Annotated in this window: 59 protein-coding genes and 3 pseudogenes (2 of these 62 cut by a window edge); 26 read left to right on the top strand and 36 right to left on the bottom strand. The window is 70.2% G+C overall.

Going from position 1 to position 55074, the window contains the following annotated elements:
- From ACFY10_RS08250 to ACFY10_RS08235, 4 genes are all read left to right on the top strand, one after another.
- Window positions 1-230: the 3' end of an FAD-dependent monooxygenase gene (locus ACFY10_RS08250; RefSeq protein WP_390664265.1), read on the top strand. The gene continues 1372 nt to the left of window position 1, outside the view; 230 of the gene's 1602 nt are visible here — the last part of the coding sequence; its start codon lies beyond the left edge, outside the window; the stop codon is at window positions 228-230.
- A gap of 118 nt (window positions 231-348) precedes the next feature.
- Window positions 349-396, top strand: coding sequence for a hypothetical protein (locus ACFY10_RS08245; protein ID WP_309506048.1), 48 nt, complete (start codon window positions 349-351; stop codon window positions 394-396).
- Between the two features lie 79 nt (window positions 397-475).
- Window positions 476-1015, top strand: coding sequence for a cysteine dioxygenase (locus tag ACFY10_RS08240; protein ID WP_390664264.1), 540 nt, complete (start codon window positions 476-478; stop codon window positions 1013-1015).
- Window positions 1012-1443, top strand: a complete 432-nt coding sequence (locus ACFY10_RS08235) for a rhodanese-like domain-containing protein (protein ID WP_390664263.1) — start codon at window positions 1012-1014, stop codon at window positions 1441-1443. The genes ACFY10_RS08240 and ACFY10_RS08235 overlap by 4 nt, the downstream gene beginning before the upstream one ends.
- 170 nt (window positions 1444-1613) lie before the next feature.
- Here ACFY10_RS08235 and recX read toward each other — a convergent pair whose 3' ends face one another.
- Window positions 1614-2570: a recombination regulator RecX gene (gene recX, locus ACFY10_RS08230; protein WP_390664262.1), complete on the bottom strand. Its 957-nt coding sequence runs from the start codon at window positions 2568-2570 to the stop codon at window positions 1614-1616.
- Window positions 2571-2574: 4 nt separating this feature from the next.
- Window positions 2575-3699 carry a recombinase RecA gene (recA, locus tag ACFY10_RS08225; RefSeq protein ID WP_390664261.1) on the bottom strand — a complete coding sequence of 375 codons (1125 nt, stop codon included), beginning with the start codon at window positions 3697-3699 and terminating at the stop codon, window positions 2575-2577.
- A gap of 360 nt (window positions 3700-4059) precedes the next feature.
- On the opposite strand from recA, the gene ACFY10_RS08220 reads away from it, so the two are divergent.
- Window positions 4060-4881: a hypothetical protein gene (locus ACFY10_RS08220; protein ID WP_390664260.1), complete on the top strand. Its 822-nt coding sequence runs from the start codon at window positions 4060-4062 to the stop codon at window positions 4879-4881.
- 30 nt (window positions 4882-4911) lie between these two features.
- On the opposite strand, the gene ACFY10_RS08215 is transcribed toward ACFY10_RS08220, so the two are convergent.
- The 3 genes from ACFY10_RS08215 to ACFY10_RS08205 form a co-directional block, all read right to left on the bottom strand.
- Window positions 4912-6180 carry an AI-2E family transporter gene (locus ACFY10_RS08215; protein ID WP_390664259.1) on the bottom strand — a complete coding sequence of 423 codons (1269 nt, stop codon included), beginning with the start codon at window positions 6178-6180 and terminating at the stop codon, window positions 4912-4914.
- A gap of 60 nt (window positions 6181-6240) precedes the next feature.
- Window positions 6241-6435 carry a DUF3046 domain-containing protein gene (locus ACFY10_RS08210; protein ID WP_390664258.1) on the bottom strand — a complete coding sequence of 65 codons (195 nt, stop codon included), beginning with the start codon at window positions 6433-6435 and terminating at the stop codon, window positions 6241-6243.
- A gap of 63 nt (window positions 6436-6498) precedes the next feature.
- A complete protein-coding gene (locus ACFY10_RS08205) occupies window positions 6499-7752 on the bottom strand; it encodes a tyrosine-type recombinase/integrase (protein WP_390664257.1) in 1254 nt (417 codons plus the stop codon).
- A 271-nt stretch (window positions 7753-8023) separates the two neighbouring features.
- Between ACFY10_RS08205 and ACFY10_RS08200 the strand changes: the two genes are divergently transcribed.
- Entirely contained in the window at window positions 8024-8308 is a 285-nt protein-coding gene (locus ACFY10_RS08200; protein ID WP_390664256.1) for a helix-turn-helix transcriptional regulator, read from the top strand.
- Between the two features lie 416 nt (window positions 8309-8724).
- On the opposite strand, the gene ACFY10_RS08195 is transcribed toward ACFY10_RS08200, so the two are convergent.
- Window positions 8725-9015 (bottom strand): hypothetical protein, encoded by a 291-nt coding sequence (locus ACFY10_RS08195; protein ID WP_390664255.1) that lies wholly within the window; start codon window positions 9013-9015, stop codon window positions 8725-8727.
- Window positions 9016-9526: 511 nt separating this feature from the next.
- Between ACFY10_RS08195 and ACFY10_RS08190 the strand changes: the two genes are divergently transcribed.
- Window positions 9527-9838 (top strand): ArsR/SmtB family transcription factor, encoded by a 312-nt coding sequence (locus tag ACFY10_RS08190; RefSeq protein WP_390664254.1) that lies wholly within the window; start codon window positions 9527-9529, stop codon window positions 9836-9838.
- A gap of 171 nt (window positions 9839-10009) precedes the next feature.
- Here the strand turns inward: ACFY10_RS08190 and ACFY10_RS08185 are convergent, their stop codons facing one another.
- The 6 genes from ACFY10_RS08185 to ACFY10_RS08160 all read right to left on the bottom strand — a co-directional run bounded on the left by ACFY10_RS08185 (window position 10010) and on the right by ACFY10_RS08160 (window position 15315).
- Window positions 10010-10720 (bottom strand): Crp/Fnr family transcriptional regulator, encoded by a 711-nt coding sequence (locus tag ACFY10_RS08185; RefSeq protein ID WP_390664253.1) that lies wholly within the window; start codon window positions 10718-10720, stop codon window positions 10010-10012.
- A gap of 185 nt (window positions 10721-10905) precedes the next feature.
- Entirely contained in the window at window positions 10906-11388 is a 483-nt protein-coding gene (locus ACFY10_RS08180; RefSeq protein ID WP_390664252.1) for a hypothetical protein, read from the bottom strand.
- A 135-nt stretch (window positions 11389-11523) separates the two neighbouring features.
- On the bottom strand, window positions 11524-12315 hold the full coding sequence (locus ACFY10_RS08175; RefSeq protein WP_390664251.1) for a class I SAM-dependent methyltransferase: 792 nt from the start codon (window positions 12313-12315) through the stop codon (window positions 11524-11526).
- Entirely contained in the window at window positions 12312-13913 is a 1602-nt protein-coding gene (locus tag ACFY10_RS08170; protein WP_390664250.1) for a radical SAM protein, read from the bottom strand. The genes ACFY10_RS08175 and ACFY10_RS08170 overlap by 4 nt, the downstream gene beginning before the upstream one ends.
- The gene (locus tag ACFY10_RS08165) at window positions 13910-14380 is read right to left on the bottom strand and encodes a MauE/DoxX family redox-associated membrane protein (RefSeq protein WP_390664249.1); all 471 of its coding nucleotides are present in this window, start codon (window positions 14378-14380) and stop codon (window positions 13910-13912) included. Before ACFY10_RS08165 ends, ACFY10_RS08170 begins: the two co-directional genes overlap by 4 nt.
- A 407-nt stretch (window positions 14381-14787) precedes the next feature.
- A complete protein-coding gene (locus tag ACFY10_RS08160) occupies window positions 14788-15315 on the bottom strand; it encodes a nucleotidyltransferase domain-containing protein (protein ID WP_390664248.1) in 528 nt (175 codons plus the stop codon).
- 407 nt (window positions 15316-15722) lie between these two features.
- Here ACFY10_RS08160 and ACFY10_RS08155 point away from each other — a divergent pair, with 407 nt between their 5' ends.
- On the top strand, window positions 15723-16193 hold the full coding sequence (locus ACFY10_RS08155) for a pyridoxamine 5'-phosphate oxidase family protein (protein WP_390664247.1): 471 nt from the start codon (window positions 15723-15725) through the stop codon (window positions 16191-16193).
- A 30-nt stretch (window positions 16194-16223) separates the two neighbouring features.
- Here ACFY10_RS08155 and ACFY10_RS08150 read toward each other — a convergent pair whose 3' ends face one another.
- Complete coding sequence (locus ACFY10_RS08150) at window positions 16224-16796, bottom strand: SRPBCC family protein (protein ID WP_390664246.1); 573 nt, start codon at window positions 16794-16796, stop codon at window positions 16224-16226.
- Between the two features lie 180 nt (window positions 16797-16976).
- Here ACFY10_RS08150 and ACFY10_RS08145 point away from each other — a divergent pair, with 180 nt between their 5' ends.
- A complete protein-coding gene (locus tag ACFY10_RS08145; protein WP_390664245.1) occupies window positions 16977-17636 on the top strand; it encodes a CDP-alcohol phosphatidyltransferase family protein in 660 nt (219 codons plus the stop codon).
- 50 nt (window positions 17637-17686) lie between these two features.
- Here ACFY10_RS08145 and ACFY10_RS08140 read toward each other — a convergent pair whose 3' ends face one another.
- Window positions 17687-18025 (bottom strand): DUF427 domain-containing protein, encoded by a 339-nt coding sequence (locus tag ACFY10_RS08140; RefSeq protein ID WP_390664244.1) that lies wholly within the window; start codon window positions 18023-18025, stop codon window positions 17687-17689.
- 335 nt (window positions 18026-18360) lie between these two features.
- On the opposite strand from ACFY10_RS08140, the gene ACFY10_RS08135 reads away from it, so the two are divergent.
- Together ACFY10_RS08135 and ACFY10_RS08130 are read left to right on the top strand one after the other, a co-directional pair.
- Window positions 18361-18693 (top strand): hypothetical protein, encoded by a 333-nt coding sequence (locus ACFY10_RS08135; RefSeq protein ID WP_390664243.1) that lies wholly within the window; start codon window positions 18361-18363, stop codon window positions 18691-18693.
- A gap of 279 nt (window positions 18694-18972) precedes the next feature.
- The gene (locus ACFY10_RS08130; RefSeq protein ID WP_390664242.1) at window positions 18973-19647 is read left to right on the top strand and encodes a hypothetical protein; all 675 of its coding nucleotides are present in this window, start codon (window positions 18973-18975) and stop codon (window positions 19645-19647) included.
- On the opposite strand, the gene ACFY10_RS08125 is transcribed toward ACFY10_RS08130, so the two are convergent.
- The 4 genes from ACFY10_RS08125 to ACFY10_RS08110 all read right to left on the bottom strand — a co-directional run bounded on the left by ACFY10_RS08125 (window position 19601) and on the right by ACFY10_RS08110 (window position 22924).
- Window positions 19601-20413 carry a polysaccharide deacetylase family protein gene (locus ACFY10_RS08125; protein WP_390664241.1) on the bottom strand — a complete coding sequence of 271 codons (813 nt, stop codon included), beginning with the start codon at window positions 20411-20413 and terminating at the stop codon, window positions 19601-19603. The two genes, ACFY10_RS08130 and ACFY10_RS08125, sit on opposite strands and share 47 nt — an antisense overlap.
- A complete protein-coding gene (locus tag ACFY10_RS08120; protein WP_390664240.1) occupies window positions 20410-21747 on the bottom strand; it encodes a glycosyltransferase in 1338 nt (445 codons plus the stop codon). Before ACFY10_RS08120 ends, ACFY10_RS08125 begins: the two co-directional genes overlap by 4 nt.
- A gap of 211 nt (window positions 21748-21958) precedes the next feature.
- Window positions 21959-22162: a hypothetical protein gene (locus ACFY10_RS08115; protein ID WP_390664239.1), complete on the bottom strand. Its 204-nt coding sequence runs from the start codon at window positions 22160-22162 to the stop codon at window positions 21959-21961.
- A 108-nt stretch (window positions 22163-22270) separates the two neighbouring features.
- The gene (locus tag ACFY10_RS08110; RefSeq protein WP_390664238.1) at window positions 22271-22924 is read right to left on the bottom strand and encodes a DedA family protein; all 654 of its coding nucleotides are present in this window, start codon (window positions 22922-22924) and stop codon (window positions 22271-22273) included.
- A gap of 183 nt (window positions 22925-23107) precedes the next feature.
- Between ACFY10_RS08110 and ACFY10_RS08105 the strand changes: the two genes are divergently transcribed.
- From ACFY10_RS08105 to ACFY10_RS08095, 3 genes are read left to right on the top strand one after another with little or no spacing between them, the layout of a single operon-like run.
- Window positions 23108-23896: a phosphatase PAP2 family protein gene (locus tag ACFY10_RS08105; RefSeq protein WP_390664237.1), complete on the top strand. Its 789-nt coding sequence runs from the start codon at window positions 23108-23110 to the stop codon at window positions 23894-23896.
- Between the two features lie 35 nt (window positions 23897-23931).
- Entirely contained in the window at window positions 23932-24483 is a 552-nt protein-coding gene (locus tag ACFY10_RS08100) for a Chromate resistance protein ChrB (protein ID WP_390664236.1), read from the top strand.
- A 30-nt stretch (window positions 24484-24513) separates the two neighbouring features.
- Entirely contained in the window at window positions 24514-25734 is a 1221-nt protein-coding gene (locus ACFY10_RS08095) for an MFS transporter (protein WP_390664235.1), read from the top strand.
- A 3-nt stretch (window positions 25735-25737) separates the two neighbouring features.
- Here the strand turns inward: ACFY10_RS08095 and ACFY10_RS08090 are convergent, their stop codons facing one another.
- The 6 genes and pseudogenes from ACFY10_RS08090 to ACFY10_RS08065 form a co-directional block, all read right to left on the bottom strand.
- The gene (locus ACFY10_RS08090) at window positions 25738-26664 is read right to left on the bottom strand and encodes a M56 family metallopeptidase (protein ID WP_390664234.1); all 927 of its coding nucleotides are present in this window, start codon (window positions 26662-26664) and stop codon (window positions 25738-25740) included.
- Window positions 26665-26667: 3 nt separating this feature from the next.
- Window positions 26668-27045, bottom strand: coding sequence for a BlaI/MecI/CopY family transcriptional regulator (locus ACFY10_RS08085; protein ID WP_390664233.1), 378 nt, complete (start codon window positions 27043-27045; stop codon window positions 26668-26670).
- A 110-nt stretch (window positions 27046-27155) separates the two neighbouring features.
- Window positions 27156-27992, bottom strand: a complete 837-nt coding sequence (locus ACFY10_RS08080) for an undecaprenyl-diphosphate phosphatase (protein WP_390664232.1) — start codon at window positions 27990-27992, stop codon at window positions 27156-27158.
- Window positions 27993-28068: 76 nt separating this feature from the next.
- Window positions 28069-28756, bottom strand: a pseudogene (locus ACFY10_RS08075) (DedA family protein).
- A gap of 202 nt (window positions 28757-28958) precedes the next feature.
- Window positions 28959-30344 (bottom strand): ATP-binding protein, encoded by a 1386-nt coding sequence (locus tag ACFY10_RS08070; RefSeq protein ID WP_390664231.1) that lies wholly within the window; start codon window positions 30342-30344, stop codon window positions 28959-28961.
- On the bottom strand, window positions 30341-31030 hold the full coding sequence (locus tag ACFY10_RS08065; protein WP_390664230.1) for a response regulator transcription factor: 690 nt from the start codon (window positions 31028-31030) through the stop codon (window positions 30341-30343). The genes ACFY10_RS08070 and ACFY10_RS08065 overlap by 4 nt, the downstream gene beginning before the upstream one ends.
- Window positions 31031-31177: 147 nt before the next feature.
- On the opposite strand from ACFY10_RS08065, the gene ACFY10_RS08060 reads away from it, so the two are divergent.
- From ACFY10_RS08060 to ACFY10_RS08050, 3 genes are read left to right on the top strand one after another with little or no spacing between them, the layout of a single operon-like run.
- Window positions 31178-31858: a DUF4956 domain-containing protein gene (locus tag ACFY10_RS08060; RefSeq protein ID WP_390664229.1), complete on the top strand. Its 681-nt coding sequence runs from the start codon at window positions 31178-31180 to the stop codon at window positions 31856-31858.
- Complete coding sequence (locus tag ACFY10_RS08055) at window positions 31855-32715, top strand: VTC domain-containing protein (RefSeq protein WP_390664228.1); 861 nt, start codon at window positions 31855-31857, stop codon at window positions 32713-32715. Before ACFY10_RS08060 ends, ACFY10_RS08055 begins: the two co-directional genes overlap by 4 nt.
- Window positions 32712-33584 carry a phosphatase PAP2 family protein gene (locus ACFY10_RS08050; protein ID WP_390664227.1) on the top strand — a complete coding sequence of 291 codons (873 nt, stop codon included), beginning with the start codon at window positions 32712-32714 and terminating at the stop codon, window positions 33582-33584. Before ACFY10_RS08055 ends, ACFY10_RS08050 begins: the two co-directional genes overlap by 4 nt.
- 144 nt (window positions 33585-33728) lie before the next feature.
- Here the strand turns inward: ACFY10_RS08050 and ACFY10_RS08045 are convergent.
- A pseudogene (locus tag ACFY10_RS08045) lies at window positions 33729-33914 on the bottom strand (MerR family transcriptional regulator); the annotation flags it as partial.
- 51 nt (window positions 33915-33965) lie between these two features.
- Window positions 33966-35402: a mercury(II) reductase gene (merA, locus tag ACFY10_RS08040; RefSeq protein WP_390664226.1), complete on the bottom strand. Its 1437-nt coding sequence runs from the start codon at window positions 35400-35402 to the stop codon at window positions 33966-33968.
- A 121-nt stretch (window positions 35403-35523) separates the two neighbouring features.
- On the opposite strand from merA, the gene ACFY10_RS08035 reads away from it, so the two are divergent.
- The 3 genes from ACFY10_RS08035 to ACFY10_RS08025 all read left to right on the top strand — a co-directional run bounded on the left by ACFY10_RS08035 (window position 35524) and on the right by ACFY10_RS08025 (window position 39163).
- A complete protein-coding gene (locus ACFY10_RS08035; protein ID WP_390664225.1) occupies window positions 35524-35904 on the top strand; it encodes an ArsR/SmtB family transcription factor in 381 nt (126 codons plus the stop codon).
- A gap of 21 nt (window positions 35905-35925) precedes the next feature.
- On the top strand, window positions 35926-36738 hold the full coding sequence (locus ACFY10_RS08030) for a hypothetical protein (protein ID WP_390664224.1): 813 nt from the start codon (window positions 35926-35928) through the stop codon (window positions 36736-36738).
- A 1348-nt stretch (window positions 36739-38086) separates the two neighbouring features.
- Entirely contained in the window at window positions 38087-39163 is a 1077-nt protein-coding gene (locus ACFY10_RS08025; protein WP_390664223.1) for a PucR family transcriptional regulator, read from the top strand.
- 72 nt (window positions 39164-39235) lie between these two features.
- On the opposite strand, the gene ACFY10_RS08020 is transcribed toward ACFY10_RS08025, so the two are convergent.
- From ACFY10_RS08020 to ACFY10_RS08010, 3 genes are all read right to left on the bottom strand, one after another.
- Window positions 39236-40768, bottom strand: coding sequence for an SPFH domain-containing protein (locus ACFY10_RS08020; RefSeq protein WP_390664222.1), 1533 nt, complete (start codon window positions 40766-40768; stop codon window positions 39236-39238).
- Between the two features lie 114 nt (window positions 40769-40882).
- Window positions 40883-41392, bottom strand: coding sequence for a hypothetical protein (locus tag ACFY10_RS08015; protein WP_390664221.1), 510 nt, complete (start codon window positions 41390-41392; stop codon window positions 40883-40885).
- A gap of 149 nt (window positions 41393-41541) precedes the next feature.
- Window positions 41542-41901, bottom strand: coding sequence for a hypothetical protein (locus ACFY10_RS08010; protein ID WP_390664220.1), 360 nt, complete (start codon window positions 41899-41901; stop codon window positions 41542-41544).
- Window positions 41902-42095: 194 nt separating this feature from the next.
- Between ACFY10_RS08010 and ACFY10_RS08005 the strand changes: the two genes are divergently transcribed.
- The gene (locus ACFY10_RS08005; RefSeq protein WP_390664219.1) at window positions 42096-42530 is read left to right on the top strand and encodes an STAS domain-containing protein; all 435 of its coding nucleotides are present in this window, start codon (window positions 42096-42098) and stop codon (window positions 42528-42530) included.
- On the opposite strand, the pseudogene ACFY10_RS08000 reads toward ACFY10_RS08005, so the two are convergent.
- From ACFY10_RS08000 to ACFY10_RS07985, 4 genes and pseudogenes are all read right to left on the bottom strand, one after another.
- Window positions 42510-42686, bottom strand: a pseudogene (locus tag ACFY10_RS08000) (CBS domain-containing protein); the annotation flags it as partial. The gene ACFY10_RS08005 and the pseudogene ACFY10_RS08000 overlap by 21 nt on opposite strands.
- Before the next feature lie 48 nt (window positions 42687-42734).
- Window positions 42735-43148, bottom strand: a complete 414-nt coding sequence (locus ACFY10_RS07995; protein ID WP_390664218.1) for a hypothetical protein — start codon at window positions 43146-43148, stop codon at window positions 42735-42737.
- A 165-nt stretch (window positions 43149-43313) separates the two neighbouring features.
- Entirely contained in the window at window positions 43314-45251 is a 1938-nt protein-coding gene (locus tag ACFY10_RS07990; protein ID WP_390664217.1) for an APC family permease, read from the bottom strand.
- A gap of 302 nt (window positions 45252-45553) precedes the next feature.
- Window positions 45554-46123: a hypothetical protein gene (locus tag ACFY10_RS07985; RefSeq protein ID WP_390664216.1), complete on the bottom strand. Its 570-nt coding sequence runs from the start codon at window positions 46121-46123 to the stop codon at window positions 45554-45556.
- Between the two features lie 186 nt (window positions 46124-46309).
- Between ACFY10_RS07985 and ACFY10_RS07980 the strand changes: the two genes are divergently transcribed.
- A complete protein-coding gene (locus tag ACFY10_RS07980; RefSeq protein ID WP_390664215.1) occupies window positions 46310-47707 on the top strand; it encodes an amino acid permease in 1398 nt (465 codons plus the stop codon).
- A gap of 799 nt (window positions 47708-48506) precedes the next feature.
- On the opposite strand, the gene ACFY10_RS07975 is transcribed toward ACFY10_RS07980, so the two are convergent.
- Window positions 48507-49037, bottom strand: a complete 531-nt coding sequence (locus ACFY10_RS07975; protein WP_390664214.1) for a TerD family protein — start codon at window positions 49035-49037, stop codon at window positions 48507-48509.
- A gap of 337 nt (window positions 49038-49374) precedes the next feature.
- On the bottom strand, window positions 49375-49782 hold the full coding sequence (locus ACFY10_RS07970) for a hypothetical protein (protein ID WP_390664213.1): 408 nt from the start codon (window positions 49780-49782) through the stop codon (window positions 49375-49377).
- Window positions 49783-50543: 761 nt separating this feature from the next.
- Between ACFY10_RS07970 and ACFY10_RS07965 the strand changes: the two genes are divergently transcribed.
- Window positions 50544-51938 (top strand): hypothetical protein, encoded by a 1395-nt coding sequence (locus tag ACFY10_RS07965; protein WP_390664212.1) that lies wholly within the window; start codon window positions 50544-50546, stop codon window positions 51936-51938.
- A gap of 59 nt (window positions 51939-51997) precedes the next feature.
- Here ACFY10_RS07965 and ACFY10_RS07960 read toward each other — a convergent pair whose 3' ends face one another.
- Complete coding sequence (locus ACFY10_RS07960) at window positions 51998-52579, bottom strand: hypothetical protein (protein WP_390664211.1); 582 nt, start codon at window positions 52577-52579, stop codon at window positions 51998-52000.
- Window positions 52580-52902: 323 nt separating this feature from the next.
- On the opposite strand from ACFY10_RS07960, the gene kdpF reads away from it, so the two are divergent.
- The 3 genes in view from kdpF to kdpB are tightly spaced (at most 7 nt apart) and all read left to right on the top strand, a layout consistent with a single transcriptional unit that may run on beyond the window.
- Window positions 52903-52992 carry a K(+)-transporting ATPase subunit F gene (gene kdpF / locus ACFY10_RS07955; RefSeq protein ID WP_009326374.1) on the top strand — a complete coding sequence of 30 codons (90 nt, stop codon included), beginning with the start codon at window positions 52903-52905 and terminating at the stop codon, window positions 52990-52992.
- Window positions 52993-52999: 7 nt separating this feature from the next.
- Complete coding sequence (kdpA, locus tag ACFY10_RS07950) at window positions 53000-54661, top strand: potassium-transporting ATPase subunit KdpA (protein WP_390664210.1); 1662 nt, start codon at window positions 53000-53002, stop codon at window positions 54659-54661.
- A protein-coding gene (gene kdpB / locus ACFY10_RS07945) for a potassium-transporting ATPase subunit KdpB (protein ID WP_390664209.1) crosses the window boundary here: on the top strand, window positions 54661-55074 show its 5' end (the start). It continues 1731 nt past the right edge of the window; the window shows 414 of its 2145 coding nt (coding positions 1-414); its start codon is at window positions 54661-54663; the stop codon falls past the right edge of the window. The genes kdpA and kdpB overlap by 1 nt, the downstream gene beginning before the upstream one ends.

The following is a 55074-nucleotide window of genomic DNA, read 5'->3' as shown; positions in this document are numbered from 1 at the left end:
TCATGCCCCGGCTGGCGGCCGCAGTGGCCGCGCTGCCGCACCCCGCCGAGCTGCTGGTCGCCGAGAGCTACCCCGGCGCTGCCGCCCACAGCGTGTTGCTGGTACGGCCGGACGGCCACCTGGTCGCGGCGCTGGGCGGCGTACGTCCGGCCGACCTGTACGCGGCTGCGGAGACGACACTGGGCGGACCGACGAAGGCGGAGGCCACGGCAGGCTCGACCTCGAAGTGACCCTACTCACCGTCACCCTGTGGTCCACATAGTGACGGTGAGTTGACCGCTCTACACCGGCAATGGTGTACTCCGAATCGTGACCGACACCCTTGTGCGCCTGTGGCGGAGGGTCCATATGGACCTCGTCCGCTATGCGGGCTGCGTGTGTCGTCCGTCCTGCTGAATTCGCATCTTCTCCTCCCGCGCGCGCCTCCCAGTGCTGCCGCGCGCTCCCACGCGAACACTCTTCAGGACGGTGCCACGTGTCTGTCTCCCCTTCTGCCTCTCCCTCTGTCGCCGCACCCGCCCAGGTTCCGACACAGGCTGACCTCCTCGACTTCGTACGGCGTACGGCCGCCGACGCCGAGCTGATCGCCTCGCTCCCGCTCGACCCCGAAGGCCGCACCTGGGTGCGCCTCGAGGGACCCGGCGGCAGCGAGGCCTGGCTGATCGGCTGGCCGCCCGGCACAGGCACGGGCTGGCACGACCACGCCGAGTCCGTCGGCGCCTTCGTGACGGCGGCCGGTGAACTCAAGGAGAACTCACTCGCCGCCCGGCTGCCCTCCGACGGCTGGAAGACCCTGGAACTCACCGACGGCGTGGACCGGGAGCGGCAACTGCCGGCCGGCAAGGGGCGTGCGTTCGGTCGCCATCACGTCCACGAGGTGCTCAACGAGTCCGCCGACCGGCACGCGGTCTCCGTCCACGCCTACTACCCGCCCCTGCCGCAGATCCGCCGCTACAGCCGCGTGGGCCAGGTCCTGCGTCTGGAGCAGGTCGAGCGCCCGGAGGACTGGCAGTGAGCGGCGACGGTCCGGTCCGCGGGCAGGCGGGCGGCGCGGGCGAACAGCCCGTCGGCATCGACGAGTTGCTGGAGCGGGTGCGCGAGGGCTACGAGCGGATCGAGCCGAAGGAGGCCTACGACGCCGCCCGGGCCGGCGAGGCACTCTTGGTCGACATCCGATACGCCGCCCTGCGTGAGCAGGACGGCCTGATCCCGGGCGCTCTCGTCGTCGAGCGCAACGAGCTGGAGTGGCGCCTCGACCCACAGGGCAGCCACCGCGTGCCCGAGGCCACGAGTCATGAGGTGCGGGTGGTGGTGATCTGCAACGAGGGGTACGCGTCGAGCCTTGCGGCAGCGTCCCTGCACCAGTTGGGACTGGGACGGGCCACCGATCTGGTCGGCGGATTCCAGGCGTGGAAGGCGGCGGGGCTGCCAGTGACGTCGTAGGGGGTTCGCGATCGGCCATCGACGCCGCCCACGCTCAGTAGCCGTGGGCCATGACCTCGAGGCGGACAACGACAGCAGCAGCGGGGAGGGGTGCAGCGCGAGGTCCGACGGTCACGCTTGACGGACGCGGCACGCAACCCGGCGGCCACGCCTCAATGGCGAGTGCCGCGTCAGAACCCCTCGTCCCCGAGGAACTCCGTGTCCTCCCCCTCTTCCTCCAGCGCCTGCCGGACCACCCGCAGCGCCATGCCCTCGGAGTAGCCCTTGCGGGCCAGCATGCCCGCGAGGCGGCGCAGCCGTTTGTCGCGGTCCAAGCCGCGCGTAGAACGCAGCTTGCGGGCGACGAGTTCGCGCGCGGTCTCCTCTTCCTGTTCGGAGTCGAGCTGTGAGACGGCCGCGTCGATCAGCGTGGAGTCCACTCCCTTGGTCCGCAGCTCCTGGGCCAGCGCCCGCCGGGCGAGCCCCCGGCCGTGGTGCCGGGACTCCACCCAGGCGTCCGCGAACGCACTGTCGTTGATCAGCCCGACTTCCTCGAACCGCGACAGCACCTCCTCCGCCGCGTCGTCCGGAATCTCCCGCTTGCGCAGGGCATCGGCGAGTTGCTTGCGCGTGCGCGGGGTCCCGGTGAGCAGGCGCAGGCAGATCGCCCGTGCCCGCTCGACCGGGTCCCCTGAGGACTCCTCCTGCTCGGCCCTCGACGAGGAGGAGGAGCCCCCGTCCTCATCGGTCGACTTCCCGCGGCGTCGCTGCCGACGCCCACGGGAGCCGCCCGCACCAAGGGCCCCGCCATCACGGGCCGCACCGCCACGACGGCGCGAGCGACCGCCGGACGGGCTGGAGCCACGTACCGAGCCGTCGTCCGGCCACTCCCCGCCACCGGACGACTCGCTCTCGCGGTACGACCGGTCGTCCCCGTACGACCCGCCGTCCCGGTACGACCCGCTGTCGCCGTACGAGCCCCCCGTGCCGTACCACTCCGCACGGCCGTGTCCCCCGTCCGTGCCACGCCCCGTATTGCGCCCGTAAGCATCGCCGCCCAGCCCGGCAGAACCCTCGTCGCCTCCCCCACCCCGCATACGCGGAGCGTCCGGGTAGGCGTACTCGGCCCAGTCGGTTCGCCGTGTCATGGGGTCAGCTCTTGGCAGCCGGGGCCTTGGCCTTCGCCGCCTTGGCCGCCGTCGGGGCCGGCACCTTCGCGGCGTCGTCCGCGGTGGCGGAGACGGCTGCGTCCGCGCCCGGCTCAGCGGTGGGCTCCTCCGGTCGCACGCCGACGCCCAGCTTCTCCTTGATCTTCTTCTCGATCTCGTTGGCCAGGTCGGGGTTGTCCTTGAGGAAGTTGCGCGCGTTCTCCTTGCCCTGGCCGAGCTGGTCGCCTTCGTACGTGTACCAGGCACCGGCCTTGCGGACGAAGCCGTTCTCCACGCCCATGTCGATCAGACCGCCCTCACGGCTGATGCCCTGGCCGTAGAGGATGTCGAACTCGGCCTGCTTGAAGGGCGGGGCGACCTTGTTCTTGACGACCTTGACGCGGGTGCGGTTGCCGACCGCGTCGGTGCCGTCCTTCAGCGTCTCGATGCGACGGATGTCGAGCCGCACCGAGGCGTAGAACTTCAGCGCGCGGCCACCGGTCGTGGTCTCCGGGGAGCCGAACATGACGCCGATCTTCTCGCGGAGCTGGTTGATGAAGATCGCGGTGGTCTTGGACTGGTTGAGCGCGCTGGTGATCTTCCTCAGGGCCTGGCTCATCAGACGGGCCTGGAGACCGACGTGGCTGTCGCCCATCTCGCCCTCGATCTCCGCGCGCGGGACGAGCGCGGCGACGGAGTCGATGACGATGAGGTCGAGGGCGCCGGAGCGGACCAGCATGTCCACGATCTCCAGCGCCTGCTCGCCGTTGTCCGGCTGGGACAGGATCAGGTTGTCGATGTCGACGCCGAGCTTCTTCGCGTACTCGGGGTCGAGGGCGTGCTCCGCGTCCACGAAGGCGACCTGGCCGCCGGCCTTCTGCGCGTTCGCCACCGCGTGCAGCGTCAGGGTCGTCTTACCGGAGGACTCCGGGCCGTACACCTCCACCACACGGCCACGCGGCAGGCCGCCGACGCCGAGGGCGACGTCGAGTGCGGTCGACCCGGTGGGGATGACCTCGATGGGCTCGTTCGGCCGCTCGCCGAGGCGCATTACGGCGCCCTTGCCGAACTGCCGTTCAATCTGTGCGAGCGCGGCGTCGAGCGCCTTCTCGCGGTCGGTTCCTGCCATGGGTTCCACCCGGTTTGCTTGAGTCGATCGCTTCACGTCAAAGACGCTAACGCCTGCCACTGACAATGCGCCTCGACGCCCATCCGGCCTGTGGATAACTCGGGTACGTCTCCGTCAAAAACGTGTCGAATTGCCCGTCGAGAGTCTCGCCGAGCCTCCATAAGAATAGATGTTCGATTTTCGTGTCAAGCGCACCACGCGACACCTCCGAGACTACGTCCGCGGTCCGACAGCGGGCCGGACTCCGAGCCACGCGGCCGCTGTTCGTGCCGGCGCCCCGTCCGGCTACTCCCCGCGGCGTACGGCGGGTGTCTTCGGCCGGACGACGACCGGACGGGGCGGTCTCGCAAGGCTGAAGGCATGGAGACCAAGAAGCTCACCCGAGAGGGCGGCAGGGCGGAACGTCCCCCGACGCGGCCGTCGGCCACGGTGGCGTGGTGGTCGGGGGTCCGCCCGGCGGAGCGCCTCTGCCACTGCGTCGGACTTCTTCTGATCCTCTCCGGACTCATGCACCTGGTGGTGTTCGCCGTCGACGGCGGCCCCTGGGACGGGCCCGTGTCCTGGCGCAAGCCCGTCACGTTCGGGCTGTCCTTCGGGGCGACGCTGATCGCGGTCACCTGGGTGACGTCGTATCTGCGCATCGGTCCGCGGCTGCGCGCCCTGCTGCTGATCGTGTTCGCCGCCGACTGCGTCGTGGAGGTCGGCGGTATCACCCTTCAGGCCTGGCGCCGGGTGCCCTCGCACCTCGACATGGAGACGCCGTTCGACACCGCGGTGTCCATGACGCTTGCGGTGGGCGGTGGTGTCCTCGTGGTGCTGCTCACCGTGTTCGCCCTCGCCTCGTTCCGGCACCGGCCCGCAGGCCCTGCGGGGATGGCGCTCGCGGTGCGTTCCGGCTTCGCGATCCTGCTCGTCGCGCTCGCTTCGGGCGCCGCGATGATCGCGCGCGGTGTCGTGCTCACCCGTACCGGGCACCAGGAGGCGGCGTACCACTCGACGGCCCCGCTCAAGCCGCTGCACGGGGTCAGCCTGCACGCGGTCCTGGTCCTGCCGGTGCTGGCCCGGCTGCTGTCCCGCACGTCCTGGAGCGAGCCGGTCCGGCGGCGGATCGTGGCCGCGGCGACCGGTTGCTACGTCACTGCCGTCATCGGCGCCGGGATATGGGCCGTCCTGACCTACTGAGCCGGTTGCGCCCGGTGATCCGGCCGCGCCTCAGGAGGAGGAGCCTTCCCCGGACTCCGCCAGTTCGTCCTGTGCCGCCCCCGGTCGCCGTGTCGACAGTCGCCTCGCGCGCGTGAGCAGACCCGGTCCCGATCCGCCTCTCCGGTGCCCGTGGACACGAGGGTCGTCCGTGACGGCGTACCGCTTCACGTACGCCCCCAGGAAGGCCTGCAGCGTGGCGACGGCCGGGATGGCGATCAGTGCGCCGACGGCGCCGAGGAGCGCGGTGCCGGCGATGACCGAGCCGAAGGCGACGGCAGGGTGGATGTCGACGGTCTTCGCGGTCAGCTTGGGCTGCAGCATGTAGTTCTCGAACTGCTGGTAGACCACGACGAAGATCAGCACCCACAGCGCGTACCAGGGATCGACGGTGAACGCGATCAGCATGGGCAGGGCGCCCGCGAGGTAGGTGCCGATGGTCGGGATGAACTGGGAGACCAGGCCCACCCAGACGCCGAGCACGGGCGCGTAGGGCACGCCCAGGATCTGCAGCAGGATGTAGTGCGCTATGCCGGAGATGAGCGCCATCAGACCGCGCGAGTAGATGTAACCGCCGGTCTTGTTGACGGCGATCTCCCATGCGCGCAGCACCTCGGCCTGCCGAGCGGGCGGCAGTACGGAGCAGATCGCACGGCGCAGCCGCGGGCCGTCCGCGGCGAAGTAGAACGAGAACAGCGTGATCGTCAGCAGCTGGAAGAGGCCGCCGATGACCTGGGCGGACACGTCCAGGACACCGGTGGCACTGTGCTGCACGTAGTTGCGCAGCCAGTCGGAGCGAAGCAGGCCCTCCTGGACGTCCACCCGCTTCAGGTCGGTGTGGAAATGCGTGTTGATCCAGTTGATGACGGAGTCGAGGTAGTCCGGGAAATCCTCGACGATCTTGATGATCTGGCCCGCCAGCATGGAGCCGAGCAAGGTGACGAAGCCCGCCGCCATGATCATCACGGCGAGGAAGACGATGCCGGTGGCCAGCCCCCTGCGCATCCCGCGCGAGGCCATCCAGCTCACCGCGGGCTCGATGGCGAGGGCCAGAAAGAACGCGATGAGGATGTTGATCAGCAGGCCGGTGAGCTGGTGAAAGGCCCAAGTACCCAGCTGGAACGCGGCGTAGAGGCCGAGCACGAGCACCGCGGCACGCGGCAGCCAGCGGGGCATGCGACCGGACGCGACAGCGCCGTCGGCCGGAGGCCGGTCGGGCGGCGTCGTGCCGAACGGAGATGCCTGCTGGGCCGTCTGCCCGGTCTCGTCAGTGGGTGCCACGGATCAAGTCTCGCCCACTGGTGTGACAATCAACTACCGTCCTGCGATCTTCGTGACCGATCAGCGCTTCTCCCCCGGAACGTCCATGACTGTGCAGACCACGCGCCACACGTCCTTGGCATCCCAGCCGGCGTCCAGCGCACCGTGCACCGTGCGACCGCCGAGCTCCGCCATCACATGGTCGCGCGCGAAGGTGTCGGCGTATCCCGGACCGAAGTGATCCGTCATCCGCTGCCAGAAGACCGTCAACCGCATGAATTCCGCTCCGTACCCGCAATGACCTGCACGTTTCCTGCCCCTCACACCCCCGCATGACCGTCAGGGGGTTTCCAGGGAGTTCGCCTCCCCGCTGAACCAAGCATCCATGGCGGCGCGACCTCGCGTGCCTGCATCGGGCATGAAGTGCGTGTATGTACGCAGAGTAAAGCCAGGGTCGGCGTGCCCAAGCCAGCGGGCGAGGGAGACGATCGACTCGCCTGCTTCGAGCTGGACGCTGGCATAGGTGTGGCGCAGGGCATGGAAGCCGAGCTCGCGCGACGGCTCCCACTTGCTCCCGCCGGAATCGGATTCCACTTTGCCGATAAGTCCCGCAGAGGCGAGCGCGGGCTTCCAGAGACGCCTGTTCCATGTGTCGCGGTTGCATGCGCGCCCCTGCCGGGTGGCCAGGAAAAGTGGGTAGGTACGCGGAGCCCAGTCGACGCGCTGCCGTTCGCTCTGAGGTTCATGGGGGCTCTCCCACGGGAGTTTCACCACGACCGGCTGCCAGCGCTTCGCGTGCTGTTTGATGCTGGCCAGGACGCCAGGTGCCGCATCAACTTCTCGCGTCTTACCTCCCTTGGGGAGCGCAAAGAAGAGGTGGCCGTCGATCATGCAGACCTGCCGCCGGACATGTACGACCCCGCTCTCCGCGTCGAGGTCCTCCGGGGACAGTCCGAATACCTCGCCCTGGCGCAGGCCGAGCCCCACCCCCAAGTCGACTGCGAGGCGGTATTGCTCCGGGAGCCCAGCGCGTACCCGCATCGCCTGCTCGCGCGACCACGCCCGCGCCTTCTGCGCAGGCTTGGCCGGCGGCCGAGCGGTGCGGCTCCCCTTCATCGGATGCTTCACCAGCCTGCCGTCTTCGACGGCGGCCTGGAGGATCGTAGAGAGATGCCCCCAGGTGGTGCGGATCGTCCCGGCCGACAGAGTCTCCTCCATCCGGACGACCCATTCCCGGAGGGCTGGCGCAGTGATGGCATTCAGGGGCAGCGACCCGAGCGCCGGGAGAACGTGTCCCCATATTCGTCGATGCGTCGCATCTCGGGTGGTGGCGGCGTACCGCTGGTGCGGCCACCATCGATCCTCCACGTACGAGCGCAGCAGGATCGTTCCTTCACGCGGGTCGACGAACTCCTGCCGCGTCACGTCGGTTTGAGCATGAGCGAGCCACTGCTTGGCGTCGGTGAGCTTGGTGAAGCTGCGGGCACGGACACCGGGGATGCCGGCGACCTTGTAACGCTTCCCCTTGCCGTAGAGCTTGGTCTTCTCCTTGGTTCGTTTACTGATCCAGCGGTCTTCTATATGTCCTGGCACGTACTCGACACTCCTTAGCGGGCTAGACCGACATTACTTTCGTGTGACTTCAGCCACATCAACTACCGGCAAGTAGGGATGCAGCAGGACGCATCTGGGATCGAGAGGGACGGAAAGCGGATACACCTCTACCGTCCTGGGGTTATCAGGCTTCCCCACCCGAAGATTCTGCCACGCGTACACCGACACAACCCACTATGTTGTTTCCGAAGGCAGTCACCCAAACGATCTCCTTCTAAAGGATATACAGACACCTCTGGAGGCTCTTGGAATGGGCGACTCCACGCCTGTGACCGAACACGCGACAATTTGGCAGTTGCTGGCACCTCCGCAGCTAGCCGAGCTGCTCGCAGTGTCGGACAAGACGCTGCGCAACTGGCGGAATGACGGCAAGGGCCCGGCTTACATCAAGCTCGACGGCGGCGCCGTCCGCTATCCGATGCGAGACGTGTACGCCTGGCTCGATGAGCAGCGCAATGCCTCCGTCCGCTTGCATGCACACCGCGCTCACGAAATGCGCCCGGTGGAGCCAAAGAGGTTTCTTGACGTCGCCTGATCCACCCGCCCCCATTCCTCACACGGAGGGGATTATGGTGAACGCTGCCGTCATACGGCCATCACTCTGTCCCATTTCCTTGAACTGAACCAAAGAAAGCGGAGCGGGACTCGAACCCGAAATGTTACATAAGCTGACTCGTGAAAGCGCGTTGACCTGCACCGAACCATGCGGGTCGCCTCCCTCTCGCACGCGTTTCGATTCGCCTGAACCCCCTGCCGTGTTCCGATGGGAACACGACAGGGAACACCGCTCACGCGCCGATGGAATCTGGATGGCGAACCAAGTCCAATGGTCGGGTGACGGGGGCGTGGCTACCCGCCACCCGACCACCCATTGAACCTAGGGGAGTCGAACCCGAGTCGAGCGCCGCCCTGACCTGCTCACGCAACCTCAATGCGCCCGCAGCCTCAGAATCATAGGCTTCCGACTCTCTCCCGCTCGGCAAACGCCCAAACGCCGAACTCCAGCACCATCGCCTCGACGAACCCGAAGCCCATACCGGTCTCGCTGCGCCGGCTCATGTTGATGGTGCCGCCCGGCGAGCGGCTCTCGGAGTGGACCGCGTACACCGGCCGCCCGTAGCGATCACCCGTCGCGTAGGTCGCGGCGATGATGTCCGGATGCCGAGGCGCCTCCCCATGAGGACTCGGGTCCCGCTTGAGCCTCACCCCTACCTTGGCCAGCCCCTTGTCGACTCCGCCCACCTTGACGCTCCCCGCCAAGCCAGCGCGGGACGCCCCCGCATCGACAAGCATGTGCAGTGACCAGCGCCTTGATGCCCACTTAGCGCACCTCATCCTGACGCCGCCAAGCCAAGTCCCTCGGTCAGTGACCCGATCGTCACCCACGAGCAGTTCATCAGCCGCCTTCGGGTCTCCGGCCCCCGTACCCGACTGGCGACCTTCCTGCGCCCGATTCCCCCTTGGACGCTCCCGGGTGGCTGGCCATGAGCGGTCGCTTCTTATGGACGACTGGGGCGGCGGCCTTCACGCGTCCGGCCCCGCGGGGCGGCCGGATCCATCCAGGTCAGAGGGTCATGAACGGCGAGTGCTCGCTGAGCAGGAGCTTGCGCAGTGCCAAGCGGATACGCGACAGAACTCGGCGGCGTGGCGATGCAGGTACAGACACGGTTCCCCCGGCAGCGGTAAGGTACGCCTAGTTGCGTACCTCTAGGTAAGGTACGCAACTAGGCGTACCTTGTCGAGAGGTGAAGTGATGGCGGCAGGCGAGTTGGCGCACCCTCGTGCTGAGGAGCTGGAGGTGGGACCCATCCTTCTGGCACTTGCTGATGGGAACCGGCGTCGGGTCGTGGCTGAACTGGCCGCACGGCCAGACGAAGAGCGGCTCTGCGCCTCCTTCGATCTGCCGGTGAGCAAGTCCAGTCGCACCCGTCACTGGCGAGTACTGCGCGAAGCAGGCTTGGTGTACCAGCGCGACGCTGGGAATGGGCTGTACATGCGCCTCCGCAAGGAGGACTTGGACCGTCGATTCCCGGGCCTGATCCAGGCCGTTATAGCTGCGGACTAGGCGCTCCGCCGCGCGACAGCCGCCGCAGCGGCGATGGCTGATGAGGACTGCGGCTATGCCGACGAAGGCGGAGAAGCGTTCGGCCTTGCCCGCGGCGTGCTCCTCGACCAGCAGGCATGTAAGCGGCATTCCAGTGCAAACCACCCAGCGCGCTCGGCGAAGGCTGCGGGACTATCCGGCTTCGTCGTGCAGGCGGTCTGAGTCCAGGACGGTGATGCGCCCGCGGGCGAGGCGGATCAGGTGGCGGTCGGCGAAGTCGCGCAGGACCTTGGTGCAGGTCTCGCGGGAGGTTCCGGCGAGGGCTGCCAGTTGTTCGTGGGTGAGGGCGATCTGCGGATGGCGGGCGACCGGGCGCAGAGGGCCGGCCGGGGGCTGGGCGGTGGTCAGGGTGAGCAGGGTCGTGGCGATGCGCTGCGCGACGGATTTGAAGACGCTGTCGGACAGGCGCTGTTCGAGGTCGGCCAGGCGGCGGCCGAGGATCGCGGTGATGCGGGCGGAGATCCGGGCGTCCGCCAGCAGCAGGCGGTGCACGTCCGTCCGGCTCATCACGCACACCACGGCGTCGTCGAGGGCTTCGGCGTAGTTGTCGTACATGCGCTGGCCGAGCAGCACCATCTCGCCGAAGATGGTGCCCGGCGTGATGATCGCGGTGGTCAGGGCGCGGCCGTCGGCGGAGACGCGGAAGATCCGTACCCGGCCCTTCTTGAGGATGAACAGCACCTCGCAGGGCTGGGTCGGCGAGTACAGCATCTCCCCGGCCGTGTAGCTCTTCATGGGCGCGGCTTCGGCGATCGCTGCCATCTCCGGCTCGGACAGGTCGCAGAAGATGTCGACCTCGGCCAGGCACCAGGTCCGGTCGGTGTCCTCGCCGGCGTCGGCCATGTGGTGCGTCTCCTCGCGTCGTCCCGGGGCCCACGGCGGAGGCGCGGCTCCCCAGGCCGGGCTGGCCAGCGTGTGTGCGCCCTCCGCCAGACAGTAAGGCACGGGGGCGCCGCCGTTAGCGCTGCAACGCTGGGCAGCCCGGTCCGCCGAGCGCGGGGCATCCGGCGGTTGGGGCGGTGTGGATGTCATCGTCCGGCCGGGGCGGTCCGGTTGGCCGTCGCGCGGGCGATGGCGGAATAGGTCAGGCCGAGGAGCAGCCCGAACAGCAGGTGGCCGCCGAGGCTGGAGCGGGTGACCGGGTTCCAGTCGAAGACCGGCATGTGCAGGTTCGCGGGCATGATCCACAGGGCGCCGAGCACCCACCACACGGCGCCGTAGGCCAGCCCGAGGACGGCAGCGGGCACGAGCCGCTGGGCGAACTCGCCCAGCAGGACGCCGAAGCCGGCGCCCGCGAAGAGAGCGATGGCCAGATGGACCAGCCAGCCGACGACGGCGTTCGTGGAGCCGAGCAGCCCGGCCACCATCGTGATCATCGCGGTGTCCGTCATCGGGCGCGACACCGACATCCAGATACCGAACCCGACACCGCCGACCAGTCCCGCCACCGCGCCGTAGACGGCGTGGACGGGGATGACGGCGGTGGTGGGAGAAACCCGCAAGGTGGTCATCGTGAGGTCCTCCTGCTCGTGGGTGTCCTTCTTCTGAGCGGTTCCTTCTGTCTGGTTCGACGCTAGGAGCGGTGCAGGGTGCAGGTATGTGAGCGCGCTTACGTACCAACCGGTAGGAGGAAGCGGCCGCGGCCGTCAGGGGGACTTCCCTGCGATCAGCAGACCGTAGCCGAGCACGCCGTCGGCGACGGCCGTGCGAGCGGTGCCCAGGACGGCCAGGGCCGTGTCCAAGTCCACTCCGGCGTCGGCGAGTTTCGCCGGGGCGGTGATGCGGAGCAGGTTCAGCCTGGCCTCGATCTGGTCGATCATGCGGGCCATGGCGTGGTCGTGGCGCTCGATGGCGAGGGGGCGCAGTCCGGCGGCGGTCAGAATGCTGGCGTACTCGGTGAGTGTGCGGGCGTCGGCGACGCAGGCGATCCGGGCGGCGAGGCCGGTCAGGTCCGAGGGCAGCCGGTCGGGGGCGGCAGTGACGTCGGTGATCCCGAGCCGTCCGCCGGGCCGCAGCACGCGGGCGAACTCGGCGGCTGCCTGCGCCTTGTCCGGGAAGGTGCACAGGGCGCACTCGCAGATGACCGCGTCGAACACGCCGTCCGGGTAGGGCAGCTGCTCGGCGTCGCCGGTGACGAATACGGCCCGGTGCGCGAGTCCGGTCGCCTGTGCGGTGCCCTGGGCGAGGGCGGTGTTGGCGGAGGAGAAGTCGACTCCGTCCACCCGTACCCCGCAGGCGTCGGCCAGCAGGAGGGCGGTGGTGCCCCGGCCGGAGGCCACGTCCAGCACCCGGTCGTCCGCGGACAGCGCGAGCGCGTCGGCGAGATGGCGGGTGAGCGCAGTGCCGCCCGGGTGGTACGAGTCGCCGAGCAGGAGCGCGACGACGTCGGACGAGTACGCGGCGGCGCAGCAGGCTTTGACCTCATCCTCAGCGGTCATCGCTCGCTCCCGTCCACGCGGGCGGTCTTGGAGCCGTAGGGGGTGTCGGTGAGCCGGCCGGACAGCGGCAGTGCGTTCGGGGCGACGTCGGCGACGGGGACGCCGGACATCGCCGCGCGGATCTGCTCGCGGTAGCCGACGGAGTTGTAGGCGCAGAACGGGATGAGCCGGCCGTCCGGGGTGATCTCCTCGACGCAGCACTTCATCAGCTGCTTGACGTTGAGGGTGTAAGGGTCCTGGAAGTCCTGTACGACGATCATGAACGCTTTGTCGTTCAGGTCCTTCACCGCTTCCGGCAGGTCGATGCCGCACGCGTCCGTGCAGTCGAGGGCTTGTGCGGTCGCCCGCAGTTTCTCCTCCGTGGTGGCCGTGCCCATGAACGCCGAGGCGGACCACAGCTTCTCCAGCGCCTCCCGGATGCCGTCGTCGGGCAGGACCCGGTTGGTGACGTAGTCGAGGTAGTCCTCCACGTTCAGCAGCCGCGGGATGGGGACGACGGTGCGGTTGCCCGGTTCGCCGTCCACCAGCAGGTAGGTGACGGAGCGGCAGGTCGGGAAGCAGCACGGGACGGGGAAGAAGTCGCCCTTGGTGAACCAGCCCGGCAGCTGCTCGCCGATCAGACGGATCACGTCAGGGTTGGTCAGCCGGTTCAGCGGGTCGAAGGGGACGTGCCGTCCGGAGTGGGTGACGGGCTGGAAGGCCACCGAGCGGACGGCCGGGTGGTCGATGCTGTACTCGATGATGGCGCCCAGCTCGTGCTCGTTCAGGCCGCGTTCGACGGCGGCGACCAGGGTGACGGTCAGTCCGGCCTCGGCGCAGTGGTGCAGTGCCCGCTGCTTGAGGGGGCGAAGGTCACGGCCGCGGATCTCCAGGTGCGTGCGCTTGTCGAAGCCGTCGAACTGCAGGTAGATGTTCACCGAATTGCCGGGGATCTGGTTGCGTTTGCCGAGTTGCGCGACGAAGTTCTTGTCGGTGGCCAGGCGGATGCCGTTGGTGTTGAGGGTGACGTTCCTGATCGGGCGGGCCTGGGCCAGGTCAATGAAGTCGAGGATGTGCTTGTGGATGGTGGGCTCGCCGCCGGAGAACATGACCACCTCCGCCTCGCCCTCGGAGGCCACGAAGGTGTCCAGCATCCGCGCGCACTGTTCTTGGGTGATGGAGTAGCCGTCACGCTGGTGGCCGGAGTCGGCGAAGCAGATCGGGCAGTCCAGGTTGCAGCCGGTGTTGACCTCGATGATGCCCAGGCAGGCGTGCTGCTTGTGCTCGGGGCACAGCCCGCAGTCGCTCGGGCAGCCCTCCTTCACCTCGGTCTGGAAGGTGAGGGGAATGGTGCCGGGCTTGTTGAAACGGGCCGAGGACAGGTACTCCTCCGCGTCCCCGTACACCAGGGCCTCGAACTCGCCATGCTCGCGGCAGCGTTTACGCAGATAGACCTTGTTCTCCCGAATGTTGACCTGCGCGTCGACCGGGGTCTTGCACAGCGGGCAGACGGACTTGGTGAACTCGATGAACACCTCGTCCCGGTCCTGCTTCATGCAGGGCGGAGCGGTCTGCTGCTGCCCCGCGTGTGCCGGTCGTGCCGTGGGATGTGCCGTCATCGCGTGTCCGCCTTCGCTGCTTGGCTGTGTGCCGTGTCGTCGGATCGGTTGTGCCGGGCGGCCGCTAGGGCTCGGCGGGCGCCGCGCACGAGCAGCGCCGCGTACAGCAGGGTCAGCGCGTCCTGGACCAGTACGAACCAGGTGAGCCGCTGGGTGAGGTACACGCCGAAGCAGCCGCAGTTGGTCACCGTCAGCCCGCGCACGTACGCCTGCACCGCCAGGGCGCTCCATACCAGCGACACTGCGGTGTACGCCCACACCGGGGTGACCGCGGTCGAGCGCGGCCGGGTCAGGAACCATGCCCCGCACAGCAGCTCGCCGACGATCAGCCCGCCCGCCAGGACGGCGGCAGCGGCCCCGTCCACCAGCCCGTAGGCGGACAGGATCCGGGGCATGCTCGCGGCAGAGGCGAGCTGGCCGATGGCCATCACCGTGTAGACCGTGCCGAGCGCGAGTCGTAGCACCACACGCCCGACGCTACGGCCGCCCCACGGCCGAGGAATGTAAGCGCGCTCACCGAGCAGGGAGGATGCCGCCGGAACGTGCCGCCGGGACCTCAGTCCTGACCGGATCGCGCATGCTGATCGGCGGGTGTGGCATGCCCGCAGGGCGCCGCCCTGCCGGGATGGTGCCTTGATCGATGACGGCGGCTCCCGGGTACTGTCCGCGTCGGCGCGGCAAGAGCGCGCCCCTTCTCGTTCTCGTAGTGCAGCCGATTAGCCCGGGGGCGTGCGCCGGGGTGCATTGGGTGTGTAGCTGTGCGCGACTGGGCGCCCGGAGTGCCCGTAATCCACTGGACGCTCCTTGATGAGCGCGCGACCCATTTCGAAGCCCCGACTCCTGGCTCATCGAACTTGACCGCTCACCGCTTGGATCAGCTGGTGCGATATGACTCGGGCATGGGGAGCCTGAATCGGGCGCAAAGCTGCGTCACGTCAGAGAAGTCAACTGCGCGTGGGGTATATCCGGTGTGGCATCGCAGTGCCCACTCTGGGGCCTCGCAGCGCACGACCGTGTCGAGGATCTGGCCTACGCCACCGAGGTCGGCCGTAGTGAACTGATGTCCGTTCAGGACGCTCCCGTAGTGAACGACTCCGTGGGCGAGCTCCTCGTACAAGTGAAGATCGACTCGCAGGTGCTCACCATCGTGTAGCACGAAGTTCCACGGCCTGTCGCCGCCCCAAGGCAGCACGCGGTCGATGCCGAGCCGGGAAAACGCGGCGATCAACGGGTCAAGGTCAGCTGCTGGAAGCCAGAGGTCGAGGTCGGAATGTTCGCGGGTCTGCATGCCCATCAGCGCGTCAACGGCCCATCCGCCACCGACACAGGCTCGTACTTCGTGAGCATCAAGCTCCGCGATCACTGACAATGCCGACTCAGCTGTCATGACGTGCTTGTGCATCCGCCGCCTCCGATCTGCTCACGGTCCTGTGAGCGATGACGGGGTGTGGTTAATGCCGCACGATCCCCGGGCATTCTAGGCCGCTTGAGCACGCGCCCCCGGCGCACGCCTAACCGTGATCGGCTACACCACGTGTCCGACAAGGGACGCCATCCGCGGCAAGATCGGTCAGTACGGCCGTGACCGCTGGGGAATGGGCCGTTCGGCCCTGGCACACGGCCGTCGCCGCCTTGTCTACTGACCTTCACGGACCTGCCGACGGCCGCGAATGCCGTCCGCGAGCGAACGCCCACTCGCACGCGAGGCAGGTCCGTGCGCCCACGGCGGTAATCGATGCCGCACAGCTGCTGTCCCGGGCCCGCGCCCAGCCGTCGGACGGCAGATGTCGTGCCCTACGGGAGCAGACGATGAACGACGAGCGGATTCCGCAGCATCGGATGCCGGCCCAGGGCGGCGCCCCCGGTCCCCGACGCGCTGTGGAACTCGACCGGGCCGAGGCGCTGCGGCTGTTGGGCAGCATCTCCCTGGGCAGGATCGTCTTCAGCCGGAACGCGCTGCCCGCCATCCGCCCGGTCAACCATGTGGTCGATGAGGGCGACATCATCATCCGGACTCATGAAGGTGCCGCCGTGGCCGCGCACGTCCAGCAGGCCGACGCCCCGGGCACCGTCGTGGCGTACGAAGCCGACGTCATCGACCCCGCCACCCACCTCGGCTGGAGCGTCGTGGCCACCGGCTACGCCCGTCTGATCACCGACCCCGCCGACCTGGCCCGCTACGAAGCCATGCTGCACCCGTGGGTGGAGCAGCAGATGGACTACGCCGTCCGCATCCACCCGGACCTGGTTACGGGTATCCGGCTGATCGATGCGGCCTGAATCCGCCAGGGGCGACGGCAACGCCGTACATCACTGCCGGCCGGTCCGCCGCTCGGCTTCGGCCTTGACCACGGCGAGGGAGGAGGCGACCGTGGCCTCCCAGCGGAGGGCCACCGCGGCGCCCCACCACTCACCCAGGCGCCACAGATCGGTGCCCATGCGGCCCTCGTACACGAGCCGGGTCGCGCCCGCTCCGGTCTCGGTCAGCACAAAGGACTCGGTCACCTGCGGCACGGGGCCGCGCACCAGCCGGAAGTCGATGCGTTCGGGGCGGGTGAAGCGCACCGTCTCGACCGTGGTCGCGGTCAACCGGCCGCCCGCGACCGGGGTGAAGTGTTCGGCGAGCACCATGTCGCTGCCGCGCTCCAGTACGTTGAGCTTCTCCCGCATCGCCCGCGGGGTGCGGCCCAGATAGGGCCGGGCCACTACGTCGAAGACGACGTCCCGGGGTGCCGCGATGTCGACGGTCTGCGGGCCCAGCGGCCGGGTACGCCGCCCCACGCCCACATCGACGGGCACCGCCCCGGTCACCACCCCCAGATAACCGGCCAGCACCCCGCCTCCCGCCGCTGCCACGGCCGTCAGCCGCCCAATCCACGCCATGAGCCGCGCCCCTTCTCCCGCTCATACGGGAACGTCCGCCAGGAATGCCGTCCGGGAGACGACGCTACGGCCGACCGGACGGCCGATCGGTGAGCGCGCTCACGTTTCCCGCGGGTCTGTGCCGCCTACGGTGGGCCCAGCTCATCCCACGCATCTGGAGAAAGGCCGACCGAGGTGTCCGTGTCCGACCTCACCGACAGCCGTGCGGCGACCGATGCGCTGCTGGGGGTGCTGAGGGAGGGCCGCTGGAGACCGTGCGCTGTCGGGCGGTTCCTGGGGATGGCGGCTCATCAGTCGGTACGGCAGGCGGCGTGCCGTCCTCGGGCGCTGGCCCAGGTCACCGTCGTACACGGTGTACTGCTGGCCGTCGCCCGGGGCCGGGCCGGGCGCCGATGGGTGACGGCCACCTGGGGGCTGGCCGTCCTGCACCTGGGCCTGCTGGAACACCGTGACCGGCTCTCGCCGGCCGATGTGCTCACCCTGCTCCGGGCCAACCTTCCCGCCACGGCCGCCGGTTCGTGCCGCTGGTCGGGGGTGCTGGCGCTCGCCTCGGACTTGGCCGACGGACGCCTCGCCCGCCGCCAGGGCACCGGTACTCCCTTCGGCGACTACGCCGACTCCCTCGCCGACGCCGCGTTCTGGACCTGGCTGGTGCTGCGGCACGAACCCAGCCGTACGGCGCGGGCGGCGGCCCTCACCGCGTGGGCGGTACCGGTCACCGCGGTGACCGCCGTCGCCCTCCGCCGCGGCGCGATGCCGGAGCGCCCCCGCCCCGCCTTCCTGCGCCCGGCCGCCGCCATGCAGGTCGTCGTCGCGGTGCGGCATCTCGTGCGCCGCTGACCCTTCCTCCCCTGCCAGATGTCGCTGGGCCGTGCCGTCACCGCACGCGCCTACCGGTCGCCTTCTGGCACGGCCTCCACCGTGACCCCGTGCCAGAAGGCGACGTGGTTCTTAATCTTCCTGGCGAACGGGCTGGGGTGCGGGTAGTACCAGGCGGCATTCGAGTTGACCTCGCCGTCCACGGTGAGCGTGTAATAGCGGGCGATCCCCTTCCACGGGCACAGCGACCGGCTACGGCTCTCAGTGAAGTACTCGCGGTGCAGTGTCTCGGGCGGGAAGTAGTGATTCCCCTCGACCACGACGGTGCGCTCCGCCTCGGCGAGCACCGCTCCGTTCCACACGGCACGCAGCATGATCCTTTCACCCCCGCGAAGGTCATCGGAGTCCATGCCGCGACGCTAGAGCGCCGGTCCGCTCACCACGGTGATCCCGCTTACACTCCGCCCCGGGTGTCGGCTTCGACCGGATCCACGCTGAGGGCCGAAGAGGTGCACAGAACTCTCCGGCGCGCTGTCCGGCCGCTTCCCTGGGCCGGACTGTCATCCCCAAGACGGTTGCCCGGACGGCTGGTTCGGACACACGCTGGGTGCCACCAGTCGCTTCGCCGTCTTGGGGACGGAGGCAGCACATGGTCAAGGACTGTTCTGGAGCCTCTGCCCGGTGTGCCGCGTGCCTGCGCTGCGGGCCGCGCCCCTGCACCCGGTGGCAGGGGCCGCGCAGCCTCGTGCGGCTGGGCCGCACCGTGATCACCTACCGCAGCTGTGTGCGCTGGTCGGCCGTGGCGGCCCTCACCGCAGCCGGGCTACTGACCGGCGGGAGCCTCGCCAACGTGCTGCTGCCCACTGCAGCGGCCGCCAGCTTGGTCGCGCTGGTCTGGGCGGCGTTCACGCTCCGGGTGATCCGCCTCGCGCCCGCCTGCCCCGGCCCCGGCGGCGGCCCGGGTCCCGGCAGTGCGGGGGTGCGCGAGCCGCGGCGGCCGGGGCCCTGCCCGCCCGGCGGGGCGATCGCCCTGCCCCTGCCCGACGACCCGCCCGGCGGCGCCGCGGCGCTCGCCTGACGTGCTCGCTCCGCCTGCTCCCGAGCGCGCACTGTCTCCCGGGGCGGTCGGCAGCAGCCGGACGAGGCGTTGCCGGAGAGGATCTGCTCGGTCAGGCGTACGGTGGCCCGGCAGGGCGAGGTGACCTGGGCGGTGTGGCCGATGATGGCCGGGAAGACCTTCTCTGATGCGACTAAGAAGCGATCCGCTCGGATTGATTCGCAACATGCTGCCCTGAGGCTCCTGCCCTCCTGCGTCGTCCCTTGCGCTGGCGGCCTTGTGGTGGGTGTCAACGGAATCGTGGTTGCCCTGCCGCGGTTGGTACTTATCGTGAGCGGGTTCTATCTTCCCTGGCTCGGTGTTCCGCTGGAGCATGGCCCCTGGGTCGCGGCGGCCGCGACCTTTGCCGTCACTCCGGGGGCGTTGTGGGTGTTGGCTTTGGTGCTGGAGCGGCGGTTGATGGGGGTGCGCAGTGGTTTCGTCGCGGTTCTGCTCGGTGATCCCTTGCTGGCCGCGGCGGTCGCTCTCGGGGTCGCACGGATGCACGGGAGGGCGCCGAGCGGGCTGGCGGGGCCGTGGTTCGGGCTGGCTTCACTCGTCGTGTGGCTCGGGTTCGGCCTGGTGCAGTGGTGTGGGGAGCTGCGGGCGGGGTTCTTCACCTGGGAGCAGGCCGTCGCCCCGACCAAGATCTGGCATCAGTTGATCGTCTATCCGTTGCTGGGTTACTGGTTGTGGACGGCGGGGATCGGCGGTCTGATGGCGCCGGGGTCCGGTCCCGCCGATCTCTCGGCACGGGTGCTGATCGTTGTGTGTGTCGGGTGCTGGGTGGTCAGCAACGGTTACGACCGTTCGCGTCCCAAGCTCGGGCATCCGCCGTACGACTGGCGTCGGCTCCGGCCCGTTCGACGGCCGTGGACGGGTGCTTCCGTCACGCTGCGGGCGTACCAGCGCGACCAACAAGGCGTCGGTTTCTGACCGCGACGGCCGGGTCGTCCTGGCTCACCCGGGGCGTTCCGTGGTCGCGGAGCGGGCCGGTGTGCCAGTCGTGGGCGGCGCAGGTGTCGAGGATGCGGGGCAGGGCGGCGAGGGTGGTGCGCCAGGAGCCGGGCGCGGAGGTGCAGTCGGAGTCGTGGAGCAGGATGGTGCCGCCGCCGCGGAGGTCGCGGGTGACGGTGTCGTGGACCGAGCGTGGGGTGGCCCGGCTGCGCCAGTCTTCGCCCCAGGCGGTCCACAGGACGGGGGTCAGGCCGAGTCGTCGGCAGACGAGGTGGGCGCTGGTGGTCATTACCCCGTACGGCGGCCTGAAGAGCCGGGGCGGCTCGCCGGTGACCTGGGCGACGAGATCGCGGGAGCGGGCGAGGTCGTCGTAGGTGGCGCGGGGCCCCCGCAGCAGGAGCGGTCGGTGGTGCCAGCCGTGGATGCCGATCTCGTGCCCGGCGGCAGCCATTTCCTGGGCCAGGCCGAAGTTGCGGACCAGCATGGAGCCGAGCAGGAAGAACGTGGCGCGGATTCCGCGGGCCTCCAGGGCGCGCAGGAAGTGCGGGGTCGACAGGGGGTCCGGGCCGTCGTCGAAGGTCAGCGCGATGTGGTCGGGCCGGCCCTGTCCGGCGAGGCGGGGCATGGCCCGGTTGCGCAGCGGCCCGAAGGTGGAGATGACGGGTGCGCCGTGGAGGGCGGCGAGCGTGGGGAGCAGCGCCGCGCCCGCGGTGAGGGCGGTGCGTGTCAGGCGGCCCGGGGTCATCGGTCGTCTCCGTCGAAGTATCGGGCGACCGCGCTGAGGTGGGCACCAGCACCGCTGTAGGCGTAGGCGACCGGTGCGCCGATGCCCAGGGAGGCGGTCATGGCCGTGGCTGCGGTCATGACGGCGATACGGCGCCGGGCCGGGCGGCGCACCCGCGCGCGGGCTGAGGCGGCGGGCGGCCGGTGGGCGGCTGCGGCGGCGATGGCCTCGGCGGGGCCCGGTCGGCATTGGTGCAGGGCGAGGCCCGCCTCTCGCTGCGCTTGGCCGCGCGTGCCGTCGAGGAGTTCGGCGAGCGTCGGGCCCAGCTGCCCAGCCTCGCGGATCCATACGGCCAGGCCGGCCTCTTCGAGGGCGGCGGCGTTGGTCTGGCCGTGGCCTGGGATGCAGCGGTAGCTGGCGACGGGAAGCCCGCAGGCGAGGGCCTCGAGCGAGGTGAGTCCGCCGGCGTTCTGGACGAGGATGTCGCAGGCGTGCATGAGGCAGGGCATGTCCTCGGTCCACCCGTGGACGTGCTCGATGCCGTCGGCGCGCAGCTGGTCGGCGAGGGCCTGGTTGCGTCCGCAGACCACGACGGGCATCGCCACGCCGCTGTCGCGGATCTCGGCGGCGGCCTGCCGGACCGGGCCGACGCCCCACGACCCGGCCACCAGCAGCGCCAAGGGCGCGTCGGCGGGCAGGGCGAACCGCCTGCGGGCGGCGTGCCGTTGGACCGGGGTGGCGGGGCTGAAGCGGGGATCGGCGACGGGGCCGGTGACAGCGACCCCGGCTGCGTCCTGGGCAATTGCCTGGCCGGCGGGGATGGCGTGGGCGGCGAGGTGGGCGTCAATGCCGGGGGCGACCCACAGGGCGTGGACGGAGAAGTCGGTGAGGTAGGTGAACGCCGGGACGGACAGCCTGCCGCGCAGCCGCAGGGCGCCGATGACCTGGCTGGCGCCGGGATAGGTCGAGACGACCGCCCGGGTATCAGGGGTGATCACCCGCAGAATCCGGCGCTCCGCGCTGCGGAACATGGCACGCACGGCAGGGCCGGGGCGTACGGCGTGCTCGGTGGCGGCGTAGATCCGTTGATAGCCGGCAGGGGCCAGGGTCAGCAGGCGGTGGTAGCTGCCGGAGAGCAGTCTCCCCAGGCCGGCAGGGAGGAAGTCGAGGAAGTCGTGCCGGTCCACGGCGAATCCGAGCGCCGTGAGACGGCGGGCGAGCTCTGTGGCCGCACCGTCGTGCCCGGCGCCCACGCTCGCCGAGACGATGACGATGCGCGGGCGTGGAAGGCCGTACCCCGTCGCGGCGGGCGGCGCAGAGGCGTGCTTGTCCGCCGGGTTGTCGCGGTAGGACACAGCCGATCAGCTCCTGACTGGTGAGGGCACGACGGGTGATGCTCCGGGCCCGCCCGCGCTCTGCACGCCGCATGCATGGGGGTGCCTGCGTCCCGCGATGACGTGCGGCGGCCAGGCGAGGCCGGTGGACTGAAGCGAAACTACTACATCATGTAGAAGTAGGGGAGAGTTTCCCCGATTTCGGCGTCCGGAAGGGCTGGCGGGACTCCGCTCACCGGGCCGCGTATGCGGTGACGAGCGCCAGAAGGGACAGCGCCAGCGCGAGCACGTATCCCGCGATTCCAGCCTGCCTGCGCACTTCACGCGAGCAGAGCGCCGCGCTGACCAGTAGCGCGGCGACGCCGGCCACTGCCGCGACGACCTGGACCGTGAGGGTGATGCCCGACGCAATCGAGTGCGGACTCGGCGAGGGCATCGCTCGGACTCCGGCGGCCGGGGGGACGGGGGCGGCGTAAAGCTACTACATGGCGTAGAAGTTCGAGGCGCGAGGGCGTTGCCGGGGCGGCCTTCAACCGGGCGGGTCTCAGGGGGCGTCGCGCCGACCGCCGGTCGAACGCCTGGCGTCGCCGGACTCCCGGCCGGAGCTGCGCCGGCGCAGATGCCAGACCACCAGGGCGGCGATCACCACGGCGGCCAGTACGAGCGCGAGGGCCCGGCCGACTGTGTGCTCGACCCGCGTGTAGGCGGAGCCGGCGAAGTAGCCGAGCAGGGTGAAGCCGACACCCCAAGCGAGGCCGCCCAGGGCGTTGAAAAGCAGGAATGTGCGGTAGCGCATGTGCGAGGCGCCGGCCAGGGCGGGCATCATCGCACGGAAGAAGGCGATGAAGCGGCCGAGGAAGACCGCTGCGGGCCCACGGCGGCGGATCAGCGCCTGGGCGTCGGTGATCCGGTCCTGGTGTCGGCGCAGAGGCCGGGTGGCCAGGATCCGGGGCCCGAAGTGGTGGCCGACCTCGTAACCCACCGAGTCCCCGGCGATCGCCGCGAGCACCACGGCCAGGGCGAGCCAGTACACGGAGACATGGTGCTGACTGGCCAGGACCCCGCCCAGCACCACGGCGGTTTCCCCGGGCAGGACGAAGCCGAAGAAGAGGGCGTCCTCGCAGAAAACCAGGGCTGCGACCACGGCGTAGACCACCGGGCCGGAAAGTCCGGCCAGCCAGTCGGTGATCGCGTGCATGCCTCCACTCTCCTTCGCGGAGTCGCGTGGGGTGCAGCCCGACCATTTACTCTACAACATGTAGTAGATTGGTCGGGCGGTCGCTTCGAGTTCACTCGTACGTCATCGACTGGTCCCCGCGGCTTTTTGCCGTGCGGGCGGCGACCGCCAGCGCCCCGCCGCGTCTCGCGTAAGGACCACTCCATGCCCCAGGTGCGCCACTGGCTACGCAACTCGCTCATCGTGTTCGCGCTGGCGATCGCCCTCGGGCTGGTCGCCGCACACACGAGTCTGCTGCAGCCCGACGAGCTGCGTCTCGACCGCGCCCTGCAGACCGACACCCGCACCGGATGGCTGAACACGGTCATGCTGGGGGTCAGCGACATCGCCTCGCCGGTCGGCGGGCTGGCCATCCTGGCGCTGTGGTGCGGCTGGCTGCTCCTGCGCCGTCACCGCCCGGTGGCCGCGGTCTCCACGTTCCTGGTGGTCGCGGTCGGCTGGAACAGCTCCGAGATCGCCAAGCTGATCGTCGCCCGCAACCGGCCCCCGGCGGTCTACTCCCTGGACCCGGAGACCGGCTCCAACAGCTTCCCCAGCGGGCACGTCGCCTTCACCGTCTCCGCCGCGATCGCCGCGTACTTCCTGGCCCGCGGCACGCGTTGGCAGCGGCCGACGGCTCTCGGCGGCGCCGCCGCGGTCGCGCTCATTGCGTTCTCCCGGCTGTACATCGGCGCGCACTATCCCATCGACGTCCTGGGCTCGGTGCTGGTCAGCGGCTCCGCGATCGTCTGCCTGACCGGTGTCTGGCATGCCTGGCTGCTGCCGCGGCTGCACCTGGTCCCCTTCCTGGACCGTTTCGGCCCCCTCGGGCCGCCGGTCGCCGCGGACCTCGGCACGGACGACGAGGTTCCTGCCGCCGCGACGCAGGACGTACGGAAGCCGCTTCCCGGGCATCCGGCTGGCAGCCAGCCGGGCCAGCCACTCACGCCGTAACGCCTCTGAATGTAACGCCCGATACACTTTCCAGCGTGACAGGTGGGGAAGAGCGTGTGCGGTGGGTGCTGCTGCTGGTCAGGCTGCCCCCGGGCCCGTCCCGGCACCGCGTGGCGGTGTGGCGTGAGCTGAGCCGGGTCGGTGCCCTGTCGCTTGGCCAGGGTGTCTGGGCGGTGCCCGACGTCCCGGTGTTCGCCGAGGGGCTGGAGCGCGCGCTGCGGTTGACCGAGCGGGCCGGGGGCGAAGCGGTCGTCCTTGAGGCCACCGGCCGCAGCGACGCCGACGCCGCCCGCTTCCAGGCGTTGTTCACCGCCGCCCGGCAGGAGGACTGGTCCGAATTCCTGGCCGACTGCGACAAGTACGACGCCGAGCTGGCCAAGGAGATCCGCACCCAGAAGTTCACCCTCGCCGAGCTCGAAGAGGAAGAACAGAGCCTGGAACGGCTGCGCCGCTGGCACCGCGACCTCAAGGCCCGCGACGTCTTCGGGGCGCCCGAGGCCTTCCGGGCTGGGCAGCGGCTGAAGGAGTGCGCCGATGCCTACGAGGACTATGCCGAGCAGGTCTTCCGTGCCCTGCACCAGCCCTGACCGGGCCCCTGGGCGGAGGAGACCGCAGCCATGACCTCGCAAACCCCCGACGCTGCCGTGGCCCGGTGGCGGATATGGCCGCTGTACGCGGCGGGCTTCACCACTGCTTTCGGCGCCCACGGCATCGCCGCCAGCCTCGGCCGCTACACCGAGGGGCATGCCGCCTCGCTGCTGGTGCTGGGCGGGCTGTTGGCCCTGTACGACGGGGCGGAGGTGCTGCTCAAGCCGGTGTTCGGGACGCTGGCGGACCGGATCGGTGCCCGCCCGGTGCTGCTCGGCGGGCTGCTCGGCTTCGCCGCCGCGTCCGTCTGCTTTGTGCTGGCCGACAACGCCGGTCTGCTGTGGGCGGCCCGGCTCGGCCAGGGGGCGGCGGCCTCGGCGTTCTCCCCGGCCGCCTCCGCGCTGGTCGCCCGGCTGCATCCGCAGGGCAAGCGGGGCCGGGCGTTCGGTTCGTACGGCTTCTTCAAGAGCTTGGGCTATACGGCGGGCCCGCTGCTGGGCGGCGCGGTGATCGGGCTGGGCGGGCTGCGGCTGCTGTTCGCCGTCATGACGGTGCTGGCCCTGGCTGTGGCGGCGTGGGCCTTCGCGGTGGTCCCGGCCGTGCCGCCGCTGCCCCGCTCCCGGCAGACCGTGCTCGCCCTCGCCCGCCGCCTGGGCGAGGGCGGCTTCCTGCGACCGACCGCGGCGCTGGCCGCCGCCACCGCCGGGCTGTCGGTCGGGGTCGGTTTCCTGCCGGTCTCCGGCGCCACGGCGGGCCTGGGCCCGCTCACCACCGGCGCCGCGGTCTCCGTACTGGCCGCCTGCGCCGCCCTCGTTCAGCCCCGGGCGGGCCGCGCCCTGGACGCCGGACGGATCACCGCCGCCACCGGCATCACCGCCGGGCTTGCCCTGACGGCTGCGGGGCTCGGCGCGGCGATGCTGCCCGGCGTCGCCGGGGTGCTGCTGGCCGCTGTGGGCATCGGTGCCGGAACGGGTGTGATCACCCCGGTCGCCTTCGCGGCCCTGGCCGCGGCCACCCCTCAGGAGCGGATGGGCCAGACCATGGGCGCCGCGGAACTCGGCCGTGAACTCGGCGATGCGGGCGGTCCGTTGCTGGTCGCCGCTGTGGCCGCGGCATCGACTCTGACGGCCGGATACGCGGCCCTCGCTCTGCTTCTCGCTGCCGCACCGGTCCTGGCCCTGGCCCGCCTGGGGGCCGGTCGGCGCGTTGACATCCCCGCCGCTCGCGATGAGGGCCCGTCCGTCCCGTAGATCTCAGCGCGGCTGCTCGTGCGTGGCGGCGCTGGTGTGCATGGCGTTCTCGAAGAGCAGCTCGGTGTCGTGGGCGGCCTCGGCCAGGCTCACGCAGCAGACCAGCATCAATGCGGCACACACCATCACCGGACCCCGCCGGAAGGGCGCGGGCGGAGTCAGCAGGGCTTGCACGCGCCGCGGGACCGGCCCGCCGGTGGCCGGGAGGGCGCGCTGCGGTGCCCTTTTCGCGGCCAGCGCCGCACGAGCGACAGCGTGGGCCACCAGGGTACGGTCCGCGACCTCGGCGGCGGCTTCCTCGTCCGCCCACCGCTCCACCGTGAAGGCACCCTCCCGGACGAGCGGGCGCAACAACGGATGCACGGCCGCCGCCAGTTGGAGCACGAGCAGGAACAGATGGTGGCGACGGCGCAGATGCGCACGTTCGTGCGCGAGCAGGGCCCGTCGTTCATCGGCGGACAGCGCCAGAAGCATGCCGGAAGACACCACCACCCGGCCCGGCATCCCGGGCAGCGCGAACGCGGTCGGCACCGGGTCGTCCACCACGGCCAGATCCCCGGCCGCCCGAAGCTCCCGGCATTCCCGCCACCCGTCGACAAGCACCCGTACCCGCCGCCAGGACACCACCGCCAGCCCCGCCACGGACGCCAGCAGCACCAGAGCACAGATCAGCGCCACCGGGCGGTGCACCGGATCGTTCGCCGCCAGCACCCCGGCCGACCACGGCCCTTCGGACGCCACCAGCGGTATCTGACCCACGAGGGTGAAGGCCAGCAGGGCCAGCGCCGCAGCCCAGGTGCCCGCCGCCACCACCGCAGTGCAGGTCAGCAGCCACGTGGCGGCGCGGGGCGGCAGTCTGCGGACGGCCCACGGTGCCGCCACGCCGAACAGCGTGCTCAGCAGCAGCGGCACGTACACGTCGATCCGCACGCGTCAATCCCCCTGGTGTCCGTGCAGGAGCCGCTCCAGCACCTGCTCGTCCTCCGCCTCCAGCTCGGAGACGAACCGGGCGAGCACCGCGGCCCGGTCACTGCCCTTTTCCAGCAGCGCCCGCATCCCGGCCGCCGTGTGCGCCGCCTCGTCGCGCACCGGGGCGTAGAGGTAGGCGCGCCCCGCCCGCTCCCGGGTCACCAGGCCCTTGCCGTGCAGGCGGGTCAGGATCGTCAGCACCGTGGTAAGGGCGGGATCTCCGTGCACCTGCTCGCGCACCGCCGCTGCCGCCACCGGCTCACCGGCCGCCCACAGGGCCGCCAGCACCTCGCTCTCCAGCTCTCCGCGCGCCCGCCGGCCTGCCGCTCCCTGATCGCTCACTCTGCTCTCGCTCCTTCCGCACGCGGACTGGGCTGGACACCCAAACTACTACGAGACGTAGAGGGCGAATCCGGCGCTCAGGCAAGTATGAGGTCCGGCCGGTGTCGCTCCTATGCGCTGAGCACGTTCGTGGCCAGCAGGCCGAAGAGCACAAGCCCGATGATGATCCGGTAGAACACGAAGGCGTTGAAGGAGTGCTTGGCGACGAACTTCAGCAGCCAGGCGATCGACGCGTACGCGACCACGAACGACACCAGCGTTCCCACGGCCAGCGGGGCGGCGCCCGCACCGGTGCCGAGGGCGTCCTTGAGCTCGTACAGTCCGGCGCCGGTCAGCGCGGGGATGCCGAGGAAGAAGGAGAGCCGGGTGGCGGCGACCCGGTCCAGGTCGCGGATGAGGGCGGTGGAGATGGTGGCGCCGGAGCGCGAGAAGCCGGGAAAGAGCAGGGCGAGGATCTGCGAACAGCCGACGATCATCGCGTCCTTGACCGTGACATCGTCCTCGCCGCGCTTGTGCCGGCCCATCTGGTCGGCCGCCCACATGTAGCCGCTGCCGACGATCAGGCTGGCGGCCACCACCCACAGCGAGGCCAGCGAGCCCTCGATGAGGGGCTTGGCGGCCAGACCGACGACCACGATCGGGATGGTGGCGTAGATGACCCACCAGGCGAACTTGTAGTCGTGGCTGTGGCGGGCGTCGCGGTGGGTGATGCCGCGCACCCAGGCGCCGGCGAAGCGCACGATGTCCCTGAAGAAGTAGAGCAGGACGGCGGCGATGGCCCCGACCTGGATCACGGCCGTGAAGCCGACGACGGCGGTGTCGTCGACCGGGATGTCCATCAGCCCCTCGGTGATCTTGAGATGGCCGGTGGAGGAGACCGGAAGGAACTCGGTCAGCCCCTCGACAACTCCGAGCACAGCGGCCTGCCCGACACTGATCGCACTCATTGGTCCTGTCCCTGCACTATTCGAAGAGTCACTAGAGCGGCGGCGCCGCACCGACGGAAGTGGCGGGGGTGCCCCGTCATGCGACGGGCCCCGGGGGCTGCGGAGAAGCTGCGGCGCTACGGCGGTGGCGGCGCACCTCCAGGGCGACGGGGATGAGGGAGATGATGACCATCAGGGCGACGGCGGGCAGCAGGTACTTGTCGACGCTCGGGATGGTGGAGCCCAGCAGGTAGCCGGCCAAGGTGACCCCGAGCGACCACAGCAGCCCGCCGGCGACCTGCCAGGCGGCGAACGTACGCACTGGGACGCCGAGAGCTCCGGCGAGGGGGTTGAGGACGGTACGCACCACGGGCACGAAGCGGGCCAGCACGATGGCCTTGCCGTGCCCGTAGCGGGCCAGCAGTTCCTCCGCCCGCGCCGCACCGTGCGTCAGGTGCGGATTGCGACTGCGTTCCAGCAGCGGGCGGCCGGCCCGTCGGCCGATGACGTACCCGGTCTGCGCGCCGAGCAGCGCCGGCCACGGCGGCCGCCAGTACCGCGGGCAGGGAGAGGCGCACGCCCGCGGTCGTGGTGGTGCACAGCAGGCCGGCGGTGAACAGCAGGGAGTCGCCGGGCAGGAAGAAGCCGATCAGCAGCCCGGTTTCGGCGAACAGCACCGCGAACACGCCGAGCGCGCCGAGGCTGGTGAGTACGGACGTGGTGTCGAGCGGGTTCAGGGCCAGTACCGCGGTGTGCGGTACGGCGGCCCACAGGTGGGAGGGCATGGGGTCCTTGTGTGCCGAAGCGGCCGGTCCCGGCCCCGCGAGCGGGCGGCCGAGAGGAACGCGCGGAGAACAGAGGGTAGTACTACATCACGTAGAAGTTCGGTGCGACTGTAGAGGATCGGCCAGCAGGCCGCCAAGCCTGCACGGGTGAACTCTTGGCCCCGCCCCGTGGGTGTGCAGGCGCGTTCCGGGTGAACGGAGGTCAGCAGGGGATTTCGATGGTGACGACGGTGCCGCGTCCGGTGTTCTCGGCCCGCGCTGTGCCGTCGTGCGATGCAGCGACGGCGGCCACGAAGGCCAGGCCGAGGCCGGATCCCGGGGTGGTCCGGCTGGCTTCGGCCCGGCTGAAGCGGTCGAAAGCCTTTGGCAGGAAGCCTGGCGGGAATCCCGCTCCCTCGTCGGCCACGGCGAGGCGGAGCCGCCCGTCGTGGACGGCGCCGGTGCAGCGGATGTCGCCCGCGCCGTGGCGCAGGGCGTTGCCGAGGAGATTGCCGAGGGCGGGACCGATCCAGCGGGCGTCCACCAAAACGGTCGCGGGAGTGATGTCGGCGCTCAGGGTGCGGTGCTCGCGCTCGGCGGCGCCCTGGTGGCGCTCCAGGGCGGCGTTCACCAGGTCGGCCAGGTCCACCGGCGTGCGGGTGAGGTGCGGCGTACTGCCGAGTTCCTCCAGGTCGAGGAGGGCGTTGGACAGGTCGACCAGCCGTTGCACTTCGGCGTCGACCGCCCTGAGGGTGTCGGTGAGTTCGGCTGCGGTGCGGGGGCGGTGCAGGGCGACGTCGAGTTCGGCGCGCAGCAGGGCGAGCGGGGTGCGCAGCTCGTGGCTGGCGTCGGCGATGAAGCGGTGCTCGCGTTCGGCGGCGGCTTCCAGGCGGTCCAGCATGCGGTTGAGGGTGTGGCCGAGCCGGGTCAGCTCGTCGTCGCGGTCGTCGGGGATGGGCAGTCGCAGGCCGGAGGCGCCGTCGGCCAGGGTCGCCGCGCGGGACCGATAGCGTTCCACCGGGCCGAGGGCGGCGCGGGCGGTGCGGTAGCCGACGTAGGACGCGGCCACCAGCGTCAGGCCGGCGGCGAGGGCGAGCTGGCCGAGGAGTTCGCGCAGCGCCTCGTCGCGGTGGCCGCGCTGGATCGCCGCGACGGCCACCACGGTCGTGCTGTCCGGGAGGCGGACCCGCTTGGCCTCCAGCCGGAGCGAGGTCGGCTCGATCGGCAGGAGACGCCCGATGTCGTGTCGCACGGTCGTCCCTGCCCTGCTCGCGCGCAGCTCGGCAGCGGTCAGCAGCGGCGTCGCGTGCCGGCCGTCGCTGGCCATGGTGATCCGGCCACGGGCGTCGATCACCTGGTAAAGACTTCCGGCCGGGCCCTGCGGCAGCGTTCCGTCCCTGCCCAGGGCCGTGCTGATGCCGTGGCGGTACTTGGCGAGGTCCTCGTTCAGCTGCTGGTCCAGAGCCTGTTCGACGCGCCAGTAGACCAGGCCCGCCGCTCCGGTCAGCACGACGGACATGGCGGCGGCGACCGCGATGAGCAGCCGCAGCACGATGGGCAGCCGGTGCGGCCGCCACCATCGCGGTGCGCGGCCGGGAAGCGGTGTCACCGGGTGGTCTCCAGCCGGTATCCGCGGCCCCGCAGCGTCGTGATGTCACTGCGGCCGAAGGCTTTGTCGACCTTGGTGCGGAGTTTGTAGACGTGGACGTCGATGGCGTTGCTGCGGAGGTCGAACTCGCCGTCCCACACCTCGTCCAGCAGCCGGGTGCGGCTGACCACCAGCCCGGCGTTCTCCATCAGCACCTGCAGCACGGCGAACTCCCGCCTGGACAGCTCCAGTTCGGTGCCGTCCCGCCAGGCGCGCTGCGCTTCGGGGTCCAGGACGAGGTCGCCGACCTCCAGGCGGCTGTCCAGACCGCTGAGGCTGTCCGCGCCCGGACGGCGGCGGGATATCGCGCGCAGCCGGGCGTGCAGCTCCTCCATCGCGAAGGGCTTGACCAGGTAGTCGTCGGCGCCCGCGTCCAGCCCGGCGACCCGCTCGGCGACCGCGCCGCGGGCGGTCAGCAGGACCACGGGCACATCGTTGCCCTCACGGCGCAGGGTGCGACAGACCTCCACCCCGTCCATGCCGGGCAGCATGACATCCAGTACGACCGCGTCCACCTGCGGGTCGCGGGCAGCCGCGAGCCCGCCCGGGCCGTCGTGGCGGCTGTCGGCGGTGTGACCGGACTCGCGCAGGTAGCGGACGATCAGCTCGACCAGGCGGATCTCGTCGTCGATGACCAAGAAGTGCACGGCGTGAAGGGTATGCGGGATCCGGACGGCCTGGGACACCGGCCACCGCTCGTCGTCATCTCAACCTTCATGGTGCGTTCATGTGAAATCCCTAGCGTCCTTCACCTTGCAGCGGATCGATCACCGTGTCCGCTGGAGAGGAGAAGCATGCACAGCCAGATATCGCTGCTCGCGGCGAAGGGGCTCTCGGCGCACCTGACGGCGACGGACATGATCACCCGGGGCGGGCTCGACGTTGTCGCGCTGATGATATTGGTCGGCTGGCTCTACCGGCGCCGACGCTCCGTCACGGAGATCCCGCTGGTGCTGACCGCGCTCAACCTCGGGCTCCTCGCCGCGATGACCGCGATCACCGCGGGGAAGTTCCCGGCCGGCGTCGGCTTCGGGCTCTTCGGCATCCTGTCCATGGTCCGGCTGCGCAGCGCCGCCTTCACCCTCCGCGACGTCGCCTACACCTTCGTCGCCCTCGTCGTCGGCCTGGCCAGCGGACTGCCGCAGCGGCAGACCTGGCTGATCGTCGCTATCGACGCCCTGCTGCTGATCGCCGTCGCCCTGGTGGACGACCCCTCCGCGCACCGGCCCACCCGCGTGGTGCGCGTCACCCTCGACCGCGTCTACCGCGACCCGGAGGAGATCCGGCTCGACGTCGCCGCCCGGCTCGGCGCCGAACCGCTGTCGGTGGCCGTTGACGAGGTCGACTACGTACGCGAGACCACCCGCGTCTCGGTCCGCTTCCCCCTCCAGGACCCGGCCGAGGCCGAGGCGCCCGAGGAGACTGACCCCGACGCGCCTCCTGTCACCCGTACCGCGGAACGGCAGCCCGCATGACGCCCGCGACGAGCGTCCTGCACGCCCCGACACTGACTCCGCAGGGGCCGGCATCGCTCGCCGAGGCCCTGGGCCTGTCCCGTCTGCCGGGCGCCACCCTCGCCGAGGTCGACGCGGCGGCCGCACTGCAGCACCGCGTCGACCGCAAATACCTCGTCCCCCTCGCCGTAGCCGCACAGCTGGCGGCCTCGCTCGCCGCCACCCACCGGGTCCTGGACATCACAGGCCGCCGCACCACCGACTACCGCAGCACCTACTTCGACACCCCCGAACTCGCCGCCTGGCACGCCCACATCCAGGGGCGCCGCCGCCGGTGGAAGGTCCGCACCCGGCTCTACGCCGAGGACGGGCTGTGCCGCATCGAGGTCAAGACCAAGGACGGACGCGGCGCCACCGTCAAGCACGCCCTGGGCGCCGAGGCCGACACGTACGGACGCCTCGACAGCGCGGCAACGGACTTCGTCGCCGCCATGCTCAGCCAGGCAGGAATCACCTCCGTCCCGGCCACCGACCTGACCCCGGCCGGCGAGATCCGCTACCACCGGGCGGCCCTGGCCGACCTCGAAGCCGGCACCCGCGTCACCCTCGACGGCCTCCTCACCTGCCACCGCAACGAGGGGACCACCGCCCTCGATCCCGGTCACGTCCTCGTCGAGACCAAGGGCGGCCTGCGCCCCGCCCCCGCCGACCGGCTCCTGCTCGACCTCGGCGCCCGGCCCGTCTCCGTGAGCAAATACGCCATCGGACTCTCCCTGCTGGTACCCGGACTCCCCGGCAACGACTTCCGCCGCATCGCCCGGACCTACTTCACCACCAGCGCCCCCGCACACGCCCTTGAAAGGACCACCGCCGCATGACAGCCACCGCCCGCCGCGTGAAATGGCAGTACCCCGTCATCGCCGTCGCCGCCGTCGCAGCCGCCACCTTCGGGCTCGTACGCCCCCTGGTCACCACCGACGCCACGCCCGCCGCCTCGGCCAAGACCAAGCTCTCGGCCACCGACCGGGTCAAGCAGAACCCCCCGCCCGCCCTCTTCACCGACGCCCAAATCGCCCACGTCGCCCAGCAGTTGACGGCCCAGAAGCACACCGCCGACACCCTCTTCGCCCAATGGAAGAAGGCCCACGGCACCACCCGCGACGACCACGCCTTCACCACCTGGGCCGAAGCCCACATCCCCGCCCCGCCCAGCAGCACGGCGCGTGCCGCCGAGCTCAAGCAGGTCCAGGCACTCGCCCGCACGCGCACTGCGGCGGGCAAGAAGGCCGCGACCTGGCTGGAGGTCTACGGCAAGAAGGACATCTGGAAGGTCTACCTCCACGACCAGCGCGACCTCCTTCCCGCCGCCGAGGGCAAGACCGACAAAGCGCAGCTCAAGGCCGCCTTCACCCTCTCCAAAACGATCACCAAGCAGCTCGTCGCCCGGTACAACAGCCCGGCCCCGTACGTCCTCGACACCTCGCTGCGCCCCGAAAAGCACATCAAGGCCGGCGCGAAGTGCCCCTGCTCCTACCCCTCGAAACACGGCGCCCTGTCCGCCACCGCGGTCACCTACCTCAGCAACCTCAACCCGCACCGCGCCGCGGACTACCAGTGGATGGCGGCCGAAGTCGCTTACTCCCGCCTGTACATGGCCGGCCACCTGCCCAGCGACATCCTCGCCGGCGCCCTCCTCGGCGACCTCGTCGGCGACTACGTCCTCACCACCGGCGGCCACACCGCGTAGGGCTGCTCCGCGGGGTACGGATCGGCGGTGCGGCCGGACCGGACGGCGAGTTGGTCGACGGTGACGGTTCAGCAGCTCGGCCAGGTGCGTGCCGAGCGGCTGCCCTGCACCGTCCGCCACCCAGGCGCCCGTCAGCTCCCTGATCTCGGCCACGGTCAGGCCCAGCCCGCGCAGTTCGCCGATGAAGCGCACGCACCACAGGACGTCAGTGTCGTACAGACGGTAGTTCGCGGGGCTGCGGCCGAGGGTGTAGATCAGCCCCGAGTCGGTGTACTCGCGCAGGGCCTTGGCCGGCACGCCCGTGCGGCGGGACAGCTCCCCGATGGTCATCGGCCGGGATGGGTTCGCGTCCACGGATACCTCCGCCCTCGCTTCCACAGCTCAGCCCGCGCAGCAGGAGAGCCTGGTGACATCGGCGGTGAAGGTCTGGGCGGCGAGCTTGAGAGCTTCGGCCATCGTCAGGTACGGCGCCCAGGTGTGCGCGAGTTGGTCGACGGTCATGCCCGCGGTGATCGCGTAGGTGGCGGCGGTGACGATGTCGCCGGCGCCGTCGGCGACGACGTGGACGCCGAGCACGCGTCCGGTCTCGGCATGCGCGACGAGTTTGACCAGGCCGCGGGTGTCCCGGTTGACCAGGGCCCGGGGCACGTATTCCAGCGGCAGAACGCGGCAGTCGCACGGCAGTCCAGCCTCGGCAGCCTGGGCGTCGGTCAGGCCGACGGCGGCAATGGCCGGGCTGGTGAACGTCACGCGGGGCAGCGCGGTGTAGTCCAGGGTGCGGCCCGCGTCCGTGAGGGCATTGCCCGCGGCCAGGGTGCCCTGGGCGGCGGCCACGTACACGAACTGCGGGCCTCCGGCGACGTCGCCCGCCGCCCAGATCCTCGCGTTGGTGGTGCGCTGATAGTCGTCGACGACCACCTCGCCGCGCTCGCCCGTCTTCACACCGACCGCGTCGAGGTTCAGCCCAGCGGTGACCGGGCGGCGGCCGGTGGCGACCAGCAGCTTTTCGGCCCGCAGCTCGATGGGGGCGCCGCCGCGGCGGGCGGTGAGGACGTAGCCGTGTTCGTCGCGCCGGACGGCGGCCGGGGCCACGCCGGTGTGCACGGCGATGCCCTCGTCGGCGAAGACCTCCTCGATCACCTGCGAGACCTCGGGCTCCTCGAACGGTGCCAGCCGCTCCAGCGCCTCGACGACGCTCACGTGGGTGCCGAGGCGGGCGAAGAGCTGGGCCTGCTCCAGGCCGACCGCGTTGCCGCCGACCACGATCATCGACTCCGGCAGCGCGTCGAGCTCCATCGCCGTGGTGGAGGTCAGATATCCCGCCTCTGCCAGGCCATCGACGGGCGGGGTCCAGGGGGCGGAGCCGGTGGCGATCAGGTAGTGGGCGGCCTGGATTCGACGGGTGCCGCCGTCGTTCAGAGCGACCTCCGCTACGGGGGTCGCGGTGCTCCCGGCGAACGCGGCGGTGCCGTGGACGATCTCCCAGCCGTAGTCGGCCGCGAGGTCGGTGTACTTCTCCGCCCGCAGCTGCTCGACCAGAGCATCCTTGCCGCCGATCAGCGCCGGGAAGCCGACCGGAACCTCGGCCGGGGCCAGGCCGGGGAAGCGCCCAGTCGCGGCGGCGGTGTGGCGGGCCGCTGCTGCGGCCAGCAGCGCCTTCGACGGCACACAGCCCACGTTGACGCAGGTGCCGCCGGTGGTGCCGCGCTCGATCATCACGACGCGCTTGCCTTGGCCCACGGCGGCGATGGCGGCGGCGAACGCCGCCGAGCCCGAGCCGACGACTGCCACGTCGATGCCGGATTCCGTCGTCGTCACGATGCTGCCTCCCTCGTGCGGAGCCCGGATTCCGGACTCGTTGCTATGCGGGTTGCCGAATAGGTCAGCGGCTCCATAGTATGCGCTCAGGCGAATAGTTCCAGTTGTGGAGGCCGTCCGCATGCCCCAGCGCCTGACCACCCCCATCCCGTCCGCCCCGGCCGCCGGCGAGGTTCCCTGCACCCATCTGGACACCGTGGCAAAGTTCTTCCGCGCCCTGTCCGACCCGACCCGGCTGAAGCTGCTGGAGTTCATCCTGCGCGGCGAGCGCACCAGTGCCGAGTGCGTCGAGCACGCCGGCATCTCCCAGCCCCGCGTCTCGGTGCACCTGTCCTGCCTAAGCGACTGCGGCTACGTCACCGCCCGCCGTGACGGCAAGAAACTGCGCTATTCCGTCGGCGACCCCCGCGTGGCCGACCTGGTCGTCCTCGCCCGCTCGCTCGCCGCAGACAACGCCACCGCCCTGACCTGCTGCACCCGCATCCCCGACAGCCAGGGCTGACCCGCAAGGAGCACCACTGCCATGCCTGCCACCGACCGGCCCCCGCGCAGTGGCCAAGAGCCCTCCGGCCGCGGCGTGGCCGCCGCCGGGATCGGCGCTGCCCTGCTGGTGATCGTCTGCTGTGCCGGGCCCGTACTGGTCGCCGCCGGTGCTCTCGGCGCACTGGGCGGCTTCCTGGGCAACCCCTGGGTGATCACCGCGGCGGCCTTGCTCCTGGTGGCAGCCGCAACCGCCGCTGTCCGCCGCCGCACAGGCCGCGACGTCCACTGCCCGCCCACCAGATCAACCAAGAACTCCAGCGGCCGAGGCCGCCCGCAAACACCGCTGGATCTCACGGTGTCCGACGAGCGTATTCCGGAGCACCGGACGCCGGCCCGCAACGGCGCCCCCGGCCCCCGCCACGCTGTGGAACTCGACCGGGCCGAGGCGCTGCGGCTGCTGGGCAGGATCGTTTTCAGGAAAGCTCGGCAATCCGTCCCGGTTGTCCTCGGTAGCCACCGCCCCCTCCTTATGCACGGCCTGTGGATAGCCGACGGGGCAGAGGACCGCCGCCCAGCGCAACCGAACCGAATCTACAGTTTGCGCAAACCCGACGGACTGACGGACACCTCATCGTTCGTCATCCTGGCCGGTACCCAGGTGACGGTGTGGATGGACAGGCAGGGCAGGCTGACGCCCAAGCCCGTGCCTCACCGGGAGACGCCGGTGCAGCCGCCGATTTGCAGCAGAGACCGGGGTCTAGTACTCGGAGACAGGGGCGACCAGGGCCGAACAGCGGCTTACGAGAACGGCGCTGCCCCCTCGCCCAGGAAGGTCACCGCACGGTGCCCCTGATCATCGATGCGTATCAGCCCGGACAGACGAATGCGCCGCTCTTGTCCATCGGGGAGGCGAAGCCGCACCTCCTCACCCTGCTCCACAGCAGACCCCACCCACGGCGGCAGCCCCCGCAGGACGCCGCCCCATTCACGCTCCGCAGTGTCGAACGTCCCCAGATCAGCCGTGACCGTGATCTGCTCCCCGCCTACGAGGAGCACAACCGGCAACGAGGAAGCGGCCACGCCCCCAGCGTGCCCCCAGCTCAGCCCCTCCGCCAGCCAGAAGCCGCCTGGTCTGTGTCCGCACGATGAGCCGGCCCAGGCCAGCCGCCACCAAGCAACGGCCTTGGCGAGCGTTGCCCACATCCCCGCCACGATCACTGAACCAGCAACAGCGACCAACACCGTCCGCGCCTTGACGGACCAGGGCAGACAGGCGCCTAGCGCTGGAAACTCCCCGCGCCTCGGGGAAGCGGCACCCTGTCTGCTCACCTGGTCGTCATCCGCCGCGGCGCCCGAACCGCACCGAAATATCCCGGTCAACACCACCGGCACCCACAGCCAATACGCACCGAGCGGTGTCGCCGGGACAAGCGGAGCCAGCTCACATCCCAACCGATCCCGTCGGTGGAGCAACGAACAAGACCTGTCCCGGACACGGGCCCATCCCGCACGCACCGCAAAGTCATCCAGATGACTTGACCGGTCACCAGCTGCCGATGCCCAGTTCAGGCGTACTCTCTTGGCTGAGCGCGTCACCAACGTCGCACAACCCCAGTCGGCCCCGGGGCCCCGCAACGAACCAGCAGGAGACCCCGACGCTCAGCCCTCGTCCTTGCAGCCGGTTCGAGTGGGGCACCTCCCCCATGCCCCAAGCGCCGTAAGGACGATCCCACGCGAGGCACTCACGTCAGGTGGAGGGAGAGCCTCGCGTCGGCGGCCGTCGCCCCCCGTCGACCACAGCGACGGCCGCCGCCCACCCTTCCAGACGCCACGCCGTCTGCGCACTGCCCCCCTCTCAGCCCGCCCGAAACATTCACTCGCTCTTCGCGCTCGCCCTCAGCGCCATAACGAACTCAATACAGGTCGAGGTGTAGGAGCGCTATAGCGCACCCCTGGACCCCGCCCAGCGGGGCAACCTCACGCGCGAATGGCAGGTCTCGTCGTGGCCCAGATCCGTGCGCGCGTGAGGTCACCACGCACGTGACCAGCCACCTTTCCCCGTCGAGGGGTAGCGATCCGACTTCCACCCGTGAGCCGACACCCGAGGCTCAGGGACGCCGTCACGCATTGCCGGTTTCCAGCAGCGTTGGCTACCCTCCCCGGGCGGACACCGTCAAGAACACGTCAACGGTGCAGCGGGAATGGGGGAAGCCGGAGTGGCGGAGTCGGAGACGGCCGAGTACCTGCGTGGGTACGCCCGGATACTGGCCGAGGTCTCCGCCACCGGACGAAGGCTCACCCGCAACGAGCTGGATCAGCGGCGTGTTCTCGGGGAACAGGCCGCGGACGCCGGGCACAGTCTGCGTGGTCTCGTGCGCCAGCACCTCGCGGCGACCCGGGCATCCTGGCCGGACGGCGCCTCCGCGGGTGCGGTCGGCAGCGTCCTGGCGGCGGTGGAGCAGGCCGTCGACGCTTTCGCCGAAGGGTACGAGCGGGCGCAGCGCCTGGCGGTGCGGCAGGAGGAGGCCGCGCGCCGGGAGTTCATCGACGATCTGCTGTACGGCCGCAGTGACCTGGGGCGGCTCGCCGAGAGGGCCGAACGCTTCGGCCTCGTCCTCTCCCGCGCGTACGCGGTCGCTGTGGCTGAAGGACCCGAGGCGTATGACGACACCGCCCCGGTCACGCGCCGGGTGGAGGCCGCTCTGATCGCACGGTTCGGCGACCGGCGCATCCTGCTCGCCACGAAGAACGGGCAGTTGATCTGCATTGCCCCAGGCGACGACGAGGAAGTCCTCACGTATTTCGCCAAGCAGGCGCACGCGGCAACGGACGGCAGCCGGGTGGCCGTCGGGCGCGCCCAGCCCGGCGCGGGTGGCGTGGTGCACTCGTACGAGGAGGCTCTGAGCACCCTGGAACTGGCCGAGCGGCTGGATCTCGACGATCCGGTGGTGCGTGCTGGCGACCTGCTCGTGTACCCCGTCCTCACGCGCGACCGGCAGGCCATGGCCGACCTCGTGCTCAGTGCTCTGGGGCCGCTGCGAGGCGCGCGGGGTGGTGCCGAGCCGTTGCTGCGGACGTTGGAGGCGTATTTCGATTCGGGGTGCACGGCGGCCGAGGCCGCGCGCCGGCTGTCGCTGAGTGTGCGTGCTTTCACCTACCGGCTGGAGCGGATACACCAGCTGACGGGGAGCAACCCGGCCGATCCCATACACCGCTACACCCTGCAGACCGCGGTCATCGGGGCCCGGCTGTTGGGCTGGCCCGCCCAGGAGATCTGAGCCCGGTCCCGCCGTCCGACCAAGTCACAGGGGCCCGCCTCGTTGGCGGGCCCCTGGTGCGCGGCCGGTTCCTCAGCCGGTGATCTCGACCTTTCCGTTGGTCTGGGCCGGCCGTTCCGCCGGCGCGGCGGCCGAGGCGGCACGCTCGGTGACGCCCTTCAGGAGCTGCGCGAGGTCGACACCCGTGGTGGAGCCGAGCAGTTCGAGGCCCTGGGCGACGTTGTCGGCGACCGCGCGTGGGATCCGGCTGGCGCCGTCGGTGGAGATGACGGTCATCTTGTCGATCGCGCTGAGCGGTTCGGACGCCTTGGCGACGACCTGCGGCAGCACCTCGACGAGCATCTGGAGAATTGCGGCCTCGCCGTACTGGCCGTAGGCGTCCGCCTTCTTCTGCATCGCCTCGGCCTCCGCACCGCCCTTCGCCGCGATCGCCGCGGCTTCCGCGTCACCCTCCAGCCGTACCGCCTCCGCGATCGCCGCGCGCCGGGACCGTTCGGCCTCACCCTGCTTCAGGCCCTCGATGGCCTCCGCCTCGGCCAGCGCACTGCGGCGCTGCTTCTCGCCCTCACCGGTCAGCCGGGCCCTCTCGGCCTCCGCCTGCGCGGCCGCGATGCCAGCCGACTTCTCTGCCTCGGCCTGCTTGACCCGGGCCACCCGCTTGGCCTCGGCCTCCTGTTCGGCGGCGTAACGCTGGGCGTCGGCGGGCTTGCGGACCTGGGTGTCGAGCTGACGGTCGGTCAGTGCGGCCTGCCGTTCGGCGACCTTCTCCTGCTCGGTGAGGATCTCCTGCTGCCGGGCCGCCTCGGCCAGCGGGCCCGCGGCTGCGGCGCGGGCCGCGGCCTCGTCGGTCTGGGCCTTGATCTCCGCCTGCTTGAGGTAGAAGGTCCGCTGGGCGACGGCGATTTCCTCCTCGGCCTTGAGCCTGGCCTGCTCGGCCGCGCGCCGTGCGACTGCCTCGGCGATGTCGGCCTCCTGCTTGGCGCGGGCGGCCTCGGGGCGGCCGAGGTCCTCCAGGTAGGAGCCCTCGGTGGTGATGTCCTGGAACTGGAAGGCGTCCAGCACCAGGCCCTGCCCGGACAGGCTCGCCTCCGCCTCCTCCGCGACCTGGCCGGCGAACGCGGCCCGGTCGCGGATGACGTCCTCCACCGACATCCGGCCCACGATCGCGCGCAGCGCGCCGGAGAGCACCTCCTGGGTGAAGCCGACGATGCCGTCCTGCTGCATCAGGAACCGCTGGGCAGCAGCCCGGATGGAGTCCTCGGTGCCGCCGACCTTGACGATGGCGACCCCGTCGAGGTTGGCCTTCACGCCGCGCAGGGTGACCGCGCCGCGCACCGCGACCGGGATGTGCCGGGAGGACAGGTCGAGGGTGAACTTCTGCTGCACGAACGGCACGACGAACACACCGCCGCCGACCACGACCTTCTGCCCGCTGTTGTCGGTGAAGACCCGGCCGGTCTCCGGATCGGTGGCCTTCTTGCCCCGGCGACCGGTGACGATGAACGCCTCGCTCGGACCGGCCACCTTGTAGCGGGTGACGACGACGAGTGCCAGCAGTACGAGGAGTACGACGACTCCGACCACGGCGATGACGACAGGACTCATGACAGTGCCCCCAGACACGTAGCACCCCGGAGGGGATGGAAAGGCCCCGCAAGGGGGCGACAAGCAAATGAGGAGAAACCAAGAGAGACGAACGGCTGGACGACGGACCGAAGTTCAGCGGTCCACCGGGCGCACCAATACGGAGGTCGCGGACGGCGCCGCTTCCACCCACACCTCGGTGCCCCTGCCCACCGGCGTCGCGCTGCGTGCGGCGAACTTGACCGGCTGGCCCGCGAGTTGAAGCAGCACCTCGCCGAACCCGTTGGCGGGGATGGCCGTCACCACGTTGCCGGCTGTGCCGATCAGGTCGTCCCCGGTGGGCGTCACCGCCGTCTGGTCGCGCATCAGGGCACGGCTGAAGCGATACGTCAGCCAAGCCGTGCCCACCCCCGTGAACGCGCCGACGGCGGTGGCGCCCGCAGGGCCCACCCCCACGGCCGCCTGCGCGATGACCCCGCCGAAGCCGGTCATCGACAGGAAGCCGGCGACGACCGGCAGCGACAGCCACCCGTCGAGGCTGCCGCCCAGCGCGCCGTCGAGCGCGCCGTCCAGCAGCCCGTCGAAGACCAGCGACAGGGCGAGCAGCACGACCCCCGTGATGCCGAGTCCAAGAAACCAGGCCATTCGTGCTGTCCCCCTCTCACCCGTCGCTGATCTCCGGCTTGACGGAATCCTGACATGGTGAGGCGGGCCGTTTCATTGCCGTCTTCCGGCAAGCTTTACGCGCCTTTGATGCCGCCTTTCGGCGACGTACCCCGCGTTCACCGGTGGTGTCAGCCGTGCGGGCGGCGTCGTGTCCGTGTCATGAGGCGGGTGGCCAGGGCGGCCAGCGCGAGCGAGGCGATGAGAATGAGAACGGCCAATGCCGTTCCCAGCGGTTGGGGAGCCTCGTGTGGGCGCAGCAGCAAGGAGCCGCCGAGACTCGCGATCCAGGCAAGGGCAATCACGAGAGACGCATCAGCGATCACCGGGGTCCCGTCCGGGTGCGGCGCGTCGGCTTCCACACGGTGAGCAATCCGGTCACGTCTCGACGGCTCCAGAAGAATCAGCACCCAGAAGCCCACGACCACCACGAGCGCCGCTGTGAACGTGACCGTGGGGAAGCGGAGGACGGCTTCTGCGATCTCACGCACGATTACACCGTATTCCTCCCGGGTTCATGGCGGGAGGAATACGGTGCCGGCCCGCCCCCGCAGGGACCAGCGTGGGTGAGGTGGCAGGCCGCGTACAGAATGACCGGCTCAGCGGAAGCGGCAGGCGATACGGAGACCTAGGCTGGCGGTCAGGTGCGCCGGGAAGACTGGTCGGCAGTCAGCTGCTTCCTGCCTTGGAGGCCGAGATGCCGGAGCCGTCACCCACCGAGAACCCGCACGGGCCGTGGGACGCGCTGGGCCGGCTGTCGCGTCTGCTTCCAAGCCGCCGCCTTCATTCAGCCGCGCACGCGTTGGATCGCGTAGTTGTCCGGCTCACGGGAGAGATCACCTCCAAGAACGCCGGACGCATCGGACGACGCCTGCAGGATGTGCTGGGAACTCGGCCGACCGTCCTTGAGATCGACCTGGGGCGCGTGACCTACCTGAGCCGTGACGGCGGCGCGGCGTTCTTCATGGCCCTGCGTGCGGCTCGGGAGCACAGCACACGGGTGATCATCACGCACGTCCGCAGCCAGGCACGCCGTACCCTCCACGAACTGGGGCTGGAGCGGGTTGTCGACGTGTACGCAGGGCACGGACCATCCGCGTCACAAGGCGGCGATCAGTAGCCGCTCCAGCAAGTGGTATGCAGTGACCACGCCGAGCAGCCGCTTGCCGTCCTTGCCCTTGTCCACGACCGCCACAAGTCGGCTGCGGACCTGTGCCATCAGGGCCGCGACCTCCAGCGCGGTCGCGTCCGGCCCGGCGACCGGTGGGGCGGGCAGCCGGTGCTCGGCCATCAGACGCAACCCGAAGCGCCGTTCCCGTCCATCTCATTCTGGCGCTTGACCAGGTGTGATGCGGTGATGGGCTCCGATCGCGTCGCCGATCCGAGCGACGAGCGTGCCGAGGAAGGCGGCGGCGAGCAGAAGAACGAGGCGGACGGCGTCCGCATTGCCGTGCCAGGCGAGCCGGCCGTGTGGCGCGACGGCGTAGTCGTTGAGGAACAGCCAGCACACCACGGCGATGCCGGGGGCGGCACGGAAGCGGGCGGGCAGTCCCAGGAGCGCCGCCAGTGCACACAGCGCACCGAGAGCGATGGAGGAGCTGGAGAGGGCGTGGACAGCGCTGAGCACGGCCACCAGCAGGAAGCACCCGACGAAGGCCGCCGCCCACACGAAGGGCGTCGCCACCGGCTCGGGCACGGGCCTGACCGGGGCGGTACGCAGAGGACGCCACTCCACCATGACCGATCCTCTCCACGGCTGCGAACGTCCAGCGGGTGCCGTTCTTCCATAGCACCGCACGCGTCCCCGTACTCGGCGACGGACGGAGGGCTTCCTTGATGGATCCCGTACGGGGTCTTAACGCGTTCCATACGGATCTACTTCGTGCGCTGCTTCGGTGGTACGTCAGCCGCCGTTGGCGGATTCGGGCTGATGGAGGGCGGCGTCCAGCTGATAGGGGACGCTGGTGACCATGACGCCGGGCATGAACAGCAGGCGGGTCTTCAGCCGCAGGGCGCTCTGGTTGTGCAGCAGCTGCTCCCACCAGCGGCCCAGCACGTACTCGGGGATGATCACGGTGACGACGTCGCGGGGGCTGTCGCGGCGGATGCGGCGGACGTAGTCGAGGACCGGGCGGGTCACCTCGCGATACGGAGAGTCGAGGACCACCAGCGGCACATCGAGGTTGTGCTCGTCCCACTGGCGTTTCAGCTCGTCGCTCTCGTGCGGCTCGACGGAGACGTTGAGGGCCTCGATCTTGTGCGGGCGGGTGGAACGGGCGTAGCCCAGGGCCCGCAGGGTGGGCGCGTGGATCTGGGAGACCAGCACGATTGCGTGGTTACGCGACGGCGGCTGAGCGGTCGTGGCCGGGGCAACCGTGAGTTCCCTCGAGACGCGGTCGTAGTGGCGGCGGATGCCCTTCATGGCGAAGAACAGCAGCGGCATGGCGATGGTGACGATCCACGCGCCGTGCAGGAACTTCGTCGCGAGCACGATGATCAGCACGACGCCGGTGAAGAACGCTCCGGTGGCGTTGATGACCTGCGAGCGGCGGATTCGGAACCGGGCGGACGGGTCGGTGGTGCGGGCGAGCTCCTTGCTCCAGTGCTTGACCATGCCCGCCTGGGAGAGGGTGAAGGAGACGAAGACGCCGACGATGTAAAGCTGGATGATCGAGGAGACGTCCGCCTTGAAGGCGATGATCAGTCCGATCGCGGCGAGCGCGAGCAGGATGATGCCGTTGGAGAAGACCAGCCGGTCGCCGCGGTTGTGCAGCTGGCGGGGCAGGAAGCGGTGCTGGGCCAGCAGCGACGAGAGCAGCGGGAAGCCGTTGAAGGCGGTGTTGGCGGCCAGGATGAGGATGCCCGCGGTGAACGCCTGGACGTAGTAGAAGAGGAAGCTGACGTTGCCGAAGGACGCCTTGGCGATCTGGGCGAGCGCGGTGGGCGTGGACGCGTCGGCGGGCAGGCCCAGCTCGGTGGGGTGGTCGGCGACGTGGACGCGGTAGAGCAGCGCCAGGACGGTGATGCCGGCGAACATGGTGATCGACATCGCGCCCATGATCACCAGGGACATCGCGGCGTTGCGGCTCTTCGGTTTCTGGAAGGCGGGCACGCCGTTGCTGATCGCCTCCACGCCGGTCAGCGCGGTGCAGCCGGAGGCGAAGGCGCGCATGCCGAGGAAGACCAGGGCCAGGCCGGTGTAGGTGCCGGTGGCGTGGATGGACAGGTGGGCCGACTCGGCGCGGATCGTTTCTCCGGTGGCCAGGCGGACGGCGGCGAAGGCGAACATCACGTAGATGCCGAGGACGAAGCCGTAGGTCGGCACGGCGAAGGCCCGGCCGGACTCCTTCACACCGCGCAGGTTCATCAGCGTCAGCAGCACCACCGAGGCCACCGACAGCTCCACCGCGTACTTGCCCAGGGAGGGAGCGGCGGAGGTGATGGCGGCCACCCCGGCGACCACCGAGACGGCCACGGTCAGCACGTAGTCCACCAGCAGGGCGCTGGCCGCGGTGAGGGCGGCGGTGCGGCCGAGGTTGTCGGTGCTGACCGCGTAGGCGCCGCCGCCGTTGGGGTAGGCGTAGCAGGTCTGCCGGTAGGAGGTGATCACCACCACCAGCAGCACGATGATCGCGGCGGCGATGTACCAGGTGAGGTGGAGCAGCTGGGTGCCGCCGAAGGCGAGGATGAGCAGGATCTCCTCGGTCGCGTACGCCACCGAGGAGAGCGGGTCGCTGCAGAAGACCGGGATGGCCAGCCGCTTGGGCAGCAGGGTCTCGGAGAGCTGGCTGGTCCGCATGGGACGGCCGACGAGCACGTGTTTGGGCAGCAGCGATCTCACATCTGGCGATGCTAGGTCTATGGAAGGCTCATCAGGAGAGCCGTACATCAGAAGGCCATCAAGGGAGCGTTAAGATCCTGCGTCTGGCCTCACGCCTGGCACGGCCTATGCCGGTTCCCGGGCCCGTACTGCGAGGACACCCCTGGGGCAACCTCACCACGGTGCTTACTCACCCCGTAGCGCGCGGGAGCCGGCCCGCCCACTCCGATCTGTCCGCCACCACCAGGACGTAGCAGCCCGGCGAAGTCGGTTACCAGGAGCGGCCCGGACCGGTGAGCCACGGGCCGCAGGCGTGCTACGCGCTACACCTGCTCGGTCTCACACATCCCGGACGCCTGCAAGATGGCCAGAGCGGTCTTCGCATCGATGCGGCGGGACAGCTCCCGCACCACCGACTGCCCGCGGTAGAGCTGTCCTCGCTCCAGCGACGCGCGCACGCCGGAGTGCACCAGGCTCCACAGAGCCGGATTGCCGACCAGGGCCTCCGTGTCCACCTCGACACGGCCCCCGTCGGCATCCCGCAACACCAACCGCCGCGCGGCTCCCGGCGCCCAGCGCACGCAGACGAGCCGGTCGGTCCGCACCACGTGCTCACGCCCCAGCCAGCAGGACCTCAGCCAGCCCGAGCCGGCCGTCACCCGCGGTGGCACGAGCACCAGGAACAACAGCACGCCCAGAGTGCCCCAGACGGCGGCCCGTGCCACGTCGAGGCTTCCCGCACCCGCGTCGAGGACGAACGGCATCCCGAGAAACACCGCCGAGCACTGGCATGTCAGCCGCATGTCACCGGCCCACCGCTCATCGACGGCAGCAGCCTGCCCGGACGCCGCTGACGTCGGCTGAGCAGTCTCTCGTGGGATGCGCCGTCGCATGCCAACGACGATAGAGAACCCCCCGTGTACGCGGCCCGGAAGCGAACCCTCCCGAGTGACTTTGACGCGCCCTTGATGCGCTGCTGATAGCCCACTGACGACTTCCTGACGTAGCGTTGTCGCCGGTGTGCCGGGAAGCCTGGTCGGCGAAGTTCCTTCAACGTTCTCTTCGGAAGAGGTCTTCGCGTGCCTGTCACCACCCAGGCCGCCGTCACGACGGCTGCCCCTGCCGCCCCGCGCGGACGCACATCACGGCGTTCCATCCTCTTCTTCGCGTTCGCCTTTGCGGTGATCGCCGATCCGGTCTCCTCGGTCGCCTACGCGATCGAGGCGGCCCTGCGCGCCCTGCACGGGGACCTGGCACTGCTGCTGCCCACCATGAGCCTGGTGATCGGGCTGGTTGTCGTGGTCACCGCCAACTACTGGCAGCTGGTGCGCCGCTTCCCGAAAGGCGGCGGCGCGGCGGCCGCGGCGGCGCGGGCGTTCGGCCCGCGCTGGACGTTCCTGCCCATCGGCGCGCTGGTGGTCGACTTCGTGCTGACCATCGGCATCTCGATCGCGGCCGCGGCCAGCGCGGTGATAGCCCTCTTCCCCGGCCTGGCCGCGTGGCGCATCCCGCTGGCCCTGGTGCTGCTGGTCGTGGTGGCCGGGCTGACCTGGTTCGGGCACGGCGGACGGCTGCTGTTCGCGTTCATGACCGTCGCGTTCGTCGTGATCTCCGTGGCCGTGCTGATCCTTGGCTTCGCCTCACCGCACACCACCGGCCACGCGGCCACATCCGCCGCCCCGGGCCACTCCGCCGTGCTGGCGGTGGTGCTGGCCTTCCCGGTGGCGATGGCCCTGGCCACCGGCATCGAGGCGCCGTCCACCGCGATCGCCCAGCTCGGCCAGCTCGACGACACCCATCGCCGCCGCTTCGGCCGCGGCACGCTCGCCCTGCTGGTCGTCATCGTCGGCGGTCTCACCCTGGCGCTGACCGCACTGGCCGTGCAGCTGCGCATCGGCATCCCCGGCTCCGACTCCACCCAGATCGCGGACATCGCGCACGCCGCCGCCGGACCGGGCTGGCTGTACGGCGCCTTCCAGCTGACCAGCTCGCTGCTGCTGCTCGCCGCCGCCAGCTCCTCCTTCCAGGCCGGACCCGGCCTGCTCAAGGCGCTGTCCGGCACGGCCGCGGAGCCCGGCGTGCTGCCGCCGGTGCTCGGCAGGGCCAACCGCCACCACACCCCGTACTGGTCGGTTGTGGTCTACCTGGTCGGCGCCGCGCTCATCATCGTCGCCGCGGCGGGCCAGGAACAGGAACTGGTCCTGTTCTACGCCGTCGCGGTCTTCGTCAGCTTCCTGATCGGCTTGCTCGCCATGACCCGCTTCGCCCGCGGCGAGGGCAAGCCGGCACTGGCCTGGGTCAACGGTCTCGCCGCGGCGGCCGTGGCATTCACCCTCGTGGTGAACCTGCTGCGCGGCTGGCCGGTGCTCTCGCTGGTGGCCACCCTCCTGATCGCCGCCGGCCTGTACATCCGGTGGAACCGCGCCGGCCGCCCCACCGGCATCGAGGACGTCGAAGCCCAGGCAGAAGCGGCCTGACCAACAACGGCGACCGCCAACCCTCACTCGCCGGTTCAGGGCGCACCCATTCCAACGCGCTCCTGCTCGTGGGCTCTTCACGCCCGGCGAGCAGGAGGCTAGGAATTCGACAGCCGACGCGAAATACCTGCAGCCGGAGGGCAACGCGTCAGCCAGTCCTGCCACCTCGGTGGATGCCGGCGCGCTCCCAGCCCAGGGTCCGCTGGTCCATGCGGCGCCGGTCCAGCAGGCGCGCGCCCCGCGCGCCGACCCACCACATGCCACCCGCGACCACGGCCGTCCCTAATGCGGCCGCTTCCCCAATGGCCTCGGACCGATCCGGAGGCCGGGAGACCACGTCACCGTGGCTCTTTGTCCAAACCGAACACCTGTGTCCCCGCCGAAGAATGAGCAGGCACCCTGGTCCGACCGGTGCGGGTCTGACCATCCGGCGTCGTCCATCGGACCTGCGCCCACCCGGGCTGGCTCTCGCTCTCCCGGATGGCCACCGTACCCGTCGCGTTCCCGACGAGCACCGCCGCGACCTCCCGGCGCCGGGACCGCTCCCCCTCGAAGCTCCGGTCCGCCACCATCGCCGTCCGCAGGCCCACGGTCGCGCCGCCCAGGGTGCCCAGGATCCGCGCGACGAGCAGCACCCCGGGCTTCGACGAGATCGACCGTCCGTCGCAGTGGGTTGCGTCTCCACCGCCAGAGCCTCACCCTCGCGTGGGGCTTCCCTGCCGTCCGAATGTCGCCGCCATCAGCCGAGACACACCCCTCATGAGCCAGCGCCTTACTTACGGACTAGCGCCGGGCAGCGTCATTGCCGGACGCCGCCCATCTCCGCTGTGAAGAGCACCGGGTCACTGTCGAACCCGCGGACCATCTCGCGGAACTCCCATACTCCCGATGCGTCCCTGTCGAACTCGGCGACCGTCGCGGCCGTGGCGTCGGCCACACCCGCGAAGTCGTCGGCCAGCAGTTGCCGGTATCCCTCGACGACGAGCACGCCAGCGTTGGATATGTCGCCGAACGTGCGGGGGCCACCGTCCTGGTGGATGGCCACGCCGACCACCACCCGCCCGTAGGCGGACGACATCCGGTCGAACTCCAGCACCATCGCCTCGACGAAGCCGAACCCCATACCGGTCTCGCTGTGCCGACTCATGTTGATCGTGCCGTCCGGCGAGCGGCTCTCGTAGTGGACGACGTACACCGGCCGCCCATAGGGGTCATCCGCCGAATAGGTCGCGGCGATGATGTCCAGATGCCGCGACGGCTCCCCGTAGCGACTCGGGTCCCACTTGAGCCTCACCTCGACCTTGGCCAGTCCCTTGCCAACACCGCTCACCTTGCCGCTCCCCGTCAAGTCACCGCGGGACGCCCCCGCATCGACAAGTATGTGCAGTGACCAGCGTTTTGATGCCTCCTTAGCGCGCCTCATCCTGAGGCTGCCAAGCCCAGTCCCTCAAGTCAGTGACCCGATTGTCCACCTACACTGATTCCATGACCTATTGCCACTGAAATTTGACCTCTGGAGAGCCGCAGCCCTCCATCTGCTCCCTTCGGGCCCGCGGATATGCTCGCGCTATGCGACGACAGGGGCGAATGGCCAAGGCGGCTCGCTGGCTGGTGGTTTGGGCCGTGTTCACCATCGTCATGCGCTTCGTCACCGACCTCGCGGACATCTACAGGGGCTGGTTGAACACTGCGGTGACGTCCGCGTTGGTGGTGGCCTCCTGGTACCTGGTCCCGTGGTTTCGGTCCCGCAGGGAGCGCAAGGCCGCAGCACCGTAGCCAGACTGCGAGCTCGGAGTGCCGTATCCCCCATGAAGCTCGTCGGCCACACGGCAGTCCTCGACCAAGTAGCGGGCGGCGTCGGCGCAAATGTGGACTGCGTCAGCGGTCACCAGCGCCCCGGCGATGTCCATCTCGCCCAGCAGCGTACGGACTTGGGTGGCCTCGGTGGTGCCCTCGGGAACGGTGATCTGCCCGAGCACCACGGCGTCTTGCTCGGTCCGATGGGTCATCGTCATGAACATCACCAGCTGGCCGTCGTCGCTCCGGTTGCCGCGCAGGTCCTTGTCGTCCAGCACCGATTGCCCAGCCGTCGGCGTCGCAGTCGCCGTGCTCGCGCAGCCACGCTCCCACCAGCCGGTCGAGCTCGTCGGCGTCCAGCGCGATCAGCGCCCGCCGCAGCGTGCCTGCGCTGGGCGCGAGGAAGACCAAGTCGGCCAGAACCCAGCGGGCGCCCAATCAGGGAAAGCGTTTCCTGGGGCAGGTGGGCCGCGGCTTATCCCAGCTCCCGTTCGTTGGCGCCCCGGCACCGCGACCCTCAGCACCGCCACGAGCGGATGCCGGACCTCGCGCGGATCGGGAGGATCGGTGATGTCCGCCAGCATCACCACGAGCGACGAGACAGCAGCACCAGCATGCGACATGGGCGCCGGTGACCTTCTTGTTCGGGTGATGGAACGCCTGGTGACGGAACTCCCCTCCCCCGCATGGAATTTGTGGCTTCTCCGCAACCGTTCACCCCCGCCGTCAAGGTTGCGTCAAACCCTTCTGAGTAGGCGTCAGGGAGGCGTCAAAACCCGTCGTCCGTGGCCGGATTCGGTCGCAGACTTGGCGTCACGGGGGACGGGCGACCGTCCGTGGGCCTGATATCGGAGGGCTCGTGAGCATCACGGCCGGGACCACGCGTAGTTCTGAGGCGGAGCCCGAGTCTGCCGCCAAGTCGCAGGGCAGACCGGTCACCCTGACCGGGAACCGTCCTGGGCCGCGGCAGGGAGGGGAGCTGCGGACGGACGGCCCGGGACATCGCCTTCGTCGGCAGACCGCGGCTGCGTGGGCCGCTGTGCACCGCCGCTACTGGGCCACCCTGCCCGCGCGACTGCGCCTTCTGCGTGCGGTCACGGTCGCGCTCGCCGCCGCCCTGACTCTGCTGCTCCTGTTGGCCGGGCTCGCCGCGACCGGTACCTGGGACTCCGTCGCCGGCCGGGACGCGCCCCGCACCACCAGTGCCGCCGACCTCAACCTTGCCCTGAACGACATGGACGCGCAGGCCGCCAACATCCTGCTGTCCAGCGGAGATGCGGGCAAAGGGCGGCTGCGGACGCCGTACGGGAAGGCGGTGGGTTTTTACGCTGGCTCCCGTCGCACCATCGGCCACGAACTGCGCACCCTCGCGGTGGCGGCCGAGGGCGACAAGCGCGCCGAGCGGACCGTGGAGTCGCTCACCGACGACTTCGCCGAATACCAGGAGCTGATCGGCCGGGCTCTGGAGAACGACGGCCGGGCCGGCGGGAAGGCAGCCGCGCTGGTGGATTACCGCACGGCGACCGACCTCCTGCAGCGCCGGCTCCTGCCGGAGGCGCGGGCGCTGGTCGACGCCAACAACCGTGCCTTCGAAGGCGAGTACGACGACGCCCGCTCCGCCCTGTCCGCCCAGCTCGCCGCCGCCGTGGCGCTCGGCGGGCTGCTGCTCGCCGTGCTCGGTGTGCTGCAGTGGTATCTGGCCCGCCGCTTCCACCGGATCCTCAACCCCGGCGTGCTGGCCGCTACCGTCTGCACGCTGCTCGCCGTCGTCCTCGGCGCGCAGATGCTGGCCGCCACCGCCGGGCACCTGCGCGGCGCCCGCCGCGACGCCTTCGACTCCGTCGTGGCGCTGTCCCGCGCCCGTGCCATCGCCTACGACGCGAACGCCGATGAGAGCCGCTATCTCCTCGACCCGCAGCGCCGTGACCAGTACGCCGCCGCGTTCCTGGCCAAGTCCCAGCAGCTGTACGGGTTGAAGGGTGCATCGCTCGCCTCGTACGACGGCGAGCTCGCCCGGGCCTGGTCGGCCTACCGCGCCGACCACCACGACCTGCGCTTCACCGGCGAATACCGGCGCGAACTGGACAACATCACCTACGCCGGGGAACGGGCCGCGGCCGAGAAGACCGTGGAGACGTACGCCGTCTACCAGCGTGACGACCGGAAGATCCGCGCGCTGGTCGCGGGCGGCAAGGAGCGCGAGGCGGTCGCCTTCTGCATCAGCTGGGAACCCGGCATGTCCAACGCCCACTTCGGCGCCTACATGGCCGCGCTCGACCGGCTGATCGCCATCAACCGCGGGCACTTCGCCGCCTCCGTGAGCGACGGCCGGTCCGTCGTGACCGGGCTGCTGCCGTGGACGTGCGGTCTGCTGCTCGCGGGGAGCGTGCTCACGCTGCTCGGGCTGCGGCCGCGGCTGGCCGAGTTCCGCTGAGCGCCCCGAGGCCGGTTACCAGCGCCGGGGTCTCAAGGGGTGCTCCGGGCTCGGCCGGGCTAATCCTCCAGCCCGGAGACCCGGAAGATCGCCTGAGCTGTCTCGTGGTCGACGCGTTCGGACACGCGCTTCAGCGCACTCCGGCCTTCCTTGAGGGAGCCGCGGCGGTCCGAGAGGCGCGCGTCGGTGTCGAGACGGTGCCAGAGGGCCGGGTTGGCGACCAGGATGTGCGGGTCGAGTGCGACCCGGCCGCCGAGTGAGTCCCGAAGGATCATGCGCCGGCCGGCGCTGCCTCCCGTACGGACGGACGTTCGTACCCGGTGACCGCGCCACGGGCCCCGTACGGCGAGCCACCCCTCTCCGGCGGTCACCCGGGGCGGCACCTGGACGAGGAACAGCAGCAGTGCGAGCCCGCCCCACAGGGCGGAGCGCACCGGAGCCAGCGTCCCGGCCGCCGCGTCCACCAGCAGCAGGAGGACGAGGAACGAGCCCGCGCAGCTGATCGCGCCGCGCAGCTCGGCGGTCCAGTGGCGGTCGTGGACCGTGGTTCCGGGCGGCAGGGGGTGCGTACCGGCCGCACCCTCGATGCCGTGGAGCGCATGCCCGTCGATACCGCCGGTATCGTCGATACGCCGTCCCATGGCGCTGACGGTAAGCCGGGCGGACCACGCTTCTGCGCTTCTTGACGCGACGCTGACGGCGCGGGGATCCGACTTTGACGGCGCGTCCCGGGGTGTACGGCCGGATGCGCTGCAGGCGGCGTATGGGTTGCGTCAAAGGGGTGAGGTTCGCCGTCAGGGAGCCGTTAAGGCCGGTCGAAACCGGCCAGAGGTCGGGTTCTCTTTAACGGTCCGATCCTTCGAACCTCATTCCAGGAGCTTGCGATGGCCGACGTGGCCTTCGTCCTCGCCACGGTCGCGGTGTTCGCGCTGGTGGCTCTCGTCGCCAAGGGGGTGGCGAAGCTGTGACCGCCGAGAACGTCGTCGGTCTGGTCGTGGCCGTCGCCCTGCTGGGCTATCTCGTCCTCGCCCTGATCTTCCCGGAGAGGTTCTGAGCACGAGATGAGCCCCGTCCTTGCTGACGTGCTCCTGGTGACCGCGCTGATCGGCGCGCTCGCCCTGGTGCACCGCCCGTTCGGCGACTACATGGCCGCCGTCTACTCCTCCAAGAAGCATCTGCGCGTCGAGCGCTGGATCTACCGCTCGGTGGGCGCCAACCCGGACGCCGAGATGCGCTGGCCCGCCTATCTGCGCGGCGTGCTGGCGTTTTCCGCGGTGAGTGTGCTGTTCCTGTACCTGCTGCAGCGGGTGCAGGACAAGCTGCCGCTGTCGCTCGGCTTCAAGCCGATCAGTCCGGACCAGGCGTTCAACACGGCCGCCTCGTTCGTGTCGAACACGAACTGGCAGTCGTACTCGGGTGAGACGGCGATGAGCCACGTCACCCAGACGATGGGCCTGGCGGTGCAGAACTTCGTCTCCGCCGCGGTGGGCATCGCGGTCGCGGTGGCGCTGGTGCGCGGCTTCGCCCGCTCGCGCACCGGCGACCTGGGCAACTTCTGGGCAGACCTGGTGCGCGGCACGATCCGCATCCTGATCCCGATCTCCGTGGTCGCCGCGGTGCTGCTGATCGCCGCCGGTGCCATCCAGAACTTCGGCGACATCCACACCATCACCACGCTGACCGGCGACAAGCAGGCCATCAGCCCGGGCGCGGTGGCCTCCCAGGAGGCCATCAAGGACTTCGGGACCAACGGCGGTGGCATCTTCAACGCCAACAGTGCGCACCCGTTCGAGAACCCCAACGGCTTCACCAACCTGCTGGAGATCTTCCTGCTCCTGGTGATCCCGTTCTCGCTGCCGCGAACCTTCGGCAAGATGGTCGGCAACGTCAGGCAGGGCTACGCCATCCTGGCCGCGATGGGGATCATCTGGTTCGCCGGCGTGGTGGCCGTGACGTGGCTTGAGTACACCCACCCGGGCACCGCCTCGCAGCTGGCGGGCGGCGCGATGGAGGGCAAGGAGCAGCGCTTCGGCGAAGGCCCGTCCTCGCTGTTCTCCGTGTCGACCACGATGACCTCGACCGGCTCGGTCAACTCCTTCCACGACTCCTTCAGCGGCCTGTCCGGCGGGGTGCTGCTGCTGGGCATGATGCTCGGCGAGATCGCGCCCGGCGGGGTGGGCTCCGGTCTCTACGGCATGCTGATCATGGCGGTCATCGCGGTGTTCATCGCCGGTCTGATGGTCGGCCGTACGCCCGAGTACCTGGGCAAGAAGATCGGTACCCGTGAGATCAAGCTGGCGGCCTGCTACATCCTGATCACCCCGACGCTGGTGCTGATCGGCACCGCGCTGGCGATGGCGCTGGGCAAGGGGCAGTCGTCCATGACCAACGTGGGTGCGCACGGCTTCTCCGAGGTGCTCTACGCCTACACCTCGGCCAGCAACAACAACGGCTCCGCGTTCGCCGGCTTCGGCGCGAACACCGACTACCACAACACGATGCTGGGCCTGTGCATGCTGCTGGGCCGGTTCCTGCCGATGGTGTTCGTGCTCGCGCTGGCCGGCTCGCTCGCCGAGCAGAAGCCGATCCCCGAGACCGCAGGCACCTTGCGTACCGAGAAGCCGCTGTTCACCGGCCTGCTGGTGGGCGCGATCCTGATCATCACCGGTCTTACGTTCTTCCCGGCCCTTGCGCTGGGCCCGCTCGCCGAGGGGTTGGCGTGATGACCACCAACACACCGAAGACAGACGTAAAGAAGCAGGACTCCATGTCCACTCCCACCCTTGCGCCCCACCAGGACGCGCCGACGGGTCACAAGGCTCCCGAGGGCCGGGTCGGCGGCGGCCTCTTCGACCCCAAGCAGTTGGTCAAGTCGCTGCCGGACGCGATCCGCAAGCTCGACCCGCGGGTGATGGTCAAGTCGCCCGTGATGTTCGTGGTTCTCGTTGGCTCGGTCCTGACGACGATCTTCTCCTTCAAGGACCCGGGCGACTGGTTCGGCTGGGCGATCAGCGCCTGGCTGTGGCTGACGGTGATCTTCGCCAACCTGGCTGAGGCCGTGGCCGAGGGCCGCGGCAAGGCGCAGGCGGACACGCTGCGCAAGGCCAAGACCGACACCGTGGCGCGCCGGCTGTCC

The sequence above is a fragment of the Streptomyces sp. NPDC001401 genome, assembly GCF_042895385.1.
Taxonomy (GTDB): Bacteria; Actinomycetota; Actinomycetes; order Streptomycetales; family Streptomycetaceae; genus Streptomyces.
The sequence above is the reverse complement of the archived record's forward strand: the minus strand, read 5'-3'. Positions and strand labels throughout refer to the sequence as shown.

Excerpts from the sequence above, each read along its gene's own strand:
- ACFY10_RS08155 (WP_390664247.1), top strand. The coding sequence starts at position 15,723 with ATGAACGACGAGCGGATTCCGCAGCATCGGATGCCGGCCCAGGGCGGC.
- ACFY10_RS08020 (WP_390664222.1), bottom strand. The coding sequence starts at position 40,768 with ATGAGTCCTGTCGTCATCGCCGTGGTCGGAGTCGTCGTACTCCTCGTA.
- ACFY10_RS08105 (WP_390664237.1), top strand. The coding sequence starts at position 23,108 with ATGCCCCAGGTGCGCCACTGGCTACGCAACTCGCTCATCGTGTTCGCG.
- ACFY10_RS08125 (WP_390664241.1), bottom strand. The coding sequence starts at position 20,413 with ATGACCCCGGGCCGCCTGACACGCACCGCCCTCACCGCGGGCGCGGCG.
- ACFY10_RS08015 (WP_390664221.1), bottom strand. The coding sequence starts at position 41,392 with ATGGCCTGGTTTCTTGGACTCGGCATCACGGGGGTCGTGCTGCTCGCC.
- ACFY10_RS08055 (WP_390664228.1), top strand. The coding sequence starts at position 31,855 with ATGACGCCCGCGACGAGCGTCCTGCACGCCCCGACACTGACTCCGCAG.
- kdpA (WP_390664210.1), top strand. The coding sequence starts at position 53,000 with ATGAGCCCCGTCCTTGCTGACGTGCTCCTGGTGACCGCGCTGATCGGC.
- ACFY10_RS08060 (WP_390664229.1), top strand. The coding sequence starts at position 31,178 with ATGCACAGCCAGATATCGCTGCTCGCGGCGAAGGGGCTCTCGGCGCAC.
- ACFY10_RS08150 (WP_390664246.1), bottom strand. The coding sequence starts at position 16,796 with ATGGCGTGGATTGGGCGGCTGACGGCCGTGGCAGCGGCGGGAGGCGGG.
- ACFY10_RS08035 (WP_390664225.1), top strand. The coding sequence starts at position 35,524 with ATGCCCCAGCGCCTGACCACCCCCATCCCGTCCGCCCCGGCCGCCGGC.
- ACFY10_RS07960 (WP_390664211.1), bottom strand. The coding sequence starts at position 52,579 with ATGGGACGGCGTATCGACGATACCGGCGGTATCGACGGGCATGCGCTC.
- ACFY10_RS08050 (WP_390664227.1), top strand. The coding sequence starts at position 32,712 with ATGACAGCCACCGCCCGCCGCGTGAAATGGCAGTACCCCGTCATCGCC.
- ACFY10_RS07985 (WP_390664216.1), bottom strand. The coding sequence starts at position 46,123 with ATGCGACGGCGCATCCCACGAGAGACTGCTCAGCCGACGTCAGCGGCG.
- ACFY10_RS08080 (WP_390664232.1), bottom strand. The coding sequence starts at position 27,992 with ATGAGTGCGATCAGTGTCGGGCAGGCCGCTGTGCTCGGAGTTGTCGAG.
- recX (WP_390664262.1), bottom strand. The coding sequence starts at position 2,570 with ATGACACGGCGAACCGACTGGGCCGAGTACGCCTACCCGGACGCTCCG.
- ACFY10_RS08210 (WP_390664258.1), bottom strand. The coding sequence starts at position 6,435 with ATGCGGTTGACGGTCTTCTGGCAGCGGATGACGGATCACTTCGGTCCG.
- ACFY10_RS08115 (WP_390664239.1), bottom strand. The coding sequence starts at position 22,162 with ATGCCCTCGCCGAGTCCGCACTCGATTGCGTCGGGCATCACCCTCACG.
- ACFY10_RS08025 (WP_390664223.1), top strand. The coding sequence starts at position 38,087 with ATGGGGGAAGCCGGAGTGGCGGAGTCGGAGACGGCCGAGTACCTGCGT.
- recA (WP_390664261.1), bottom strand. The coding sequence starts at position 3,699 with ATGGCAGGAACCGACCGCGAGAAGGCGCTCGACGCCGCGCTCGCACAG.
- ACFY10_RS08140 (WP_390664244.1), bottom strand. The coding sequence starts at position 18,025 with ATGGACTCCGATGACCTTCGCGGGGGTGAAAGGATCATGCTGCGTGCC.
- ACFY10_RS08200 (WP_390664256.1), top strand. The coding sequence starts at position 8,024 with ATGGGCGACTCCACGCCTGTGACCGAACACGCGACAATTTGGCAGTTG.
- ACFY10_RS08220 (WP_390664260.1), top strand. The coding sequence starts at position 4,060 with ATGGAGACCAAGAAGCTCACCCGAGAGGGCGGCAGGGCGGAACGTCCC.
- ACFY10_RS08185 (WP_390664253.1), bottom strand. The coding sequence starts at position 10,720 with ATGGCCGACGCCGGCGAGGACACCGACCGGACCTGGTGCCTGGCCGAG.
- ACFY10_RS08180 (WP_390664252.1), bottom strand. The coding sequence starts at position 11,388 with ATGACCACCTTGCGGGTTTCTCCCACCACCGCCGTCATCCCCGTCCAC.
- ACFY10_RS08030 (WP_390664224.1), top strand. The coding sequence starts at position 35,926 with ATGCCTGCCACCGACCGGCCCCCGCGCAGTGGCCAAGAGCCCTCCGGC.
- ACFY10_RS08170 (WP_390664250.1), bottom strand. The coding sequence starts at position 13,913 with ATGACGGCACATCCCACGGCACGACCGGCACACGCGGGGCAGCAGCAG.
- ACFY10_RS08095 (WP_390664235.1), top strand. The coding sequence starts at position 24,514 with ATGACCTCGCAAACCCCCGACGCTGCCGTGGCCCGGTGGCGGATATGG.
- ACFY10_RS08175 (WP_390664251.1), bottom strand. The coding sequence starts at position 12,315 with ATGACCGCTGAGGATGAGGTCAAAGCCTGCTGCGCCGCCGCGTACTCG.
- ACFY10_RS08110 (WP_390664238.1), bottom strand. The coding sequence starts at position 22,924 with ATGCACGCGATCACCGACTGGCTGGCCGGACTTTCCGGCCCGGTGGTC.
- ACFY10_RS08160 (WP_390664248.1), bottom strand. The coding sequence starts at position 15,315 with ATGCACAAGCACGTCATGACAGCTGAGTCGGCATTGTCAGTGATCGCG.
- ACFY10_RS08190 (WP_390664254.1), top strand. The coding sequence starts at position 9,527 with ATGGCGGCAGGCGAGTTGGCGCACCCTCGTGCTGAGGAGCTGGAGGTG.
- ACFY10_RS07995 (WP_390664218.1), bottom strand. The coding sequence starts at position 43,148 with ATGGTGGAGTGGCGTCCTCTGCGTACCGCCCCGGTCAGGCCCGTGCCC.